The organism is Collinsella aerofaciens, from assembly GCF_015548375.1.
GTDB classification, from domain to species: domain Bacteria; phylum Actinomycetota; class Coriobacteriia; order Coriobacteriales; family Coriobacteriaceae; genus Collinsella; species Collinsella aerofaciens_AB.
In genome coordinates this window covers 1-54,292 of the sequence record NZ_JADMWW010000020.1, presented here as the reverse complement: position 1 = coordinate 54,292, position 54,292 = coordinate 1, and the positions used below count along the sequence as shown (strand labels likewise).

43 protein-coding genes and 1 tRNA gene are annotated in these 54,292 nt (G+C 60.5%); 17 read left to right on the top strand and 27 right to left on the bottom strand.

The annotated features are described in order from the left end of the window. Nucleotides 1–350 precede the first annotated feature (350 nt). The 9 genes from rplT to recJ form a co-directional block, all read right to left on the bottom strand. The gene (gene rplT, locus I1969_RS08780) at nucleotides 351–710 is read right to left on the bottom strand and encodes a 50S ribosomal protein L20 (protein WP_006234421.1); all 360 of its coding nucleotides are present in this window, start codon (nucleotides 708–710) and stop codon (nucleotides 351–353) included. Nucleotides 711–749: 39 nt separating this feature from the next. Then, complete coding sequence (rpmI, locus tag I1969_RS08775; RefSeq protein WP_006234422.1) at nucleotides 750–941, bottom strand: 50S ribosomal protein L35; 192 nt, start codon at nucleotides 939–941, stop codon at nucleotides 750–752. A 32-nt stretch (nucleotides 942–973) separates the two neighbouring features. Next, the gene (infC, locus tag I1969_RS08770; protein WP_006234423.1) at nucleotides 974–1,543 is read right to left on the bottom strand and encodes a translation initiation factor IF-3; all 570 of its coding nucleotides are present in this window, start codon (nucleotides 1,541–1,543) and stop codon (nucleotides 974–976) included. A gap of 431 nt (nucleotides 1,544–1,974) precedes the next feature. Next, nucleotides 1,975–2,061: transfer RNA gene (locus I1969_RS08765), tRNA-Leu, on the bottom strand. Between the two features lie 39 nt (nucleotides 2,062–2,100). After that, nucleotides 2,101–3,534, bottom strand: a complete 1,434-nt coding sequence (locus I1969_RS08760) for a transglutaminase-like domain-containing protein (protein WP_195234632.1) — start codon at nucleotides 3,532–3,534, stop codon at nucleotides 2,101–2,103. A gap of 256 nt (nucleotides 3,535–3,790) precedes the next feature. Then, nucleotides 3,791–4,657, bottom strand: coding sequence for a class II fructose-1,6-bisphosphate aldolase (gene fba / locus I1969_RS08755; RefSeq protein ID WP_006234429.1), 867 nt, complete (start codon nucleotides 4,655–4,657; stop codon nucleotides 3,791–3,793). A gap of 194 nt (nucleotides 4,658–4,851) precedes the next feature. Further along, the gene (locus I1969_RS08750) at nucleotides 4,852–5,535 is read right to left on the bottom strand and encodes an MBL fold metallo-hydrolase (RefSeq protein ID WP_324248660.1); all 684 of its coding nucleotides are present in this window, start codon (nucleotides 5,533–5,535) and stop codon (nucleotides 4,852–4,854) included. Between the two features lie 88 nt (nucleotides 5,536–5,623). Then, nucleotides 5,624–7,984, bottom strand: coding sequence for a RelA/SpoT family protein (locus I1969_RS08745; RefSeq protein ID WP_115596178.1), 2,361 nt, complete (start codon nucleotides 7,982–7,984; stop codon nucleotides 5,624–5,626). A 15-nt stretch (nucleotides 7,985–7,999) separates the two neighbouring features. Continuing rightward, nucleotides 8,000–11,287: a single-stranded-DNA-specific exonuclease RecJ gene (recJ, locus tag I1969_RS08740; RefSeq protein WP_195234628.1), complete on the bottom strand. Its 3,288-nt coding sequence runs from the start codon at nucleotides 11,285–11,287 to the stop codon at nucleotides 8,000–8,002. Between the two features lie 274 nt (nucleotides 11,288–11,561). Here recJ and I1969_RS08735 point away from each other — a divergent pair, with 274 nt between their 5' ends. Beyond that, the gene (locus I1969_RS08735; RefSeq protein ID WP_195234625.1) at nucleotides 11,562–12,560 is read left to right on the top strand and encodes a bile acid:sodium symporter family protein; all 999 of its coding nucleotides are present in this window, start codon (nucleotides 11,562–11,564) and stop codon (nucleotides 12,558–12,560) included. Between the two features lie 27 nt (nucleotides 12,561–12,587). On the opposite strand, the gene I1969_RS08730 is transcribed toward I1969_RS08735, so the two are convergent. The 8 genes from I1969_RS08730 to I1969_RS08695 form a co-directional block, all read right to left on the bottom strand. Continuing rightward, a complete protein-coding gene (locus I1969_RS08730) occupies nucleotides 12,588–13,388 on the bottom strand; it encodes a DUF4931 domain-containing protein (RefSeq protein WP_161145022.1) in 801 nt (266 codons plus the stop codon). Nucleotides 13,389–13,391: 3 nt separating this feature from the next. Then, entirely contained in the window at nucleotides 13,392–14,069 is a 678-nt protein-coding gene (locus tag I1969_RS08725; protein ID WP_161145021.1) for a copper homeostasis protein CutC, read from the bottom strand. A gap of 175 nt (nucleotides 14,070–14,244) precedes the next feature. Then, nucleotides 14,245–14,958: an ABC transporter ATP-binding protein gene (locus I1969_RS08720; RefSeq protein ID WP_006234438.1), complete on the bottom strand. Its 714-nt coding sequence runs from the start codon at nucleotides 14,956–14,958 to the stop codon at nucleotides 14,245–14,247. Next, complete coding sequence (locus tag I1969_RS08715) at nucleotides 14,959–15,819, bottom strand: ABC transporter ATP-binding protein (protein ID WP_006234439.1); 861 nt, start codon at nucleotides 15,817–15,819, stop codon at nucleotides 14,959–14,961. After that, the gene (locus I1969_RS08710) at nucleotides 15,809–16,888 is read right to left on the bottom strand and encodes a branched-chain amino acid ABC transporter permease (RefSeq protein WP_195234623.1); all 1,080 of its coding nucleotides are present in this window, start codon (nucleotides 16,886–16,888) and stop codon (nucleotides 15,809–15,811) included. The genes I1969_RS08715 and I1969_RS08710 overlap by 11 nt, the downstream gene beginning before the upstream one ends. Nucleotides 16,889–16,897: 9 nt before the next feature. Further along, a complete protein-coding gene (locus I1969_RS08705; RefSeq protein ID WP_099432746.1) occupies nucleotides 16,898–17,779 on the bottom strand; it encodes a branched-chain amino acid ABC transporter permease in 882 nt (293 codons plus the stop codon). Nucleotides 17,780–17,918: 139 nt separating this feature from the next. Next, on the bottom strand, nucleotides 17,919–19,106 hold the full coding sequence (locus I1969_RS08700; RefSeq protein ID WP_195234621.1) for an ABC transporter substrate-binding protein: 1,188 nt from the start codon (nucleotides 19,104–19,106) through the stop codon (nucleotides 17,919–17,921). 271 nt (nucleotides 19,107–19,377) lie between these two features. Then, complete coding sequence (locus tag I1969_RS08695) at nucleotides 19,378–20,544, bottom strand: ABC transporter substrate-binding protein (RefSeq protein WP_195234619.1); 1,167 nt, start codon at nucleotides 20,542–20,544, stop codon at nucleotides 19,378–19,380. 250 nt (nucleotides 20,545–20,794) lie between these two features. On the opposite strand from I1969_RS08695, the gene I1969_RS08690 reads away from it, so the two are divergent. Together I1969_RS08690 and I1969_RS08685 are read left to right on the top strand one after the other, a co-directional pair. Further along, nucleotides 20,795–22,138 (top strand): homoserine dehydrogenase, encoded by a 1,344-nt coding sequence (locus tag I1969_RS08690; RefSeq protein WP_117655181.1) that lies wholly within the window; start codon nucleotides 20,795–20,797, stop codon nucleotides 22,136–22,138. Between the two features lie 220 nt (nucleotides 22,139–22,358). Next, complete coding sequence (locus I1969_RS08685; protein WP_195234617.1) at nucleotides 22,359–23,108, top strand: SDR family NAD(P)-dependent oxidoreductase; 750 nt, start codon at nucleotides 22,359–22,361, stop codon at nucleotides 23,106–23,108. A 345-nt stretch (nucleotides 23,109–23,453) separates the two neighbouring features. Here the strand turns inward: I1969_RS08685 and I1969_RS08680 are convergent, their stop codons facing one another. After that, nucleotides 23,454–25,016 carry a cation:proton antiporter domain-containing protein gene (locus I1969_RS08680; RefSeq protein ID WP_195234615.1) on the bottom strand — a complete coding sequence of 521 codons (1,563 nt, stop codon included), beginning with the start codon at nucleotides 25,014–25,016 and terminating at the stop codon, nucleotides 23,454–23,456. A gap of 184 nt (nucleotides 25,017–25,200) precedes the next feature. On the opposite strand from I1969_RS08680, the gene I1969_RS08675 reads away from it, so the two are divergent. Continuing rightward, nucleotides 25,201–28,947: a phosphoribosylformylglycinamidine synthase gene (locus tag I1969_RS08675; RefSeq protein ID WP_195234613.1), complete on the top strand. Its 3,747-nt coding sequence runs from the start codon at nucleotides 25,201–25,203 to the stop codon at nucleotides 28,945–28,947. Nucleotides 28,948–29,046: 99 nt separating this feature from the next. Next, the gene (locus I1969_RS08670; protein ID WP_195234611.1) at nucleotides 29,047–29,982 is read left to right on the top strand and encodes a DMT family transporter; all 936 of its coding nucleotides are present in this window, start codon (nucleotides 29,047–29,049) and stop codon (nucleotides 29,980–29,982) included. A gap of 100 nt (nucleotides 29,983–30,082) precedes the next feature. On the opposite strand, the gene I1969_RS08665 is transcribed toward I1969_RS08670, so the two are convergent. Then, nucleotides 30,083–31,084, bottom strand: coding sequence for a GGDEF domain-containing protein (locus tag I1969_RS08665; RefSeq protein ID WP_195234609.1), 1,002 nt, complete (start codon nucleotides 31,082–31,084; stop codon nucleotides 30,083–30,085). 328 nt (nucleotides 31,085–31,412) lie between these two features. Beyond that, on the bottom strand, nucleotides 31,413–32,435 hold the full coding sequence (locus tag I1969_RS08660; RefSeq protein WP_195234599.1) for a 2-keto-3-deoxygluconate permease: 1,023 nt from the start codon (nucleotides 32,433–32,435) through the stop codon (nucleotides 31,413–31,415). A gap of 514 nt (nucleotides 32,436–32,949) precedes the next feature. Here I1969_RS08660 and I1969_RS08650 point away from each other — a divergent pair. After that, a complete protein-coding gene (locus I1969_RS08650; RefSeq protein ID WP_195234595.1) occupies nucleotides 32,950–33,762 on the top strand; it encodes an HD domain-containing protein in 813 nt (270 codons plus the stop codon). Here I1969_RS08650 and I1969_RS08645 read toward each other — a convergent pair. The 3 genes from I1969_RS08645 to I1969_RS11270 are packed head-to-tail and all read right to left on the bottom strand — an operon-like array spanning nucleotide 33,759 to nucleotide 37,384. After that, nucleotides 33,759–34,964 carry an electron transfer flavoprotein subunit alpha gene (locus I1969_RS08645; protein WP_195234593.1) on the bottom strand — a complete coding sequence of 402 codons (1,206 nt, stop codon included), beginning with the start codon at nucleotides 34,962–34,964 and terminating at the stop codon, nucleotides 33,759–33,761. The genes I1969_RS08650 and I1969_RS08645 overlap by 4 nt on opposite strands. Further along, nucleotides 34,965–35,780 carry an electron transfer flavoprotein subunit beta/FixA family protein gene (locus tag I1969_RS08640; protein WP_195234591.1) on the bottom strand — a complete coding sequence of 272 codons (816 nt, stop codon included), beginning with the start codon at nucleotides 35,778–35,780 and terminating at the stop codon, nucleotides 34,965–34,967. Between the two features lie 2 nt (nucleotides 35,781–35,782). Further along, complete coding sequence (locus I1969_RS11270; protein ID WP_195234589.1) at nucleotides 35,783–37,384, bottom strand: FAD-binding oxidoreductase; 1,602 nt, start codon at nucleotides 37,382–37,384, stop codon at nucleotides 35,783–35,785. A 345-nt stretch (nucleotides 37,385–37,729) separates the two neighbouring features. Here I1969_RS11270 and I1969_RS08630 point away from each other — a divergent pair, with 345 nt between their 5' ends. From I1969_RS08630 to I1969_RS08590, 9 genes are all read left to right on the top strand, one after another. Further along, nucleotides 37,730–38,026, top strand: a complete 297-nt coding sequence (locus I1969_RS08630; protein WP_035137058.1) for a hypothetical protein — start codon at nucleotides 37,730–37,732, stop codon at nucleotides 38,024–38,026. Then, nucleotides 38,023–38,532: a hypothetical protein gene (locus I1969_RS08625; protein WP_035137057.1), complete on the top strand. Its 510-nt coding sequence runs from the start codon at nucleotides 38,023–38,025 to the stop codon at nucleotides 38,530–38,532. Before I1969_RS08630 ends, I1969_RS08625 begins: the two co-directional genes overlap by 4 nt. Before the next feature lie 89 nt (nucleotides 38,533–38,621). Beyond that, nucleotides 38,622–39,221 carry a hypothetical protein gene (locus tag I1969_RS08620; RefSeq protein WP_035137056.1) on the top strand — a complete coding sequence of 200 codons (600 nt, stop codon included), beginning with the start codon at nucleotides 38,622–38,624 and terminating at the stop codon, nucleotides 39,219–39,221. Then, a complete protein-coding gene (locus I1969_RS08615) occupies nucleotides 39,205–39,486 on the top strand; it encodes a hypothetical protein (protein WP_035137055.1) in 282 nt (93 codons plus the stop codon). The genes I1969_RS08620 and I1969_RS08615 overlap by 17 nt, the downstream gene beginning before the upstream one ends. Nucleotides 39,487–39,504: 18 nt before the next feature. Next, complete coding sequence (locus tag I1969_RS08610) at nucleotides 39,505–40,935, top strand: hypothetical protein (RefSeq protein ID WP_195234587.1); 1,431 nt, start codon at nucleotides 39,505–39,507, stop codon at nucleotides 40,933–40,935. A 118-nt stretch (nucleotides 40,936–41,053) separates the two neighbouring features. After that, the gene (locus I1969_RS08605; RefSeq protein ID WP_035137052.1) at nucleotides 41,054–41,770 is read left to right on the top strand and encodes a DUF554 domain-containing protein; all 717 of its coding nucleotides are present in this window, start codon (nucleotides 41,054–41,056) and stop codon (nucleotides 41,768–41,770) included. An 88-nt stretch (nucleotides 41,771–41,858) separates the two neighbouring features. Beyond that, nucleotides 41,859–43,619, top strand: coding sequence for a TerB N-terminal domain-containing protein (locus I1969_RS08600; RefSeq protein ID WP_271748078.1), 1,761 nt, complete (start codon nucleotides 41,859–41,861; stop codon nucleotides 43,617–43,619). Further along, a complete protein-coding gene (locus tag I1969_RS08595; protein ID WP_195234585.1) occupies nucleotides 43,612–44,916 on the top strand; it encodes an ATP-binding protein in 1,305 nt (434 codons plus the stop codon). Before I1969_RS08600 ends, I1969_RS08595 begins: the two co-directional genes overlap by 8 nt. A 116-nt stretch (nucleotides 44,917–45,032) precedes the next feature. After that, nucleotides 45,033–47,477 carry a DEAD/DEAH box helicase gene (locus I1969_RS08590; RefSeq protein ID WP_195234583.1) on the top strand — a complete coding sequence of 815 codons (2,445 nt, stop codon included), beginning with the start codon at nucleotides 45,033–45,035 and terminating at the stop codon, nucleotides 47,475–47,477. 26 nt (nucleotides 47,478–47,503) lie between these two features. Here the strand turns inward: I1969_RS08590 and I1969_RS08585 are convergent, their stop codons facing one another. The 4 genes from I1969_RS08585 to I1969_RS08570 all read right to left on the bottom strand — a co-directional run bounded on the left by I1969_RS08585 (nucleotide 47,504) and on the right by I1969_RS08570 (nucleotide 51,997). Continuing rightward, nucleotides 47,504–48,382: a spermidine synthase gene (locus I1969_RS08585; RefSeq protein WP_195234580.1), complete on the bottom strand. Its 879-nt coding sequence runs from the start codon at nucleotides 48,380–48,382 to the stop codon at nucleotides 47,504–47,506. Next, on the bottom strand, nucleotides 48,383–50,290 hold the full coding sequence (locus I1969_RS08580) for an elongator complex protein 3 (RefSeq protein ID WP_195234578.1): 1,908 nt from the start codon (nucleotides 50,288–50,290) through the stop codon (nucleotides 48,383–48,385). 97 nt (nucleotides 50,291–50,387) lie between these two features. Next, complete coding sequence (locus I1969_RS08575) at nucleotides 50,388–51,287, bottom strand: DUF4097 family beta strand repeat-containing protein (RefSeq protein ID WP_195234569.1); 900 nt, start codon at nucleotides 51,285–51,287, stop codon at nucleotides 50,388–50,390. Next, nucleotides 51,284–51,997, bottom strand: coding sequence for a helix-turn-helix domain-containing protein (locus I1969_RS08570; protein ID WP_195234567.1), 714 nt, complete (start codon nucleotides 51,995–51,997; stop codon nucleotides 51,284–51,286). Before I1969_RS08570 ends, I1969_RS08575 begins: the two co-directional genes overlap by 4 nt. A 267-nt stretch (nucleotides 51,998–52,264) precedes the next feature. Between I1969_RS08570 and I1969_RS08565 the strand changes: the two genes are divergently transcribed. Further along, a complete protein-coding gene (locus I1969_RS08565; protein WP_022094355.1) occupies nucleotides 52,265–53,137 on the top strand; it encodes a methyltransferase domain-containing protein in 873 nt (290 codons plus the stop codon). A gap of 118 nt (nucleotides 53,138–53,255) precedes the next feature. Further along, on the top strand, nucleotides 53,256–54,095 hold the full coding sequence (gene trmB / locus I1969_RS08560; protein ID WP_006234478.1) for a tRNA (guanine(46)-N(7))-methyltransferase TrmB: 840 nt from the start codon (nucleotides 53,256–53,258) through the stop codon (nucleotides 54,093–54,095). The last annotated feature ends 197 nt before the right edge of the window (nucleotides 54,096–54,292 follow it).

The following is a 54,292-nucleotide window of genomic DNA, read 5'->3' as shown; positions in this document are numbered from 1 at the left end:
GTCCATCCTCGCAGTATCCGGTTCTCAAGGTGCACGCTTTGCGGCTCATCCGGTCCGACCGGGCCGCGCGGCAAGGAGATATATTGCCAGACCGGAGGGCCCCCGGGGGCGGGAATTCCACTCTTCACAAGTCCTACACAATACATCGCTTCCTATATAAGTCATAGAAAGGCTGGTGCAGAAATACTGCACGTATCAGATGATGACCCTTCGGTTAAGAGATATATAAAGATCGGTCACCTGTAAGTGTTTATCTACCCGCGCTTTTAGCAATGTAAACCAGCGCTTTCGATAAAAAAGGGGAGCGCCGCGCACAACGCGACACTCCCCTAGCGATTCAAGAGAATCTATTAGGCCTCGAGAGCCTTCTTGGCAATGGTAGCCAGCTCGTTGAAGGACTCGATGTCCTCGTAAGCCATCTGAGCCAGGACCTTGCGGTCGAGCTCGATGCCGGCAACCTTCAGGCCGTGCATGAACTGAGAGTAAGAGATGTCGTTCAGACGAGCAGCAGCGTTGATACGAGTGATCCAGAGAGAACGGATCTCGCGCTTCTTGTTGCGGCGATCACGATACTGATACTGCAGGGAGTGCTGGACCTGCTCTTTAGCATGCTTGTAAGTACGCGAAGCGGCACCGTAGTAACCCTTCGCACGGTGCATAACGGTACGGCGCTTCTTCTTGGCGGCAACAGCGCGCTTAATACGTGCCATGTTCTATCAACTCCTAGACGGTAAAACGAAAAAACGAACTTAGGCGAGACGCGACTTGATGACCTTGCGGTCGGCAGCGGCGATCTCGGTCTCCTGACGGAAGCCACGCTTACGCTTGGTGGACTTCTTGCTCAGGATGTGGCTCTTGAAAGCCTTGGCGCGCATAAGCTTGCCGGTACCAGTCTTGCGGAAACGCTTCTTGGTGCCGCTGTGGGACTTCATCTTAGGCATGAAATACTCCTTAATCGGTTACAGAACACTAGTTACTTGGTATCGCTTGCCGCTTTATCCTCATCGAAGGCGCCCTTAATCGGGGCGAGCAGCATAAGCATGTTACGGCCTTCCATCTTAGGCTTGGACTCGACCGTAGCGTAAGGCTTGAGATCCTCGGCGAGACGCTCGAGAACGTTAAGGCCCTGCTCCGGGTGAGCCATCTCACGGCCGCGGAACATGATGGTGATCTTAACGCGCGCGCCCTTCTTGAGGAAACGCAGAACGTGGCCCTTCTTGGTCTCGTAGTCGCCAACGTCGATCTTGGGTCGGAACTTCATTTCCTTGACCTCGACCTTGGACTGGTTCTTACGAGCAGCCTTGGCCTTCATGGCCTGCTGGTACTTGAACTTACCGTAGTCCATGACCTTGCAGACCGGCGGCTCCGCGTTGGGAGCGATCTCGACCAGGTCGAGACCCTGATCGTCGGCGACGCGCTGGGCATCGCGGATGGCGAACAGGCCGAGCTGAGAGCCATCGACGCCAATCAAACGGCACGAAGATGCAGTGATCTCGTCGTTGATGCGGGTGTCATCAGACTTAGCTATTTTCCCTACCTCCATTCATAAAAAAATAACCCGGCGCTTCTCAGCAACCAGGTCGTACACATAGACTTCCTCGATTTGAGGAAGGTAATCTAAGTTGTATGACCAGTCAGCTGCTCATTGGCGCCAAAAGGTGGGAACCCTCGGGTTCCTCTTTAGGGCATTGCGGAAACAACGCCTTGCGAATAATAACACGTACAGCGCGTTATCACATTACGTACACGAAAAAGGGGGCCGCAACCCCCTTGAAGCGCAGGTGCATGTATGGTGCCCGAGGCGAGACTCGAAGGGACTTCGCTTCGCGAAGCCCCGGGCTTCGGGCGCATGGCGCCCTCGCCACGCTCCGCTACAAACAGGCCACAGGCCTGTTTGCTTAACGCTCCGCGCGCTCACGCGAGTTCGGCACGAAAAAGGGGGCCGCAACCCCCTTGAACGCTCACTTGCATGTATGGTGCCCGAGGCGAGACTCGAACTCGCACGTTGTTGCCAACGGTGGATTTTGAGTCCACTGCGTCTGCCAATTCCGCCACTCGGGCACGCAATGCGTGAGTTAGTTTATCACAGCTTTCTACCGATTAGTCCGAAAATGGAACTTCGAGCATTTCGATGAGTTCGACCGTGCGTAGCATCTCGCGCTGACGGCATCCGCGACCGTCGACCGAAGCCTCACCCATCTGGTTATCGTAAGGGTCCTCGCGCATGCCGTCGAAAGAGGACTCAAACTCTGCCTGGAATCGATTGTTGGCCACCATACGCCATGGGTCGAGATTGCCAAAGTAGTGACGGCGGCGCCACTCCTCCCCCATCCTGTGAGCAGAAGATCCAAATGACACGTCGGCGTTGAGCCAACCGGTCTGCGGCGTATAGAACTCTGCCCAGTCGTGCGACCCCACCGAATCGGGCGCAACGTACAGGCCGCTCTGCCAACGGGCAGGCACGCCCGCGATACGGCACATGGTGATAAACGTGAGCGCCATAACGCCGCAATCGCCGCGGAGCGAATGCGCGCAGTCATCGGCAATAGATCCCAAAAGCAAGTACGGCGGCTGATAGCGATAGTCGATATGCTGCGTCAGATAATCATAGATAGCACGAGCGCGATCGAGCGGATCCTCGAGTCCGTCAACAACACCGGCCGTCAGCTGCTGCAGATACGGCGTGAATGCAATGTGCGGACGGTCCTCGGAAATATCCTCGGGCAGAGGCGCGTCCATACGCGGATGAACCGGAAGTGTGCCACCGTAGACATCACAATAAGCAGCATCGATGTGATAACGATAAGTCACCGAGAATGAGCGCTCACTCGAAGAAGACCACGAGGCGGTACGCGCCGAAGCGTTCGCGGGAGCAACAGCACCCTCCGGCGTCATGTCGAGAATCTCGACCCGAGACTGCTGACGGCAGGCAGCCGCGACGGGAAGCCAAGCGCAAACGGTCTCTCCCTCCAGAGCGCCGGGGACAGACACGGACGCTTTAAGCGTAATGACGCGAGCCAATCCGTTTTGTGACTCCATCTCCTTGAGCATCTCGTCGCGCAGTGCTATTCCGTCCGTAGAATCGGGACGCATGCCGGGGACCTCTTTGGGATATACGCGAAGCGAATCGAGGAAGTTGTCGAGAACGAACAGCTCGCCATCGATAAAGCGCCAGTCAATACGCTTACGGTCAATCAGATCGTCAAACTGCTCCTCGGTAAACTCAGGCCACTCCTCGCGAATCATCGCAATAGCTCGATCGCGCGACACCGAAAAATGAAGCGGCGTCTCAAGCATGCGATACCGCTCGGCACGAACGCAGGCAGCAAGCGAGGGATCGGGATCTTGGGCAAGTAGGCGGTCGCAAGCCTCAATAGCCTGCGAAAGATACCCCGCGTCCTTTAAACGCAGAATCTCGGGTGGCAAGCCAACATCTAGAAAACGGAAGTCATCATTGCAAACATCAACAGAGCAACCAACAGGACCCTCGTCAATAACCTTCCCATCCGAAGGCAGCACATTAATAACAGCCATACCAAACTCCAAGTCATTAGAACTCTTGAAGTCCATTGTAGCGAGATAAAAAGAAAGCCCCAATAAAGGAACCCTCAACACCGATAAACGGTACCTATAAAAAATGAATTCAGCCCAGTAACCCTGTGGCGAGTTAACGAAGGAGGCCCCGTTCACCCGAAGCTTTTCCCATTGCGCGACTTCTGGCAAAGCCAGGTGAGCGCAAGGGAAAAGCGTAGGGTGAACGGGACCTCCGACGGGAAAGTTAAACCGCTACTTACGCCTTGTTGACGGAGCCAAACTCCTCCATGAGCTCCTTGGTGCGGGCAACGATGTTGTCGCGACCAGGCTTGAGGAGCTTGCGGGGGTCAAAGCCCTTGCCCTGCTGATCCTTGCCAGCCTCGATATACTCGCGAACGCCCTTGGCGAAGACGAGCTGCAGATCGGTGTTGACGTTGATCTTGGAGATACCCAGGGAGATGGCCTTCTTGATCTGATCCTCGGGGATGCCGGTACCACCGTGCAGAACGAGGGGCAGGTCGCCGGTCTGAGCCTTGATCTCGCCCAGACGCTCGAAGGAAAGGCCAGCCCAGTCGGCGGGATACACGCCGTGGATGTTGCCGATACCGCAGGCGAGGAAGTCGACGCCCAGGTCAGCAATCTGCTTGCACTCAGCGGGGTCAGCGAGCTCGCCGTTGGAGGTCACGCCGTCCTCGGTGCCGCCGATGCCGCCGACCTCGGCCTCGATGGACATGCCCTTGGAGTGGGCAAGCTCAACGAGCTCCTTGGTGCGGTCGAGGTTAAGCTGGAAGGTCTCCTCGTGAGAGCCGTCATACATGATGGACGTGAAGCCGGCCTCGATGCACTTGAAGCAGTCCTCGTAAGAACCGTGATCGAGGTGAAGGGCGACGGGGACGGTAACGCCCGTGGCCTCGACGGCAGCCTTGACCATGTCGGCGCAGACCTTGAAACCGCCCATCCACTTAGCGGCACCAGCGGTGCACTGAAGGATCAGCGGAGACTTGGCCTCCTCGGCGGCCTGGAGAATAGCCAGGGTCCACTCGAGGTTGTTGGTGTTGAAGGCACCGAGAGCGTACTTGCCGGCCTCGGCCTTCTTGAGCATGTCTGCTGCGTTGACGAGCATAAAAGAAACCTCCTGTAAGGTTGCTCCGATAACGCCTGAGATTTTACCACGACATACCCGAGCATAAACGTTCGTTTGTTCACGAATACCATCCGATTGGACAAATTTTGACCGTTTGCCCCACAGAATCGACCCACTGGGGAAAATAGCTTGACGATTGAGCGGTCTTCGTGGTTCGAAAGACGGCTTCGAGCCTACATCTGCATAAACGGGTTCTGCATAAGTTCGCGCGCCATCGTGGTCGAATCGCCATGGCCCGTCAAGCAAACGGTATCGGGCGGAAGCGTCTTGGCAAGTTTGGAGAGCGAGCGCATAATCGCCGCCTCGTCACCGCCGGAAAGATCGGTACGACCGTGACTGCCCGGGAAAAGCGTGTCGCCCACAAAGGCGATGTTCCCCTGCTCGGTCGCGGCGAACAGGACGATGCCGCCCGGCGTATGCCCCGGCGTCTCGATCACCTGCAGACAGACGTCGCCCACCTCGATTGTATCGCCCTCGGCAAGCAAGCGCGTCGGCTCACCCGGATCGGGCGTCTCGATACCCCACATGGCGCGCTGCTCCTCGATATTTGCGCGAGGTACCGTCACGTCCTTAGCGCACAACTCATATAGTGCGCTGTCGCCAACGACAGCTCGAACCCCGGCAACCCCGCCAACATGGTCGGCATGACCGTGCGTGCAGACAGAGCCGAGTACGCGCACCTCGGGATGCGCGGTGCGGATATGCTCCACAAGACGCTCGCCCTCCCACGCCGGATCGACGATTAAGCACTCGTCATTCGAAATCACGGCGTAGCTGTTGGTCTGAATCGGGCCGTTGACGAGTGTCTCAATCGAAGCCGCACCTCGGGGTGTCAGGTCCAAAGTCATATCGCCCATGCGCATACCCTCCTTCTAAAATACGTTCGAGGCACCAAACGATGCCTCGAACGTAACCAATATCTATGATGCTGAGAGGCTCTCGCACCTACACACGGCGTTTGAGCTGAGCTCCGCCTTCGCCGGGCATAAGACGGCGAGCGTCGTAGACCGAATCGACACTGCTGATGGAAGCCAGCAGCGGATCCAGACCGCTCGCGTCCGAGATCTCGACCATGAAGCGCAGGGTTGCAATACCCTCGCGGTTGGTCGATGTGGCGGCAGAAAGGATATTGCCGCCCGCATCGCCAATGGCAATGGTGACATCCTTGAGCAGGCCCATGCGGTCCAGGCACTCGACCACGATCTCGACCTGGAAGAGGGTGTCGGCAGCGCCGTCCCACTCCACATCGATCATGCGCTCGGGATGTTCCATAAGACCCTTGACGTTGGGGCAGTTGGCGCGATGCACCGAAACGCCACGACCGCGCGTGATGAAGCCGACGATGTCGTCACCCGTCACGGGGTTGCAGCAATGAGCCAGACGGACCAGCAGGCCGCTGTTGCTCTCGCCCTTGACGATAATGCCGTTACTGGCGCTCTTGCCGCGCTTTTGCGGCTTGCGGTTGGAGCCGCGAGCGGGCTGCTTCACGACCTCGGCGATAGCCTCGGCCTTGGTGAGCTGTTCCTCGGGCTTGGGGTCCAAGATTTGCTCGACCTTATTGCCCACAGCGCGCGGGGCAACCTTGCCGGCGCCGACGGCGGCAAACAGGTCCTCGAGCTGCTTGAAGTTAAACTGCTCCGCCACGGCGTTGAGTGCACGCGTCGAACGCGGCGTAGAAATGCCATAGCCACGCTTACGCAGGTCCTTGGCCAGCATATCGCGACCGGCGGCAGCGTCGTCGTCCTTGGTCGCAGCGGCAAAATAGCGGCGGATCTTTGACTTGGCGGAAGGTGTCTTAACGATCTTGAGCCAATCGCGCGACGGCTTGGAACTCTTGTTAGTCAGGATTTCAACGCGGTCGCCCGTCTTGATCTCGTGCGTGAGCGGAGCCACCGCACCGTTGATTTTGGCGCCGACGCAATGGTTTCCCACCTCGGTATGAACGGCATAGGCAAAGTCGAGCGGCGTGGAGCCAGCACGAAGCGCCATGACCTCGCCTTTGGGCGTGAAGACAAAGATCTCCTGATCGAACAGATCGACCTTCAGCGAGTGCAGGTATTCCTTGGCATCGGTAATCTCGTCGGAAGCCGCCCAATCGAGCGAATGCTTGAGCCAGTTGATCTGGTCGTCCAAACGTTGAGCGTCATTGGTCTTGGAAGCAGACGATCCGCCCGACTTCTTATATAGCCAGTGGGCGGCAATGCCGTACTCGGCCTGCTCATGCATCTCGTAGGTTCGAATCTGAATCTCGAGCGGACGAGCCGTAGGGCCGATGACCGTCGTGTGGAGCGACTGGTAGTTATTGACCTTGGGCATGGCGATATAGTCTTTAAAGCGACCAGGCATGGGGTGCCACAGCGTATGCACCGCACCGAGCGTGGAGTAGCAATCGCGCACCGAATGGGTAATTACGCGCAGCGCCACCAGGTCGTAGATCTCGGAGAACTCCTTGCCCTTGCGCTTCATCTTTTGGTAGATGGACCAATAGTGCTTGGAGCGGCCGTTGATCTGGAAGTCCTCCAGACCAATGCGGTTGAGCTCATCGGTAAGCGTCTTGATGGTCTCGGCAAGGTAGCGCTCGCGGACCTCGCGCGACTCAGCCACCATGCGCGCGATGCGCTGGTAGGCATCGGGCTCCAGGTAGAAGAAGGACAGGTCCTCGAGCTCCCACTTAATAGAGCTCATGCCCAGGCGGTCGGCCAAGGGCGCGTACACGTCCATGGTCTCGCGAGCCTTAAACAGGCGACGATCCTCGCGCAGGGCTGCCAGCGTTCGCATGTTGTGCAGACGGTCGGCAAGTTTAACGATGATGACGCGGATGTCCTTGGACATGGCGAGGAACATCTTGCGCAGCGTGAGGGCCTGCTTCTCGTCCATGCTGTCGACTTCGATGTTGGTGAGCTTGGTCACGCCATCGACGAGCTCGGCCACCGTATCGCCAAACAGGCCGGAAACATCGGCAAGCGAGGTCTCTGTATCCTCAACGGTATCGTGCAGCAGCGCGGCGCACACCACATCGCAGTCCATCTTGAGATCGGCCAAAATGATGGCAACCTCGACGGGATGGTTAATGTACATCTCGCCCGAGCGGCGCTTTTGGTTGCAGTGCTTCTCGGCGGCAAAGCAGTAGGCCTGCTCCACCTTGGAGAAGTCGTCCTCATTCATATATTTGAGGCACAGGCGCTCCAGCTTGTCGTAGCTGTCCGCCACAATCTCGGGCGGCAGCTCATCGGCATGCTTATAGTGCTCCATCTCCGAAAACGGCTGGAGGGTGGAATCATGGGCGGTACGGGCTGCGGCATCCATCGAGGTCCCCTTCCCCTAGGCCCGCGGTACGATCGGGCGGTTAACTTTGGCTAGCATATCAGAAGCGCACGAATCGAGCGCCCAGCTCCGGAAAGCCGAAAACTCCATGCGCGAGCGCAAGCCCTCCAAATAGCGAATTGACCTACTCAATTGCACGCGGCCGGGGTTTTCGGCCATCGCGATGCGACGGGTGTCGTCAAACCCCGAAACTCGACAAAAACCAAGCTCTTCGAAGATTCCCAGGCCGCTTTCCACCGAACGCTCGTCGACCGGCGTGCGAGCATCGATGGCAAGGCACATCTGTGCGATGTCGATATCGCTCGCGCTAAAGGAATCGTCCCCGGTTTTGCCGCGGTTGGAGCGCCACATGGTCTGCAGCGCGCGATAGAGCGTGACGAGCTCGTCGCGCTCGGGCGCATAGCAGTCGAGTAGGCGCTCGTTAATGCGGGCGTCGCGCGACGAATAGAGCAGATGGATCACGGCGGGCTGGCCATCGCGACCGGCACGGCCGCTCATCTGGTTAAACTCAATGCCGCCAAACGGCATGTGATAGAGCACGACATGGCGAATATCGGGAAGGTTGACGCCCTCGCCAAAGGCGGAGGTCGAGACGATGCAGCTGAGGCTTCCGTCTCGGAATGCTTCCTCCACGCGACGGCGATCGGAACGCGCAAGCCCCGCGTTATAGAACGCGATATGGGTTGCGCAATCGGGCACACGCTTGCGCAACGTCTTGGCGAGCGCCACGGACTGGTCGCGCGAATTGACGTAGATGACGGTCTTTTCCCCCGTCGCCACAATCGACACCAAACGGTTCTCGCGACTTGCAAGATCACGGTCGTCCTCGAGCCGCAGGTTCTCGCGCACCGTCTCGTCGACCACCGTGCGAGTGATCGGCAGCATGCGGGCAAGCTCGGCCACGACCGGAGCCGTCGCGGTGGCCGTCGCAGCCATAACGACCGGGTCGCCCAGGGCTTTGAGGATATCGGGCATGTCGAGATAGGCGCTGCGGTCGCCGCCCTTGGCAAGGCCGGCGTGGTGCGCCTCGTCGATAACGACAAAGCCGATGCGGCCCGAACGTGCGAAGCGGTCACGGTGGATAGATAGGAACTCGGGCGTCGTGAGCACGATACCGGTGCGGCCCGAAGCTAGGCCGGCGAACACATCATCGCGTGCGGCCTCCACGGTCTCGCCGGTCAGCACGCCAACACCAATACCGAGCGCTGCCATCGTCGACGAGAGGTGATAGGCCTGGTCGGCAACGAGCGCACGCAGCGGATAGACAAAGATGCTCGAACGTCCGCGAAGCACCGCCTCACGCGCGGCATGCACATGGAAGATGAGCGACTTGCCGCGCCCCGTTCCCATAACGGCCAGAACACTTTGGTGATCGGCCAGGGCATCGAGCGCCTCGACCTGCGCGCGATGTGGCTGGTTCGAGCCGATAAAGCTATGGATAAGCGAGCGCGTGAGCTCGGTATAGGAAAGCTGGGCGAGCGTCTCGCGCTTGCGCGACTCCAAGCGCAGGCCGGAATCCGCCGGCTGCACGCCACGACGAAGCTCGCATGCCGGATCGTCGACGCTGGGCAGCGTGGTATCGCGGACCAGAACATCCTTGACCATGAGCTTGGGCTTCACACGACCCTGCCAATGCTCGGCAACGGCCTCGAACACCAAGTCGACAGCGCTATCGCAGTTGATGAGCTTATCGATTTGCGGCACGCGGAACATAATAGCCGGCACACTCGCGGCGCCATCGGTCGCCACAAAGCGCATGTGCTCGCCGGTCTTACCCACCACGGCGCGATCACACATCGTCACGCCCTCGGCAGCCAGCAGCGGCACCTTATTACCCTGGCCAAACGGCTCAAGGCGGGAAATCTGCTCGATGGTCTCGATATTCAATTCGGAAAGGTCGACCGTGGCGGCAACCTCGTCGGTGTCCTCAAAGTCCTCGGCGGGAAGCTCGGACAACACGACGGAAAGGCGACGGCGGAACTCATCGAGCTTGGATGCCTCGATGGTCACACCCACCGCACCGGCATGTCCGCCGCGACGAATCATCAGGTCGGAACAGCGTTCGATGGCGTCAAACAGGTTAACTTTGCCCACCGAGCGACCAGAGCCGCGCGCGATACCGTCCTCGATCGAGAACAGCAGCGCCGGCACGTGGTAGCGGTTGGTCAGACGGCTTGCCACGATGCCCTTGACGCCCTCGTGCCAACCTTCGCCGCCCACGACGATCGCGCGTCCGCCGTCATAGGTCTCCTCGACCTTTGCCATGGCATCGCGCGTGAGCTCCGCCTCGATCTCACGGCGCTGGCGGTTGATTTCCTCGAGCTCAGCCGCCAGTGCGCTTGCTTCGATGGGATCGCGGGCAAGCAGCAGGTCGAGCGCCAGCTTGGGATCAGCCATGCGACCGGCAGCGTTTAAGCGGGGAATGAGCGAGAATGACAGGCCATCCGCCGTAATGCTCGAAAGGTCCGCCTTGGCGAGCGCGGCAAGCGCGATATAGCCGGGGCGAGCGGTTACGCGCATCTGCTGGATGCCCTCGGCAACCAGCGCGCGGTTCTCGGGCGTGAGCGGCATCATGTCGGACACGGTGCCCAGCGCCGCGACCTCGATTAGCGAACGCCAATACGACGGCTTGCCCAGGCGCTCACCCAGGACTTGCACCAGCTTGAGCGCCACACCAGCACCGGCAAGCTCGCGCGAGGGGCCCTCGTCCTCGAGCTTGGGGTCGGTCAGGGGCACACCCTGCGGCACCTGGTCGGAGGGCTCGTGATGGTCCGTGACCACCAAATCGATCCCCAGGCTCTCCAGATAGGAAACCTCTTCCTTGGCGGCAATGCCGTTATCGACGGTCACGATCAGCTGGGGGCGAGCGAGCTCGTTAACGCGGTCGAGTGCCGCGCGCGAAAGACCGTAGCCCTCATCAAAGCGATGCGGAATAAACGGCGTGACATCGGCGCCAAACGTGCGCAGCGCCTCGGTCAACAGGCAGGTCGACGTAATGCCGTCAACGTCAAAATCGCCAAAGACTGCAATGTGCTCGTGGTTGCGAATAGCGCGCTCAACGCGGTCGGCAACGACCGACATGCCCGGGATAATGAGTGGGTCGGCCCAGTCGCGATCGAGCGAAGGCGTCAAAAACAATTGGCCCTCTTTGATGGAGCCAATGCCGTGCGCGACCATAATGCGCGCCACCAGCCCAGGAATGCCCAGACCAGCCGAAAGTTCCTTTTCGAGCTCGGGATTTTGCTGAGCGACCGCCCAGCGATGCGTCGTCTTAAGCGATGACATAGGCACCCACCCCCGATAGGGGCAGGTCGCCGCGATACCTCTCACGGTTCATAGCGATGAGTCCTCTGTGTATGCCCGCTTCGGCAGGCAGATCTGTTGAACGGATTTATTATACCGTGCAGCGCGGACGCAAAACGCCGCGGTGCGCCGCGGTTTCGGCAAACGATGGCGGTAATGCCCTCGAAACAATCGAGCGTTTCAGCCGCACGGACACATACGAGCGTCTAGCATATCCATACAAACAAGTTCGCGGATAAAGGGAGTCGCGGGGCATATGAAGCAATGGGCTGGACTGGGGAAGTTCCTCGCGGGGCACATGCAGATCATCGTTCCGATTTGTGTGGCGCTCGGCGTGCTCTTTCCTCAACAGATCGGCGTTCTCAAGCCCATTGTTCCCGCCCTCTTCGCCTTTATGACGTTTCAGGGTGCGCTCAGCAACACCTTTCACCAGGTAGCCGAGGTGTTCCACCGTCCGCTGCACCTGATTCTGGCGTTGTTGGTCTCGGCGGCGCTTATTCCCATCGCGGCCTATGCCATGGGATCGTTGTTCTTTGGTTCCAACCCCAACCTTGTCTGCGGCATCGTGCTCGAATACAGTGTGCCCGTGGCAGTCACCGCTTTTATGTGGATCAGCATGTTCGGCGGCAACGGCCCGCTCGCGCTCACCATCATCCTGACGTCCTCGGTCATCTCCCCTGTGACGATTCCGCTTACGCTCAAGCTCCTGCTGGGCGCCACCGTCTCGATCGACGTGCCGAGCATGATGCAGAACATGGCCTTTATGATCGCCATCCCCGCTGTGCTCGGCATCGTGATCAACGAGCTCACGCGCGGCTGGGGGCACGAGAAACTCTCCCCCGCGCTCTCGCCCGCCTGCAAGTTCATGATGATGGGCGTTATCGCCTCCAACTCCACCGCCATGAGCGAGTACGTGCTGCACATGAACGCGGTGCGCTTGGAAGTCGCCCTCTTTATTTTGGTCTTCGCCATCAGCGGCTTTGTCGTCGGCATTCTGGTCGCCCGCGCGCTGCATCTGCCATATAGCGAAACGACCACCATGTGCTTTACCTGCGGCATGCGCAATATCTCTTCGGGCGCCGTCATCGCCACGCAATACTTTCCGGGCGAAGTTGTGTTTCCCGTCATGTGTGGAACGTTGTTTCAGCAGGTGCTCGCCTCGCTTATCGGACACTTCTTTGAGCGTCTGACCGGCGAGGAGCGCGCCGCCCAGCGCAAGCGGGTCGAGGCCGGCCGCGATGCAATGGCGCGCTAAACCGTCCGCAGTGTGCGGGCGCTCACTTTACGATGTGAGCGCCTCCAGATGTGCGCGGAATCGCTCCGCATCGACATCGAGCGTGGTCTCAGCATTGACCTGAGCCAGCCGATACCCGACAAAGTAGGGTGAAACCACCCAGCGCGGAAGCGCCTTGGCAATGGTCCGGCCGTCCATGTGGTAGAAGAACAAGTTGTACGACTCTGCGCGACCACCATGGTGCTCGTTCAGGATATAGCGCAGAGCTACCTGAATCGCATCGGCGAAGAGGTCCGTCTCGGCTTGGTCTCGCGCGCCATCGCTGGCGGCGATTCCCTGCGGGGCTGAAACATTGACCTCAAAGAACCCCATAATCGGTTCGGTTGAGATGTTGACCGCAACCCTTCCCCTCTGCCAAACATCGATGCCTTCAAAGTTGGCTGAGGTCAGCGCCGCATAGCCGTCCTCCTGTTCCAAGCCCACAATCTGCATGTGTGGATGGACGAGGCTGCCGCCCGAAAGCGGACCCTTGTTCTTGTACATGAGCACGCTTCGATACTGCTGCGAATCGATCATCTGCTGCCAGCAATCCAGAGCAAACCTCATCACATGGTGGAGTTCATCCGGCTTATAGGTCACCAGGTCGGCATCGTGATCGGCCGACTCGATCAGCACGGTTTGACGGGTGGCGCGCAGGGTCTTGAACTTATTCTCGAGCCAGATGCAGTCACCGTCGCGCTGGATGATGTTGGTGAGCCCCTCCGTGTTGCAAAAGGGACACGCGGTACCGGGGCGACGGTTGTCGTCGGGCTTGCCGCTCGCCTGCTGAACATCGAATACCAGCGCCACGGGTTATACCTCCAGCGGCACGATCTTGGTGCCATGGAGCTCGGAGACGTCTAGCGCCGCCGCGACCGCGTCGCGATTTGCCGTAGTGATGCCGCCGCCGGGAAGGATGGTCAAACGATCACCCGCATACTCGATTAAACGAGCCAGGTGATCGAAATTATCCTCGATCGACGTACCGGCAGCGCCGCCATGCGTGAGGATGCGCGTAACGCCGCAGTCGGCAAGTGTATCAATCGCATCGAGCTGAGCCTCGGGCGAGAGCTGGTCAAATGCCATGTGGAAGGTGATGTCGATGGGCTCACGCTTACATTCCTCGGTCGCGCAGCCCGCAGCCATCACGAGGGCGCCAAGCGTAAGTTCGTCGAGCGCCCATCCGCCAGCGCAGGGCTTGCAGCAGCCAAAGACCAAGCCGTCAACGCCGGCGCTTACGGCAAGGCCCAGGTCCATCTCCATCATACGCAGCTCGTCCTGGTCGTAGTGAAAGTCGCCGCCACGCGGGCGAATCATGCACATCACCCGTGCATCGTGCTCGTGGACATAGTTGGTCGTAGCGCTGATAACGCCGGCCGAAGGCGTGGTGCCACCAACGGCAAGGTTGTCGCACAGCTCGATACGCCTTGCACCGGCATCGATAGCCGCCGGCACCCGCTCAAAGTTCTCGGCACAAAACTCGTACAGCATAGATAGACCCCCAAAGACAGCAGATGTTTTCCGACGGGCATTGTCACACATCCCCATGAAGTTGCGGTGGAATAGGGACTCTTTTGGCCTCTGGAGCCCGTATTCAGTCCCTATTTCACCGCAACTTAAAAAGGGGCGCTGACTGAGATAGTCAGCGCCCCTTTTGTTAGGTGGGTTAGCCTCCGAGGTAGGCTTTGCGGACGTTGTCGTCATGCAGGAGCTCTTGGCCGGTGCCGGTCATGGTGATCTTGCCGGTCTCGAGCACGTAACCGCGTGTGGCGATGGAAAGCGCCATCTGCGCGTTTTGCTCGACCAGAAGCACCGTGGTGCCGGCCTTGTGCAGGTCCTCGACAATCTGGAAGATCTGTTCGATCAGAATCGGTGCCAGACCCATGGAAGGTTCGTCGAGCATGAGCAGCTTGGGATTACTCATAAGGGCGCGCCCCATAACGAGCATCTGCTGCTCGCCGCCTGAAAGGGTGCCGGCGACCTGGCGACGACGTTCCTTCAGGCGCGGGAACTGCTCGTAGACGCGCTCCAGGCCCGGAGCCACCGTGGACTTGGGCTGCGTATAGGCACCCATCTCCAGGTTCTCCTCGACCGTCATCTGCAAAAAGGCGCGACGACCCTCGGGAACCTGAGCCAGGCCCTTACCAACCAGCTTATCAGCGGGCGTATGAGTAATGTCCTCGCCCATAAACTTGATGGAACCGGTCTTGGAGCGCAGCAGGCCCGAGACGGTCTTGAGCGTTGTGGACTTGCCGGCACCGTTGGCACCAATCAAGGCCACGATCTCGCCCTCGTTAACGTTAAAGGAGATGTCCTTGATGGCGTGGATGGCGCCGTACCAGACGTTGATGTTGTAGACGGAAAGCATCGGCTCTGCCATTTAGTTCTCCCCCTTATCCTGCTTACCCAGATACGCCTCGATAACGGCATCGTTGTTCTGGATTTCCTCTGCCGTGCCCTTGGCGATGACCTTGCCAAAGTTAAGTACGCAGATGCCCTCGCAGATGTTCATGACGAGCGACATATCATGCTCGATAAGCATGATGGCGATGCCGAAGGTGTCGCGAATCTTGACGATGTTCGCCATGAGCTCTGCGGTCTCGGACGGGTTCATGCCGGCGGCAGGTTCGTCGAGCAGCAGCAGCTTGGGGTTGGTGGCAAGCGCGCGAACGATCTCCAGACGACGCTGAGCGCCGTAAGGCAGCGATCCGGCCTGCTCGTTTGCCAGATGCTCCATATCAAAGATGGACAGCAGCTCCATGGCGCGCTCGTGGGCGGCCTTCTCGTGCTTCCAATACGTCGGCAGGCGCAGCACGCCCTCAAAGCCGGAGTAGCGCTCCTGGTTGTGCAGGCCGACCTTAACGTTGTCCTCCACCGTCATGGTGTTGAACAGGCGAATGTTCTGGAACGTACGGGCAATACCCATGCGGTTGACCTGGTAGACCGACTTGCCCGAGGTGTCCTCGCCGTCGAGCAGGATGGTGCCGTGCGTGGGCTGATACACCTTGGTGAGCAGGTTGAAGACCGTGGTCTTACCGGCACCGTTGGGACCGATCAGACCGGCGATCTCGGTCTTGCCGATGGTGAGGCTAAAGTCGTCGACTGCCTTAAGGCCACCGAACTCGATGCCCAGGTGGATGCACTCAAGTGCCGGGCGCTGGCCCAAGTCACGGTCGGGAACGATGGCGCCGGAAGGATACGGGACCATCTTGCCCTTGTTGAACTCAAATTTACTGGGCATCGGCTGTCACCTCCTTCTTGGAAGCAAAGCGGTCCTTGACGCGACCGAAGAACGCCTTGAGCTGCGGGTTGTTGGTAAAAATCATGACCAGGATCAGCACGATGGCGTAGATGAGCATGCGGTAATCCGAGAACTGACGGAGTAGCTCGGGAAGCACCGTGAGCAGCGCCGCCGCGATGACGGAACCGCGCATGTTGCCCAGGCCGCCCAGGACCACGAACACCAGGATGAGGATGGACGTGTTGAAGTCGAACTTGGTGGCGGAGAGCTGCGAGAAGTTACCGCCGAAGAGAGCTCCGGCAGCACCGGCGAGGGCAGCGGAAGCCACGAAGGCGATCATGCGGTACTCGGTGACGGAGATGCCTACGGACTCGGCTGCAATCTTGTTATCGCGCACGGCCATAATGGCACGGCCGGTACGGCTGCGAACCAGGTTGAGCACGATCACGAGTGCGACCATGACCAGGATGGCACCGGCGAGGAAGGTCGAATAGGTCGACACGCCCGATGCGCCCTGCGCGCCCTTGATGATGGCGGTGCCGTCCTCGAGCAGGTGCAGGTCATCGATCGTAGAGTTGCCCGTGATGTTAAAGATCACGTGCAGGCCGCGGGAGTCGACACCCACAATGAGGCAGGTGACGATCTCTTTGATGATCTCGCCAAAAGCCAGCGTCACGATAGCCAGGTAATCGCCGCTCAGGCGAAGGACCGGGATGCCGATCAAGAAGCCCAGGATGGCGGCAGCGATGGCGCCGACCACGATGCTGATGATAAGGCGCACCGGATCGGAAGGAATAGCGCTCTCGAGGGCGACCGCGGTGACGATACCCGTGTAGGCACCGATACTCATAAAGCCCGCATGGCCCAGCGACAAGTCGCCCGCGATGCCGACGACGAGGTTGAGGGAAATGGCCATGACGATGTAGGCCGTAATGGGAACCAACTGACCGGCGATCATGCGCGGGATCATATGGTTGGACTGCATAAAGAACACGATGGCGAAGGCCACGATGCACATAGCGTACGTGACAAAATCATGACGCGTCTGCTTGTCTTTAAGAAACTTCATAACGCTCACCTACACCTTCTCGGGGACGTACTTGCCCAAGAGGCCGGCAGGCTTGACGAGCAGGACGATGATCAAAACACCAAAGACGATGGAGTTGGCAAGGCTCGTGGAAATGTAGGCCTGCGCCATCGCCTCGATGATGCCGATGAGAATGCCGCCGACAAAGGCGCCGGGGATGGAGCCGATGCCACCGAAGACGGCGGCGTCGAAGGCCTTGATGCCAGGCATGGCACCCGTCGTGGGCTGCAGCACCGGCGAGTAGGAGCACAGGAGCACGCCGGCGATGGCGGCAAGGGCAGAGCCGATGGCAAACGTCATCGAGATGGTGCGGTTGACGTTGATGCCCATGAGCTGAGCGGCGGCCTTGTCCTCGGACACGGCACGCATGGCCTTACCCATCTTGGTCTTACCTGTAAAGAACATCAGGCCGGCCATGATAACCAGGCAGGCGACGATGGTGACGAGCGAGACGGCGCTTACGTTGAACTTGGCCAAGAACTCCGGCACCTGGAAGGTGACGAGCGAAGTGAAGTTCTTGGGCGTGGCGCCCCACAGAAGCTGCGCGGCGTTCTGCAGGAAGTAAGACACGCCGATAGCCGTGATCAGAACGGCCAGCGGGCCCGCCTGACGCAGCGGCTTGTATGCCAGACCCTCGATGAGAACACCGAGAACGGTACAGACCACACAAGAGAGAACTACAGATGCCCAGCCCGGGAGGCCGAGATACGACGTGGCGCAGAACGAGACATAGGCACCGACCATGATAACGTCGCCGTGAGCGAAGTTCAGCATCTTGGCGATACCGTAGACCATGGTGTAGCCCAACGCGATGATGGCGTAGACGCTGCCCATGGACAGGCCGTTGACCAGGTATTGGATAAAGACCGTCATGTTCCACATCCCCCTTTCGAATAGGTTTCCAGTTGATGTATGAAACAGGGACGTTACATCGTCCCTAGATACCAAGCAAGCAGGGAAGGCCAAAACCTCCCCTGCTTGGGATCAAAACCGCTCTATGTAAGGCGGCCAATTAGGCCTGTACGTACTTGCCGTCGGTGATGACGTACGCCGTGGGCTCCTTCTGGACCTGGCCTTTATCGTTCCAGGTGAGCTTGCCGGTCAGACCGTCAACGGTAATCTTGAGCATAGCCTTGGACAGCTTCTCGGCGGCCTCGGTCGGGTCGGCGTCGACACCAAGACCGGCCTCCTTGAGGGCCTCGGCCACCGCGTGCACGCCGTCGTAGGCGTCGGCGGCAAACTGGTCGGGGGTATCGCCGTACTTATCCTTGTAAGCGTTGACGAAGTCGGCGTTCTTCTCGTCGTCGGCGGAGAACGGGGTCATGAGCAGCAGACCCTCGGCAAAAGAGGTATCGAAGCCCTCAACGCCCAGGATGCCGTCCATGCCGTCGCAGCCCATCATCTTGACGTCGTAGCCCATGTCCTTGGCGTTCTTGAGCAGGACGGACGCCGGCGTGTAGTAGATCGGCGCAAAGATCATGGTGGCGCCGGCCTGCTTGGCCTTGGTCAGCTGGTTCGTAAAGCTCGTGGCGGAGTCGTCCTTAAAGGTCTCCTCGTCAACAATCTCGAGCTTGGACTCAGCGGCCTGGGCCTTAAAGGAATCTGCGATGCCCGAAGAATAGGCGTCGCCGGAGTTATAGAACAGCACGAACTTCTCGTCCGCATACTTCTGCGCCAGGAACTTGGCAGCGTTGACACCCTGGTTGGGGTCGGTGAAGCAAACCTGGAAGACGCAATCCTTGCCGTCGGTGACGTCCTCGGAGGACGCGGACGGGGTGATCATGAACGTCTTGGGGTCGTTACCACACTCTGCGGCAACGGCAACCGACGCACCCGTGGTAGTCGGGCCGACGAGGGCCTGCATGCCCCAGTCGAGCAGGGTGTTGAAGGCGTTGACGGCCTTCTCGCCATCGGCCTGGTCATCCTCGGCCTTGCTGGCAAGCGGCAGCTCCTTGGTCGAAAAATCCTTGCAGCCAAGCTCGACACCCTGGGTAACGGACTTGCCGTAGGACGCGTTGGCGCCGGTCAGCGGGCCGATGGTGCCGATCTTAAACGAAGCGTCGCTCGAAGCGGAACCGCTGTCGCCGCCGTTGGAGGAGCAGCCAGCTAGAATGGACATCGCCCCCAGACCTGCTGCGCTCGCGATAACGCTCCTGCGATTCATAACAGGGTTCAATGACTTACCGGTGAGGCTCGACATGCGGCTCTCCTCTCAAATCTCGTCGGGTTTCGGTTACCCGACAGGCCATCCTTCGCCGTGTTCGGCGTTCGCAAAATACTAGACGCTTTAGTTAAGGAAAGTGGCGATTATTTCAACTTTTCTTTGGATTTGTTCATTTATCCATAATTCTGCGTATTTCTTTTATTTTATGCAGTAAAGCCACTTTATTGTGTAAAAGCAATGTTTCCGTTCTGTTACAGGCATCCCCGCCCTGAATAAAACAGCCTCACCGGTCGTGCTTTATGCGCACTTAGGCGGCAATGTACTTGCCGTCCTGGATCACATAGGCTGTAGCGGGCTTTTCGACCTGGCCCTCGTCGTTCCACGTGAGCTCGCCTGTCAGGCCCTCGATCTTGATCTTGCGCATGGCCTTGGCAAGGTCGCCGGCAATGTCGGCACCGTCGGCCGAAATGTCAATCCCCGCCCTATCGATAGCCTCGGCGATGGCGTGGACGCAATCGTAAGCGTCGGCGGCAAACTGGTTGGGCGTCTCGTCGTAGGCATCCTTATAGGCCTTGACGAAGTCGGCATTCTTCTCATCGTCAGCCGAAAACGGGGTCATGAGCAGTACGCCCTCGGCAAGAGAGGTATCGAAACCTTCCACAGAGAGCAGGCCGTCCATGCCGTCGGTACCCATGAGGGTCATGTCGTAGCCCATGTCCTTGGCGTTCTTGAGCAAAACGGACGCCGGCGTGTAGTAGATCGGCGCAAAGATGAGCGTGGCGCCGGCCTCCTTGGCCTTGGTGAGCTGGTTGGTAAAGCTCGTGGAAGAGTCGTCCTTAAAGGTCTCGGTATCGACGATGTCGAGCTTGGACGCCTTGGCCTGCTCGGCAAAAGCGTCGGCAACGCCCGAGCTATACGTATCGCCGGAGTTGTAGAACAGGGCGATCTTGGCATCCGCGTACTTCTCGGCCAAGAACTTCGCGGCGCTGGCGCCCATGGTGGGATCGGTGAAGCAAACCTGGAAAACCGTGGTCTTATCCTTGGTAACGTCGAGCGACGAGGCCGAAGGCGTGACCATGAGCATATCGTCGGCGATCTCGCCCGAGACAGCGACGGCGGCACCGGTGGTGACGGGGCCGACGAGCGCCTGCATGCCCCAGTCGCACAAGGTATTGAAGGCGTTGATGGCCTTCTCGCCGTCAGCGACGTCATCCTCAGACTTAAGCGAGAGTTTGAGGTCCTTGGTCGAAAAATCCTTGGCGGCGAGCTTGGCACCCTTCTCGGCCGAAACGCCATAGGTTGCCGCGGCGCCGGTCAGAGGGCCGATGACACCGATCTTGAAGGTCTTGCCGTCATCGGCGGAGCCGCCGTCCGAGCCACCCGACGAGCAACCAGCGAGTGCCGCGGTGCTACCGAGCGCCGCGGCGCCAGCCAAGAAACTCCTGCGGTTAAGTACGTTGTTGATGCTAAACATGGTGTCCCCCTTTTCGCTGGCCGCGGTGCGACCGTCTTGCGGTACAGGGCAAACCTTATGGTGCAAACGTTGACAGTTTGTTACGGAAGTTCGTTTGTAGCGAGCGTGTTTCCAATGTTTCCGCAGCGTTTCGGGGGTGGCGTTTTATGCTGCTCCCGCTGCCAGGCAAGCACGCGCCCGCACTTCACGCTAGAATGCACTCAACCTTTAAGCGGTTAATCCATCCATAAGATGCACGAAGGAGCTATCTATGAGCGAACCCCTGCGCACCGTGAACGTCGGCCTCATCGGTCTGGGAACCGTCGGCGGCGGCGTGGCCCGTCTGATCAAGAGCCACCACGATGAGTACCTGGCCGCCTACGGCATCGACCTTAAGCTGACCCGCGCCTGCGCGCTTGCCTGGGAGCAGGCCGAGGCGGCAGGCATTGAGCGCGAGGCCTTTACGAGTGACTGGCACGACGTCGTCACCGACCCCGCCGTCGACATCGTCGTCGAGCTGATCGGCGGCGAGCATCCCGCAACCGAGATATTCACCACCGCCTTCGAGAACGGCAAGCACGTCGTCTCTGCCAACAAGGCCCTGCTGGGCCGTCATGTCGAGACGCTCGCCGAGAAGGCGCGCGCGTGCGGCGTGCAGATTAAGTGCGAGGCCAGCTGCGGCGGTGGCATCCCCATTGTCAGCACGCTCGAGCACGACCTGGTGGGCAACAAGATCCTGACCATCGCCGGTATCCTTAACGGCACCACCAACTACATCCTGTCGCGCATGGACGCCGAGGGCGCCGATTACGCTGACGTGCTCGCCGACGCCCAGGCAAAGGGCTATGCCGAGGCCGACCCGTCCGCCGACGTCGACGGCTTCGACGCCGCCAGCAAGACGGCAATCCTCGCTTCCATCGGCTTTGGCACCCGTGTGACCACCGACGATGTCTACCAGCAGGGTATCCGTACCATCGGCGCCGAGGACATTGCCCAGGCCCGCGAGCTCGGCTACACCATCAAGCTGCTGGGCATCGCACGCAACACCGACGCCGGCGTCGACGTCCGCGTGCACCCCACGCTGATCCCCGCCGACCACATGCTTGCCAAGGTCAACGGCGCCATGAACGCTGTCTACGTGGTAGGCGACGCCGTGGGCGAGACCATGTTCTACGGTGCCGGCGCAGGCTCCTTCCCCACCGCGAGCGCCGTCGTGGGTGATATCCTGTCGCTCTCCGAGCAGATCAGCCGCGGCGTGGCTCCGCTGCCCGAGATTGAGCCCTATGGTCACAACCTCGCCTTTAAGCCCATGGACGAGCTCCAGACCAAGTACTATGTGCGCCTGAAGGTCGCCGACCGCGTGGGCGCCCTGTCCGAGACGGTCGACATCTTTGCCAAGCACAACATCTCGATCTCGCTCATCAACCAGGTCGAGGACGGCAAGTCGGGCGTCAGCGATGCCTGCTCGGTCATCTTCCTGACGCACCGCGCGCTCGAGAAGGACGTCCAGGCTGCCGCCGCCGAGCTTGCCAGCGTCGACTGCGTGGCCGAGGTCGCCAACGTCCTGCGCATCGAGGACGTCGAGGCATGGACCGAAGGCGTCATGGCCAACTAGTTCGGTTCTCGGCAAGTCAAACAACGCATGAGGGGCTCCTATCCGATTGGATGGGAGCCCCCTTTAGTTACATTTTTCGAGCGAACTGGTCGACTAACGTTTGAACAACTTGACCGTTCGTCGGCAACCGTGGATACCGTTTGCCGATATGCGACGGCAGCTGTATTTTGCCGCCGCTATGCTGTGCTGCGTATGTCCGCCCGCGATGAGAGGAAGCACCATGTTGCTCGAGGGCAAGAAAGCAATCATCACCGGAGGCACGCGCGGTATCGGCTATGCGATCGCCTGCCGTTTTATCGAGGAAGGCGCTGCCGTCACCGTCTTTGGCTCGCGCCAGGAGACTGCCGACGCGGCGGTTGAGAAGCTGGTAGCCGCCTATCCCGACGCCAAGGTCTGGGGCCGCTCCTGCGACCTCACCTCGCTCGAGGCCGTGACCGAGGCCTTTACCCAGGCTGCAGCCGACATGGGCGGCTTGGACACGGTCGTCAACAACGCCGGCATCTCCCAGCGCTCGCCGCTGCTCAACTACACGGCAGAGGAGTTCGCCAAAGTTATGGACCTCAACGTCGTCGCCGTCTTTAATGGCCACCAGGCTGCCGCCAAGATCATGACCGAAGCCGGCCACGGCGGCACCATCACCACCACGAGCTCGATGGTCGCTAAGTACGGTCAGCCCTCCGGCGTTGGCTACCCCACGTCCAAGTTCGCCGTCAACGGCATGGTCCAGTCGCTCTCGCGCGAGCTCGCCCCCATGGGCATTCGCGTCAATGCCGTAGCACCCGGTGTAACCAAAACCGACATGGTCGCCAACCTGCCTGAAGAGGTTATTAAGCCCATCGTCGCCACCATTCCGCTGGGTCGCATGGGCGAGCCCGAGGATGTCGCCAACGCCTTTGTTTTCCTGGCGAGCGACATGTCCTCCTACGTCACGGGCGCCGTGCTCCCCGTCGACGGAGCCGCCCGCTCTTAAGGGACCACAAGCCTCAGCTCCCAGCCTCAACATAGTCCAACAAAGAAGGCGCGCCGTCTGCATCAACTGCAGGCAGCGCGCCTTCTTCTGTTTGAAAGGGAAGCTGTGTCCCGGAATTCCGACTCAGACCGGGACGCAGCTTCCCTCAGGGCCATGTTTCGGAAAGAGCGCCCCGTTTTGAACGCCGATTCTGGGATACCGTTTCCGCAACGGGTCTCTCGCGGAAACTGCATCCCACTCTGAGCGCCCATTCCGGGACACAGTTTCCCAACGGCCCCCGTTTCGGAAACCACATCCCGTTCCGAGCCTTCAAAGCGGGACGCGGCTTCCCCGAGAGAGTATCGACTACTTGCCGTCGTCGTCCTCGGCTTCTTCTCTTGCATAGAGCTCCAACATGCGGCGGCGGTATTCGCGCACGGCGAGCTTGGCGCGCTCCAGGCGGCGACGCTCGCGCGGAGTCAGCTCGGACGGGTCGACCTCGTCTCCATAGGTCTTATCGGCAAGCAGGTGCGCCGCGTCCACGATGCGGGCATCGATGTGGCCGCTCGCCGCCTCGGCGGAAAGACGCTCGGCAATCGTATCGAGCGTAGGCAGGCCCTCGAATACGCGACCATGGCCATGCGAAGTCAGCAGCTCATGCTCGCGCGCGAGCAAGCTCGCTAGGTCGTGGTGGGCGCGCAGGATGTCGAGCGCATCGGATGGATGCTCGGCAACTTCTGCCACGGCGGCGACCGGCGCGGCGTCGACCACGCGGTAGAAGAGCTGCGCGAGCAACGGCATCAAGAACACCGTGATGGCACCGGCAGCAACCATGACCGACGCAATGTCTTGCGACAGCGCGCCCGCGTTGACGGCAACGCTCGTCACGGCAACGATGATCGGCAGCGCCGTGGTGCAGTACAGGGCCACGGTAATGCGACCATACGCCGACACATCGCGCGTCGCAGGACAAATGCTCATAGAAATAAGTATGGGCACGGCACGAATAATCAACAACGCCACGATAAAGCCCACGAGCAAACCCGGGCGCGACGCCACGGCCGTCAGATCGATCTTTGCGCCCGATACGGTAAAGAATACCGGAATCAAAAAGCCGTAGGCCAGGCCATCAAGCTTGGTCTCGAGCGTATGGTTGCCCTCGGGGATGATGTAGCGCAAGACAAAGCCGGCGGCAAAAGAACCCAACACGATGTCGAGATCAAAGACGGCCGAGAACGCCACGAGTGTGACCAGGATGAGCACCGTCAGGCGCACGAACGTCTGCGACGTTGTGTCGGCCCGTTCCTCGACAAACGTAAAGAAGCGACTACCCACGCGCTTGGAGCGGCTCGGGACCACGGCCAACAGCACGCAGACCACAGCAAACAGGCCAAGGATCACGAGCGTCTGGATACCAGTACGAGCGGAGAGCAGCACCGACATGGCGAGCACGGGACCGAGCTCTCCCCATGTGCCATAGGCAAGGATGGAGTCGCCCACACGCGTGCCGGCGAGCGAACGCTCGCGCATGATGGGCACGAGCGTGCCGAGCGCCGTCGAAGTGAGTGCCAGCGTCACGGCGATACCGTCGAAATGGCTAACCGAGAACCACGGGGTAAAGCGCACGGCAAGCCAGGCGATGCCAAACGTGACGACCCACGTGGCCATACCGTAGCGCCCCTCGACGCCCGTGATGTTCTTGGGATCGATCTCAAAACCGGCAAGCAGGAACAAAAAGGCCAGGCCGAGCTCAGACACGAGCGAGACCTCGGCATCTACATGGATAAAGCCGAGCATATGAGGCCCCAGCACCGCGCCGAACACGAGCAAAAAGACCGTCTCGGGAACGGGTTTCCCGGGGATCGCCGAAGCGATGAAGGGGCTTGCGAAGGCCACGAGTGCGATGATGGCGAGCGAAACGAATGCCATGTGATGCCTTTCTCTTGATTGCGCTTCACTGTAGCACCCTCGCCGTCCTCAACGCGCCGCGAGCTGTCGTATCATAGTGAGGTTTACAAACATGTGGCTCAAGGCGACCGCGAGGCTTGCCCCGTTAACCGACCGCTGCCGCATACCGTACCGTACGCCCAACCGATTAGGAAGGCAGGAACCAATGGTCTCTCGTATCTACGTGGAGAAGAAACCCGGGTTCGACGTCGAGGCTCAGCAGCTCAAGGGCGAGCTGACCGAAATTCTCGGCATCAAGGGCATCGAGGCCCTGAGGATCATCAACCGCTACGACGTCGAGGGCATCGACGAGGAGCTTTTCCGCTCCTGCGTGCCGACCGTCTTTAGCGAGCCCCAGGTCGATATGACCTATGACGAGCTCCCCGCAAGCGATGGCGCCGTCTTTGCCGTCGAATTCCTGCCTGGCCAGTTTGACCAGCGCGCCGACTCCGCCAGTGAGTGCGTGCAGCTCATCAGCCAGGGCGAGCGCCCCGCCGTGCGCTCCGCCAAGGTCTATATGATCTCGGGCGCTCTGGACGAAGCCGCCATCGAAGCCATCAAGCACTACGTGGTGAACCCCGTCGAGGCCCGCATCGCCTCGCTCGACCTGCCCGAGACGCTGTACATGGAGACCCCCGAGCCCCAGCCCGTCGAAGTGCTCGACGGCTTCCGCGAGCTCGATGAGGCCGGCCTTGCCGCCTTTATTTCCGATCGCGGCCTTGCCATGGACGAGGCGGACATCGCCTTCTGCCAGCAGTACTTCCGCGATGAGGATCGCGACCCCACCATCACCGAGATCCGCGTGATCGACACCTACTGGTCCGATCACTGCCGTCACACCACCTTCGGCACCGTCCTGGATGACGTGACGATCGACGACGCCGTGGTGCAGCAGGCCTTCGACCGCTACATGGAGATGCGCCACGAGCTCGGTCGCGACGCCAAGCCCGTCTGTCTCATGGACATGGGCACCATCGGCGCCAAGTACCTCAAGAAGACCGGCGTCATGACCGATGTCGATGAGTCTGAGGAGATCAACGCCTGCACCGTCAAGGTGAAGGTCGATGTCGATGGCGAGGACCAGGACTGGCTGTTCCTCTTTAAGAACGAGACTCACAACCACCCGACCGAGATCGAGCCCTTCGGCGGTGCCGCCACCTGCGTGGGCGGCGCCATCCGCGACCCGCTCTCGGGCCGCAGCTATGTGTACCAGGCCATGCGCGTCACCGGCGCCGGCGACCCCACCGTCCCGGTTTCCGAGACGCTCGAGGGCAAGCTGCCGCAGCGCAAGCTCGTGACCACTGCCGCCGCCGGCTACTCCAGCTACGGCAACCAGATCGGCCTTGCCACCGGTCAGGTCAATGAGCTCTATCATCCCGGCTACGTGGCCAAGCGCATGGAGGTCGGCGCCGTCGTGGGCGCTACCCCGGCAAGCCACGTGCGTCGCGAGTGCCCCGCCCCCACCGACAAGATCATTCTGCTGGGCGGCCGCACCGGCCGTGACGGCATCGGCGGTGCCACCGGCTCCTCCAAGACCCAGAACACCGAGTCCATCGAAACCTCGGGCGCCGAGGTCCAGAAGGGCAACGCCCCGGTCGAGCGCAAGCTGCAGCGTCTGTTCCGCCGCGGCGACGCCTGCCGCCTGATCAAGCGCTGCAACGACTTTGGCGCCGGCGGCGTCTCGGTCGCCGTAGGCGAACTTGCCGACGGCCTGTATGTCGACCTAGACACCGTGACCAAAAAGTACGACGGCCTGGACGGCACCGAGCTCGCCATCTCCGAGTCCCAGGAGCGTATGGCCTGCGCCGTCGCCGATGGTGACGTCGAGGAGTTCATGGGCTACGCCGCCGAGGAGAACCTGGAGGCGACCGTTATCGCCGAGGTTACCGCCGAGCCGCGCATGCGCATGGCCTGGAACGGTGTCGCCATCGTCGACCTATCCCGCGAGTTCCTTAACTCCAACGGCGCGCCCAAGCACCAGGTCGCCCACGTGTGCGCCCGCAGCGTGTGGCAGCCCAGCTGGGCCGGCACCACGCTTGCCGAGCGCATGACCTCGCTTGTCACCGACCTCAACGTCGCCTCCAACAAGGGCCTTTCCGAGCGCTTCGACTCCACCATCGGTGCCGCAACCGTGCTCATGCCCTTTGGCGGCAAGACGCAGCTCACCCCGAGCTCGGCCATGGTCGCCAAGTTCCCCGTGGACGGCGAGACCACCACGGCGAGCGCCATGGCATGGGGCTTCAACCCCTACCTGATGGAAGCCGACCAGTTTGCGGGCGCCTACCTGTCCGTGGTCGAGTCCATCGCCAAGCTCGTGGCTGCCGGCTTTGAGCACAAGCGCGCCTACCTCTCCTTCCAGGAGTACTTCGAGCGTCTGCGCACCGAGGCCGAGCGCTGGGGCAAGCCCACGGCAGCCGTCCTGGGCGCCCTCATGGCCCAAGTCGACCTGGGTGCCGGCGCCATCGGTGGCAAGGATTCCATGAGCGGCTCGTTTGAGGACGAGGCCGGCGAGCTCAACGTTCCGCCGACTCTGATCAGCTTCGCCGTGGCCGTGGGCCGCGCGGCGCGCGCCGTCTCCCCTGAGTTCAAGGGCCTGACACACCGCGTCGTCCGCATCGCCCCCGCCACCTATGGCGAGGACTACCGCCCCGACGCCCAGCAGCTGCTCGCCGCGTTTGACGCCGTCGAGGCGCTCACTGCCAACGGCGACGCCCTGGCCGTCTCCACGCCCGGCTACGGCTGCGGCGCCGAGAGCCTCTTTAAGATGTGCGTCGGCAACCAGATCGGTATCGAGCTTGCCGAGGATGTGGACGTGGAGAGTCTCTTCACCCCGCTCTACGGCAGCTTTATCGTCGAGCTCGCCGAGGACGCCGAGCTGCCCGAGGTCGCCGACGGCGTTGTCGTCGAGCCCCTGGGTACCACCGTCGAGGGCTATGTCATCGACACCGGCTCCGAGGTCATCGAGCTCGCCGAGCTCCAGGAGGCCTGGGAGAGCGGCATCGAGGGCGTCTTCGCCTACCGCAGCACCGGCGAGACCCCCGAGGTCGAGACCATCGACTTCCGCGCCAAGGATATCCACGTGTACGGCGGCGCCAAGATCGCCCGCCCGCGCGTGATCATCCCTGTGTTCCCCGGCAACAACTGCGAGTACGACAGCGCCCGCGCCTTCCGTGCCGCCGGCGCCGAGGCCGACACCTTCGTGATCAACAACCTCACGCCCGAGGCCGTCGCCGAGAGCACCCACGAGCTTGCCCGCCGCATCCGTGCAAGCCAGATTGTCATGATCCCCGGCGGCTTCTCGGGCGGCGACGAGCCCGACGGCTCCGCCAAGTTCATCACGGCGTTCTTCCGCGCTCCCGAGGTCACCGAGGCAGTCCGCGACCTGCTCAAGGCCCGCGACGGCCTGATGCTGGGCATTTGCAACGGCTTCCAGGCCCTGGTCAAGCTCGGCCTGGTGCCCTACGGCGACATCGTCGACGCCACGCCCGATGCGCCCACGCTGACCTTTAACACCATCGGTCGTCACCAGAGCCGCCTGGTGCGCACCCGCATCTCGTCCAACCTGTCCCCGTGGCTGTCGCAGTGCAGCCTGGACGACCCCTACACCGTCGCCATCAGCCACGGCGAGGGCCGCTTTGTCGCCAACGACGAGGTGCTCGCCCAGCTGATCGCCAACGGCCAGGTCGCCACGCAGTACGTGGGCGAGGACGGCAAGCCCAGCATGGATCTTTCCGTCAACCCCAACGGCTCCGCACTCGCCATCGAGGGCATCACGAGCCCCGACGGCCGCGTCCTGGGCAAGATGGGCCATGCCGAGCGTCGCGGCGACAACCTGTACCGCAACGTGCCCGAGCATGTCCCCGGCGATAAGTTCATGCCGATCTTTGAGAGCGGCGTAGCCTACTTCGCCTAAACCTTTCCCATCGGGTACAATCCCTTCGGGTAACATCACCCGCCACCGACGCATCCGGTGGCGGGTTCTTTTTTGCTTCGCGCATGTAGGAAGGACATCATGGAAAGCCGCAAGCCGTATCTCGCCACCCTGCCCGGACTCATCCTGGGCTGTCTCGTTTGCTGCGCGCTCTGGGGCTCCGCCTTCCCCTGCATCAAGATCGGCTACGGCCTCTTTGGCATTCCCGCGCACGACAGCGCCTCGCAGCTGCTCTTCGCGGGTCTGCGCTTCACCCTTGCCGGCATGCTGGTCATTGTTGGCATGAGCGTGGCCCAGCGCCGTCCGCTCGTTCCGCAAGCGCGTGATATCAAGCCCATATGTATCCTGTCGCTCTTCCAGACTATCGGGCAGTACTTCTTTTTCTACCTGGGACTCTCGCGCGCCAGTGCCATGTCGAGTTCCATCATCGAGGCCAGCGCCAACTTCCTAGCCATCCTCTTTGCCGCTCTGGCGTTTCGCACCGAGAAGCTCAATACGGCCAAGGTGCTCGGCTGCGTACTGGGCTTTGCCGGCGTCGCGCTCGTCAACCTTTCGGGCGCGGACGGCACCTTTGGCTTTACGCTCGACGGCGAGGGCTTCATCCTGGCCTCCACCGTCGCGGGTGCCCTTTCGACCTGCCTGATCGGCATCTTCTCGCGCGAGCACGACGGCGTCTTGCTTGCCGGGTGGCAGTTCTTGGTCGGCGGTCTGGTCCTCACCGCCATTGGCTTTTTGATGGGTGGTGCACTCTCCCCTACGGCGATTGCCCCCGCCATCGCGCTCATCATCTACATGGCGCTTATCTCCGCGGTCGCCTACTCGCTGTGGTCGCGCCTGCTTGCCGTCAACCCCGTCAGCCGCGTCTCGGTCTTTGGGTTTATGAACCCCGTCTTTGGTGTGCTGCTGAGCGCGCTGCTGCTCGGCGAGGGTGCTGGCACGAGCCCCGTTACCGTCATCGTTGCCCTGCTATTGGTCTGCGGCGGCATCATCATCGTCAACAAACCCAAAAAAGCCTAGCGAGCTACCCTTATTTAGCAGAGGGATTCACATACTTTAGTTTAATGGAATACATCGGTGAGCTGATGGCCGCCACGCACGCCAACGTGCGCCCTTTTTTCTAGCGTATCTGGACGCCGGCTTTCTTTTTCTCGGCCTTGACGCGGTAGAGCTCCGCATCGGCAGCGCGAAGTAAGTCTTGCCAGGTATCAACACTATCGCCGACCCGCGCGTAACCGATGGACATCCGCAATGCATACGGCACCTCGGCACAAGCGAGCTCGTCGTTAATCGCCGAACACAGGTCTATGATGTCCTGTTCCGCCGTCGCCTTTTGAAGCACCACGAACTCATCGCCACCATAGCGTGCGATAAAACCACCAGACGCCGAGCAGACCTCTTTGAGCGTAGCAGATATGACCTGGAGGGCATGATCGCCCTCAACATGTCCATACCGGTCGTTAATTTGCTTAAAGCCGTCGGCATCCATCATAAGCAGATACACATCATCGGCCTGGTCAGCACCCGAGAACAGCGACAGCATATAGGTCTCAAAACGGTTGCGATTGTTAAGGCCAGTCAACGGGTCGGTCGAGATCAGCTGCTCCTGACAAACAATGTAGAGCTGCAACATACTTAACATGATGCCGACACTAAGGCAGGGACCCGAATAAAAGACCTGAAAGACACCGGCCACCAAGGCCGGAATGGCGAAAAATGCCAAGGTTTGATAGATGGCCTTCTTTTGTAGGCTCTCGACCTTGCAAGATTGTATAAACGCATGCAGGGACGTATATATAACGTAGCAGTAGCTGACGATGGGCTGGATCATATAGACAAAACCGCGACGATACGCGCCCTGCGCATCGATATAGAACAGGGCGTGCGTCCAGTAGCTAGTAAACGCCAGTACGACTACCAGCACCGCAGGCAGCGTTACAAACGCCATCCTATAGCGCGCGGTCAAAAGGCGAGAACCCTGCACCGTCTCGGAATAGATAAACCAAATGAGGCACGCGGCGGCAAAGAGCGAAAACGAAACCGCGTTGGAAATCCAGTTGGCAGCAATGCCCAGCGTGCCGCCCACACCGTCCGAAAGCGTCCAGATTATATCGAATAGCATGTACGCGGCAGAGGTGTAACCGAGCGTACTAAACAATAACTGCTGGGTACTCGAGAACAAGGAGTGGCGACTTCGCGCGGCAAGCCCGATAAGAACAATCATGCATAGCAGGAATATCTCAATCTTGAGTGCCTTAACCACTAGACGCCATCCCTTCAATATCCAAGTGGTCAGAATCGCCCGATTCGTGTCTGGGCAATAAACACCCCTACTCCGCAGGGGTAAGGGGAATAATAGCAGAGCGCCCGAACGTCACTGCAAGACAGCTTTCGTTCGGGCGCTCAAACGGCGCGAATTGCACGCCGGCTTGATTGACTCGCGTCGACGATTACTCGCCATCGATGTCGGTCGCGACGGCCTCCTCGATGGCCTCGACACCGGCAGGCGACAGATCCTCTTTGCCGTGGCAGAACTTCTTATCGACCCAGCCGGTCAGAATCGGAGCCATGATTGCCGTGATGATGACGGCAGTGGCGATCTGCGCATACGCAGTGGGCGCAAGCTCGGCATAGCGCGGGGCGACCTCGGCGAGGGCGACCGGCGTGGTCATAGCCGTGCCGGCGATAGTGGAGCAGGCAACGGCCGCCTTGCCGTTACCACCGCACAGGCGCTCGAACGCAAAGGTAATGGGACCGACGATAAAGAGCGTGATGAGGCCCAGCAGGATGCCCGAAATACCGCCGGTGATAAAGCTCGAAAGGCTCATGGACGCACCGAGCTGAAAGCCGATAACGGCGATCGCGGGATTGGCGCCGGGGACCAGCAGATTCTTGATAAACGGGGACAAGTTGCCCAGGACCATGCCGATAACAAGCGGCAGGATGGATCCGATGATGGTGCCGACGGGGATGTTGGCGAGACCCGAGACACCGAGGATGATCATCGTGACGGCGGGGCCGGCCGTAAAGAACAGGATACCGACAGCGCCCTGCTCGGACTCATCGCCGAACTCGCCCATGATGCCCGTATAGAGCGCCATGTTGCAAAACGTGATGCCGCCGATGATAGACACGGAGCTCAGGCCCAGGAAGTTATCGTTAAAGAAATATGCCACACCCAAGCCAAGGGCGGCCGCAACAACAAGCTTGGGGATCAGTACGACGATGCCGGTCTTGATAGCGCCCGGCGTGGACTTAAAGCTGATGCCGGCGCCCACAAACAGCAGAATTGCGGCGACGATGGTGTTGGAACCACCGCGACAGGCGGCGGTAAAGAAGCCGCCGATCTCGAAGACCTGCGGGCAGAAGGTATTGAGCAAAAGACCGACGATCATCGGGTAGATCATGATGTCACCCGGGATGCGCGGTACTTTGAATTTCTTTTGCTCGTTGGCGGTCGCTTCCTGTGCCATGAAACCCCCATTTCCGCTGACGCAGAACAAAAGCCCACGTCGCGCTTTGCTACAGTAAAGTTTGACCATGGTACCAGAAGAAGCAGACCGGCTTGGTGAGAAATTCGATTCGTCGACCGGGACGGTAAGCGCGCCCTTTGCTTTTATACAAGACTCAAAACGATATAGAACACGATGCCCGAGACGCAGCACCACAACATCGACTTTGTCTTGATTGCCACCGCCACGACGCCGGCAGCCACAATCCAGGGAATCAAGCCCTGCCACAGGCCGGCGTCAAAAGCGCCAGGGCTTATCAAATCGTTAGCAACCAATGCCGCACGGCGCGGCTATCGCAACATAGGTAAGCATCACCGGCCAGATGGTTTTAACGATTTTGAGCACCATAGCGTTCCTCGTCCCGACAATCTTTCCGAGCCGCATTCGACGACACGGCAGAATCATCGCCCGACGGAAATAAAGTTCGCCTACAATTGCCACCGGATCGAAAGACACAGCTTTTTAGGAAGTCATTATGACAGCTATCGATCGAACGACGGCAGTCGCGGCCTTCAAGACCTATACCGATGCCTACGATGCCGCCAATCCGCGTATCGCACTCAAAATCGAGCATACGTACCACGTTGCCGAGGTATGCGATGCCGTAGCGCGAGAACAGGACTGGTCACCGCAGGACATTGACCTAGCGTGGCTTTGCGGCCTGCTACACGATATGGGTCGCTTTGAACAGCTGCGACGCTGGGACACGTTTAAGGACGCCGAAAGCATGAGCCATGCGACGTTGGGTGTCGAGGTCCTCTTTGGCGAAACGCCTGCAGACGCGCCCGCGACAACAAGTATCCGCGACTTTATCGACGATCCGGTAGAAGACGAACTCATTCGAGCAAGCATCGCCCACCACAGCGATTTTCGCCTGCCCACGGAACTCGACACCCGCACGCGGAACTTCTGCGATATCGTACGCGATGGCGACAAAATCGACATCATGCGCACCATCGCCGACAGCACCGTCGATACCATCCTCAAGGTTGATGAGGATACATTTCTCGCCAGCCGGTTCTCGACACCGGCGCTCACCGCCTTTGACGAGCGCCGCTGCGTTGCACGCGATGAACGCGATGAGGCCGCCGACTACCTGGTAGGGCTTATCTGCTTTATGTTTGAGCTCGTCTATCCGGCAAGCCGCGCGCTGGCGCGCGAGCAGGGCGATATCTACCGCCTGCTCGACGCGCCTTTTGGCATTGTGCGCCCCTTTACCGATTCCGCCACGCAAGCGACCTGGGAACGCCTAAAGAAAGAGATGCGAGCCTGGCTGGCGCGCGCCTAGCGCTCAAGCTGGGCCAGAAGTTCCTCGACGACTTCGACGGCGTCACCGACAACTTTGTACTGCGCAGCGCCAAAGATGGGAGCATCCGGGTCCTCGTTGACGGCGATGATGCACTCCGCGCCGCCGATGCCGGCTAGGTGCTGGATAGCACCCGAAACGCCGATACTCACAAGGAGCTTGGGCGAAACCGACACGCCGGTCTGGCCAATCTGGTGGCGATACTCCAACCAGCCTGCCTCCACAACGGGACGTGTGCAACCAAGCTCGGCACCCAGCGCATCGGCGAGCTTTCGCATCAGAGGCAGATTCTTCTTGGAGCCAATGCCGCGGCCCACCACGACCAGGCGCTCGGCATCGGCAATTGATGCCTGCTGTCCCCACTCCTCGGCGGCAATCGAGATCTCGACGCGGGCCTTAACATCATCCGCAAGCGATACCTGGGTAATTTTGCCAGAGCGACTGTAATCAATCTCGGGCGCCCCAAAGATGCCGGGACGCACCGTTGCCATCTGGGGACGATGATTGGGGCAGATAATGGTGGCCATCAAGTTGCCGCCAAACGCCGGGCGGGTCTGCCGCAGTAGACCCGTCTCCGTATCCATCGAAAGCACCGTACAGTCGGCCGTAAGGCCCGTCTGCAAGCGTACGGCCACACCGGGCGCCAGCTCACGGCCAAAGGCGGTCGCGCCGTACAGAATGGCCTCGGGCCTGCGCTCTGCCACCAAATCGCAAATCAAGCGAGCATAGACCTCCGCATCGTTTTGACGCAGCCGCTCGTCGCGGCAGACCACGACCTCGTCGGCACCGGCGCAGACCAGATGTTCCAGGTCCTCAAGCGAACTCTCAAGGCCCATGCCGGCCAATGCCACCAGACGGCAACCGCGGGCATCGGCAAGCTCGCGCCCCTTGCCCATGAGTTCGTAGGCCACCGGGGCCACGACATCGTGCTCGTCGGTCTGAACGAATACCCAAATGTCTCGATACGTATCGAGGTCAACCGCACCGGCGGCCTCGTCACGCTCGATCGAAATGGCATTGACGGGGCAAGCGTCGACGCACCCGCCGCACAAGATACAGCCGTCGGTCACATGGGCGCAGCGGTTGGGGCGCTCGCCCTCCACCACAATGCCGCCCGAGGCACAGGCGCGAACGCAGCGGCCACAGCCAACACATGCCTCGCTATCGATTATCAGTCCGCTCATCTATGCCATCCCCTCGATAATCTTGGCAAGCTTTGCCGCCTGCTCGACCGGTGTGCCCTCGATGGCCTCACACGTTTGGTCGCGGTCAGGCACAAACGAGCGCACGACCTGCGTCGGCGATCCGGTAAGGCCGCAACGCGAAGGGTCGGCATGCACATCGGCAGCACAGACCACCCGCACGTCCGCATCTTCGGCCGCGCGAATGCCGGCGATGCTCGGCATACGCAGCTGGCCGATCTCCTTGGCGGTCGTCATCGCACACGGCATCTCCAGATAGACCGTCTCCTCGCCGGCATCGCAACCGTGAACGAGCGAAAGCGCACCGCACGTCGTAAAACCCGCGCTCTGCACGCAGCTCACATCGGTCACGCAGGGAATCTCGAAGGCGCCGGCCAGCTCGGGGCCAATCTGGGCAGTATCGCCATCCACCGCCATCTTGCCGCAGATGAGCAGGTCGAAGTCCTCGTCGAGCGCCTCGATGCCGCATTTGAGAGCATAGGTGGTCGCCAACGTGTCCGCGCCCGCAAAAGCACGGTCGGTCAGCAGCAGCGCGTCATCGGCGCCACGGGCAATGCAGTCGCGCAACAGCGATTCGGTTGCAGGGATGCCCATCGACACCACCGTCACGCGTACATCCATGCCAAAGCCGATAAAGTCGTCCTTGAGCGCCAGAGCGCATTCGAGGGCACTTGCATCGAAGGGATTAATGACCGCCTGCTTGCCATCACGCACGATGGTATTGGTTTTGGGGTCCATCTTGACCTCGGTGCTTCCCGGCACTGCCTTGACGCACACCACCATATGGAAATCGCTCATCTTCACACGCCCCCTTTCTGGACGAGTTCATCCAAGAGCTTCTCCGAAAACAGGTTGCCTCGACCCAGCTGCCCGGCAGGATCGAGCTGCAGCTTGAGTCGAGCCGATTCGACCATGGCCTCGTGGCCGTACATCGTCTCCAAAAAGCCCGCTTTGATCTTGCCGACGCCGTGCTCGGCAGAGACGGCGCCGCCCATAGCCGTTACCTCCGCAGCCCACTGGGCAAACAGCTCGCCACCGCGACGGTAGTCCTGCGCATCGCGCGGCAGGATATTCACATGCAGATGGTTGTTGCCGATATGTCCCCAGGCGGCAGACTCAAGCCCGCTTTCGGCCAGCGTGCGGCGATAGAGGGCAACGACATCGGCCAGGCGCGCGTTGGGCACCGACATATCCGAGCCCAGCTTGGTAATGGTGGGGTCGGTGCGGCGACGCTCGTCGATGAGCATGTTGACACTCTCGGGGACGGCATGGCGGAAGAACCGCTGACATTCGCGATCGACCTCGGTGCGCGCAACCCAGGTCGCGTCGTCGCTGCCGCCCGCAAGCTCCAAAACCCATCCCAAGTGGTACAACTCCTCGGTCGCCTGCGCCTCGTCGTCGCAGTCGAGCTCCACATAGACACAGACCTTTGCCTCATCGTCGAATGCCGGCAGCGAGGCAAACGCGGTCGATTGCTCGCGCTGGCGGCGAAGGATATCCAAGGCACCGGCATCGAAATACTCGATAGCGGCGGCATGGGACAGCACGGGACGCACGGAATCGGTAAAGGACACCGCCTTGTCCTCGCTGTCGAAAAAGCAGCTCACGCCCCATACGACCGAAGGTGCCGCCTGCAAGGCGATCTCGAGCTCGGTAATGACGCCGAGTGTGCCACACGCACCGATAAAAAGATCGATGGCGTCCATATCGTCCGAAACGAAATAACCCGACGCGTTTTTGGTCTTGGGCATGGTATAGCCGGGAAGATCCAGCTCGAGCGCACGGTCCCCTGCCGTCACGAGCGACAGGTGGCGTGCGTCAGCGTGCGCCTGACCTCGATGGAGCTCGAGCAGGTCGCCGTCTGCCAGTGCCACGTGAAGCCCCGTAACGTGCGGGCGCATGGGGCCATAGGCGTAGCTGCGGGCACCGGAGGCATTGCACGCCGCCATACCGCCCAAGCAGGCAGATGCCTCGGTGGGATCGGTGGGAAAGAACTGCTCGGGAGCTGCCTGGAACTCCTCATAGGCCTCAAGCGATGCCTGATCCCAGCCGGCGGTCGGCAATGCCTTCTTACCCAGCTGCTTACGCAGCTCCGAAAGCACGACGCCCGGCTCCACGCGCAGCAGAAAACGGCCTTGCTCGTCGCGGCGAAGACCCAGGTAGCGATTCATGCGAGAAGTGTTGAGGATATGGCCGCCGTGGGGCACGGCGCCGGCAGCCAGACCGGTTCGAGCGCCTTGGACCGTTATCGGAACATGCTCGGCATGGAGCTTTCGCAGAATGGCGCGAACTTCGTCCTCCGTTGTCGGAAACGAGATACTCGACGCCTCGCCCGATGTGCGAGATTCATCGCGACCATATTCTTCGAACTCGTCGCTGAAGGGTTTGATGGCTGCAGACACGCGAACTCCCCCTTTAGTTAACTACAGTGTTTGCAGGGAGATGTTACCGCATCGTTTCGTCGACGTGTTCGAGACCGTCTCCATAATTGGCGTTTTTTACGTTCGTGCAATTCGGCGAGCGGCTTGATTTCCTCGGCAGACGATGCTTTTGACACATATGGCCCCGCCGTCGCCGACCGCGCGATTGTCGCTCGAAAAAAGTTGGAGTATTTTTTGCCGCCTTTTACCTGCGGAGACGCCAATCCGTCAAGCATTTGGTCAGAAATTGGTCAAGTAGCGGCTGATAAGGTCGGCGTCGACAGCCAAAACCGATAGAAGTTTTGGCCCAGAAGCAGGGAGGTTCCCATGGCATATTACTGGCCCCAGTACGGCATCGCCATCGAAGTCGACGACGATCCCCATCTCCTGCCTTTCGACGAAGAGGCGTTCCCCGATACGACGGTCTACCACGTTACCACCGATGTGATCTGCGACCCCGAGTCGTTCTCGGCGCTCGCCCACCACATCGCGCATATCCACGACATCGAGCTCCCTCCCGACTTCGACGAGCTCGTCTACTCGCGCCGTCTGATGCTTCACATGCTCTTTGGAGCGGACCCGTCCACCTTTGCGCGCGTCTATACCGCCAAGGATGCCGCATGAGCGCGAAGAAGCCACCCCACTTTGCAGGCCTGGGTCGTCGCAAGAAGCTCATCGTTGCCTGCTTGGCCATCGTCTGTGCCCTTGTCGCCGTAGGACTATACGTTTGGCAGTCGCAGCCCGTACCCGAGGCGGGCGCTTCGGTTACGACGGCCGAGGGCAAAACGCGCCAGGAAATCCAAGATGAGCTCGACGCCATCGTCCGCGACAACATGATGACGATTTCGGTCGCGCCGGTCGCTCAGCTGCAGGAGGACGGCAAACTGCGCGTCAACGTGCAAAACGTCCAAGACAATAAATTTCCCCAGCGATTCCGCGTCATCCAAAACGACGAGACCATGTACGAATCCGGTGTGGTCGAGACCGGCAAGACAATCGAGACGTGCCCCGCCGGCGACATCAAAGAAGGCGAGGCGTACATCGAGATCCAGGCACTCGATGCAAAGACCCTCGACAGCCACGGCAATCCGACACGTGTCAAGGTACGGGTTGAGCAAACCGAGAACTAGCCTTCCGGCCGACACGGCACCGCATGCAATTCACCAGCATTCGTCCAATCATCGCGGGGACGGCCCGCGGCGAATAGAAAGGAACGACCATGGACATCACCAGGAACATGAACGGAGTCAGAGCGCTCGTCGTGGGCACAGGGCTCGCGCTCGCGCTCGCAATGGGCGCCGCCCCGACGCCAGCTATGGCAGCCGGGCGCGTTGGAACCACGAAGGTAATGGTCAGGACCGAGATCGACAACGTTGAGTTCAAAGTTCCGACGGTTATTCCCTTCGTCGCCAAGGCCGACGGCACGCTTCAGGGCCCCTCAGAAGACGCGACCACCATCGACAATCATTCGGCCTACGGCATCCATGTCACCAACATGAAGATCGACGCCATGAACACCTGGACCATTGCCGCCGACGCCAAGGCCGGAACCGCGCAGAACTCCATCGACTTTAAGGTCGGCCCCGACGGCGCGCTCCAGAACGCCAGCGCCGCCGCGCAAGGGACGGGCCTCGATCTTTCCAAGAATGCAGCCTTCGACATGGGCTACCAGGGCATTGCCGGCGGCACGGACAAAATCAAGCTCAAGACAAGCGGAAACGTCGCCCGCGTCACGCGCGACATCTTCCGCGTAACCGGCGAAGGCGATCAGGTTGCGACGATCACCTGGACGGTCGAGCCCGGTGCGCACACGGCATAAGGCCGTCGCCCTGGCCGCCGCCGTCAGCATCCTAGCGTTTGGGCCAGCCATGGCCTTTGCCCAGCAAGAACAGGCGCAGGCCGCCACGCAAGTGACGGTCGACCTCTCGGAGCTCGACCGCGGCGACCGCGAGGAACCGTTGGCGCAGACAGGCGACAGACGATGGCTCTTGGCAGCAGGCGCCACAGCAGCAGGCGCGGGAACCGCCGGCCTCGGTCTGCACATCAAACGCAGCCAGAAACAAAACACGGACAGGCCGCACTAAATTAGCTAAGGAGACCCCATGGCATCGAAGAACCTTTTGCCCGTCGTCGCACTCTGCGGCGCGCTCGCAACCGGAACGCCTGTCGCCGCTTGGGCGACTCCCGTCATGGCAGACTCCTTACCAGTAGCCCTAAGTTCCGCACCAAATCCGTCGAGCGCCATTGCGTGCGAGCGTTTTTCGATCGCACAGGCCGTGATCTCAACCTCGGGATGCCTTCGTCGTAATACGGACGGCTCGATAGTCGTGGATATCAAGCGTTCGAACAAGGCAAACGGCTCCCAGGCGGGGTGCGCCGTCTGCACGTGGCGCTCGGTTGTGCTCGATGCAGATGGCGATCCATGCAATTTAGAGCTGCGCATCGACATCGCTTCGGTCGATGACTCGGCGAACGGAGCGAAGGTCGCCTTCGACGGTGCGTTTTTCGAGAAAGGAGGCGGTATATGTCTGGGCTGCGCCGCCGCGAATGCAGACGATGCGCAGCCCACCCTCTCATTCACGGCATCGTTGCGGCTGACCAAAGCCGGTACCGATGTTATCGCGGCGGGAGAAGCGTCCCTGCTGTTCTACGCCGTCAGCACCAAAGACACAGACGCTCATTTCGAGAAGCCAGCCGGATCACTCAGCCTTACACGAGGGATAGAGGCAGGCCCTATTGAAATCGATGCCCACGCGCAAAGCAGGCAACGCATTCTTGCCGACCCGGCGCTTCTCGAAATGGAGTGGAACGGATCCGGAGCCATCGGAATTCTCCCCTCCGCGTTTGACGCCAAGACGCTCCCCCCAAACGACGAACCCATCAACGCAACCATACAAGAAGAGAGCGCGGACAAAGAAGCAGGTGCGGGCGACACGCCGTCGCCGACAAACAGCGTCCCAGCTTCTCTCGAAGCGCCGAATGAGCCCGCTGCCGATCCAAACGATCCCGAGCTCGCGGACAGTCTGGGGCTTGCTGATCCTCAAGAGATCGATGAAGGTAACTGCTGCGTGCTTGCCGCGCTCGACCACACAGAGGTCATCGACGCTGCGAACATCGAAGTTGCCGCCGCCAATCAGCCCGTCCGCAAGTCGGCTATCATCGCATTTCCTGAATCCATCGAAGTCGTCTTTTTGCCATCGGGCGAGGTCGTGGCCCCAACACTGCTCACCTTGTTGGGCGCCAAGAATACTCGAAACGAAATTAAAAAGGTCACAGTTGTCGACCCTGCAACCACCGCCAAGCTGCGTCTATACGCCGTTGCTCCAGACGGAGGCAAGACCTTGGAATTCGATGGCGACACACTCCTGGCCTGGCGACGTCTGGACATTATGCAAGACGTCTCGTATCAGATCGAACTCGAAGGGTTTGATCGTGCCCGCGATGCCAATATCATCGCCGCGGCTATTGAATCCCCACAGCGGCTTATGACACTGCGCTTTGAATACTATCCCTATGTCCCGACAACCACCTGAGGCTTAAATGCCGCGCATCATTCCTAATACCACTTATATAACGTATTAGATGAGTCGCGATGTACCTCGCATTTCGTTCTGCTACGATTGCCACGTTGGCATCAATACAGGAGGGCTCATGCCGGGCTTGGGAACAATCATCAACGTTGTGCTTTTAGTTGCGGGCGGTCTTTTGGGATTAGCGGGCGGCCGCTTCATTACACCGCGCATCCAAGACACGCTCATGAAAGCATCGGGGCTGTGCGTCCTGTTTATCGGCCTTGGCGGCACCATGCAAAAGATGCTCCTTATCGATGGGAAGGCGCTAGCGACCACCGGCACCACCATGCTCATCGTCTCGTTCGCCCTCGGCTCGCTCATCGGCGAGGCCATCAACTTGGAGGCCGCCATCGAGAACCTTGGCGAATGGCTCAAGCGCAAAACCGGCAGCGAGGGCGATAACGAGTTCACCAACGCTTTTGTCTCGACTTCACTCACCGTGTGTATCGGCGCCATGGCCATTGTGGGATCGATCCAGGACGGTCTGCTCGGTGACTGGTCAACGCTTGCCCTGAAAGGCGCATTGGACTGCATCATCGTCTGCACCATGACGGCGTCGCTTGGCCGCGGCTGCATTTTCTCCGCCCTGCCCGTCGCCGTGTTCCAGGGGACGATCACGCTGTTTGCCGGCGCACTCTCCCCCATCATGACTACGGCAGCCCTCGACAGCCTTTCGCTCGTAGGCTCCATGCTCATCTTCTGCGTCGGCGTCAACCTCATCCGTCCTCAGACCTTCCGCACGGCCAATATGCTCCCCTCCGTCGTCATCGCCGTCATCTACGCCCTCCTGTTCTAAATCTATCTACGCAGCAGTATCTCGAACACCTGTTTGATGCTGTGCTATGATATGAGGTCACCGAAGCTGCGTTAGGAGAGGAGAAGCGGTGGCCGACCAGGACATCAAGATGCTCATCGAGCGCATTATGGCCGAGGCCCGGACCCATCAGTCCGCCCGCTTCTCAAACGAAATCTACGCAGACGAGCCGATTCTCAAAACCGGCCGACAGATGCAGAATTTCCTCCCCGACCAATACCGCAAGATGCGCGAGATATCGCGCTGGCAGGATGACCCCAAGGGCGGCGCGGGCCGCTGGCTATCGGAGGCCGAGCTTTTCTACCGCCAAGGCTTGCTGATGGCCGACTTTGAGGACGACTGTCCCTACAACGGCACCTTTAAGTCGTACTTTCCCACCTACAATGCCATGAGCGACCGGCAGTTGCGCGGCTACTTTACCTGGCGTGCCCAAGTGCGCCGCGGAACCGTCGAGGAAACGTCTACATCCTTTGCCTTTCTGTATCTCTATGAGCTGATTTGCGGCATTGGCGTAGATGACCCGCTCGACGGTTTTAACAAGATCAAGGCCTTTTGGGATGTCTATCGCGCCTTCGAGCCCGGCATTGATCGGTTTGCACGCGTGTGGTTGCAGGATTACGCCGTATTCCATGGGCTCAACCCCAAGCTGCTTCGTGACTCTAAAACCGTCATGTTCGATAACGCCCTTATCGAGCTGCGGCGCGCAGCACGAGACCTTGTACCGGCACCGGCACCGTCCGACCAGACCCCCAAACGTCGCAAAACCTCCGAGCCCACGCTCCCCCTTCCGCCCGATGAGGTGCGCGAGGAGCGACTCATGGCCGCCATCAACGCCCTCTCCACGTACAACCTAAGTAACTCGCGGCTCGACCGCAGCCACCACCGCGATCTGCGCCACGCGGCATGCGCCGTGTATGTCCGCATGGCGCGCTACTATGACACGCACCGAAAGACCGGCATCGTGGCGAGTTTATTTGGGGAGGAGACGGCCATGCCCTACACCATGTTTGCCTCGGCCGTATTCTTTGCGCCCGAGCGCCACGAGGACTGCGAATATCGCCTGGATCCTATCCATATCTACCGTTGCCAAAACGGCTTTTGGGAATGCATGCGCATCCACGGTAGTAGGCAAAAGAGCAGCAAGCTCGGTGAAATGATGCGCGCCTGCGACCAACGCCTGCGCCTGGCGCTGGACCCCGCCCATCCCCTTAAGGAAGAAAAGGTCCCCAAATATCTGGCCAAAATTATCGATGACGAGATTGTGGCATGGCTTTCGTGGGACGCCGTACACCAGCCCGTCAAGATCGATATCGATCTGAGTCAGCTGGGGCACATTCGGAGCGCCGCTGCGCAAACGCGCGAAGCGCTTTTGATCGACGAAGAGCGCGAGGACGATGTGCCCACAGAGGTCGATACGGCGGAATCCGAGCAACCGGAAGCCAAGCCTGCGACCGACGTGATGGCCGAGCCGATCGCGGCGCCTACGGAGCGCAACAAAGCCGACGAGCCAACCATTTCCACCGAACAGTTTGGCGTCGTGGCACCGCTCCTCGCACCGACGCCAGCGGTCGTATCGACTGCACCCGCTGGCACCGCAACCGAACTCGCGCCCGCCGCAGATGCCTTCCTTCGCGCGCTGCTCGAGCAAAACGCAGCGCAAGCGACATTGGCGGTAGTGCAATCGGAGCAGAGCGAGGACATGCTCGTCGACAGCATCAACGAGGCGCTCTTTGACCTGGTGGGTGACACCGTTATCGAGTTTGGAGCGGCAGGACCGCAGATCATCGAGGATTACGAAGCAGACGTGAGAGGATACCTAGACCATGAGTGATACCGCATCCACAGCACCCCGCGTGCCCAAGCGCGTCGCTGCCGTCATTCTCAACTCGCTCAAGGGCGGCGTGGTCCCGCGCATCGGCCTTCCTTACATCACCGTAGGGCGCGAGGTCGAGATCCGCGCCCTGCTCACCGATCTGAGTCTCATCGCCGACGGTGGCGCGAGCTTCCGCTTTCTGGTCGGTCGTTACGGCGCCGGCAAGAGCTTTTTGCTCCAGACCATCCGCACGCACGCCATGGGCGAAGGATTCGTCGTCGCTGATGCCGACCTGTCGCCCGAGCGCCGCCTGCAGGGCGGTCAGGGACAGGGCCTTGCCACCTACCGCGAGCTCATCCGCAATATATCGACCAAGACGCGCCCCGAGGGCGGTGCGCTCAACCTTATTTTGGATCGCTGGGTCGCCTCGTGCGCCGACGTCGACGAGTCGGTCGTCAATGCCCAACTGGCCCCGCTCGAGGAGATGGTCCACGGCTTCGACTTCACCCGCATGCTCCGCCGCTATCGCATGGCCGTATCCGAGGGCGATGAAGAGGCTATGAGCCGCGTGACCAAATGGATTCGCGGCGAGTACCGCACCAAGAGCGAGGCTCGCGCCGAACTGGGGTCCTCAACCATCATCAGCGACGATGACTGGTACGACTACGTCAAACTCATCGCGCGTTTTTTGGTTTGCAGTGGCTACAAGGGCATGCTGGTGCTCATCGACGAGCTCGTGAATCTGTATAAGATTCCCAACGCCATTACGCGCCAGTACAACTACGAGAAGATCCTGACCATGTACAACGACACGCTCCAGGGCAAGGCGCAGTACCTGGGCATGATCATGGGTGGCACGCCAACCTCCATCGAGGACCGTCGCCGCGGCGTGTTCTCCTACGAGGCCCTGCGCAGCCGACTCGCTCAGGGCCGTTTTGCGCGCGAGGACCTTAAGGACATGCTCGCGCCCATCATTCGTCTGCAGCCACTCACCTATGAGGAGCTGCTGGTGCTCATCGAAAAACTCATGCAGATCCATGCCGGCTACTTTGGCTGGACGCCCACGCTTACCGAGAACGACTTGGTGGACTTTCTCAAGATTGAGTTTGGCCGCGTGGGAGCCGATACGCACTTGACGCCGCGTGAGGTCATTCGTGACTTTATCGAGCTGCTCGACATCCTATGCCAAAACCCCGACGCCAACGTGGCCGAGCTACTGCAAAGCGTCGGCGGCGACGCGCTGCCGCCGGCAACAGCAACAGGCGACACCGGCACCGCAAGCGGCGACCGCAATTTCGCCGAATTCACCATCTAACCCGCCAAAAAGGGACAGGTTTATTTTGGCAGGCTTTATCTGGGCAAACGTCGAGGCAGTGATGCGGCAAGCCACTGCTCACCGCGTTAAGAGGTTCGTATTTGAGAGGAGGCCCCGTGAACGCCTTTGACCGCTACGCCCCGTTTATCCAAGACTTCATCTACTCCCACGATTGGGAGAGCTTGCGCTCTATCCAGGTTGCGGCAGCTGATGCCATCTTTAACACGCAAGATAATGTGCTCCTGACGGCATCCACGGCTTCCGGCAAAACCGAGGCAGCCTTCTTTCCCATCCTGACCGAGTTTTGGGAGAACCCGCCCGCAAGCGTGGGCGCCCTCTACATTGGCCCCCTCAAGGCGCTCATCAATGACCAATTCGTCCGCCTCAACGATCTGTGCGAAGAAGCCGATATCCCTGTCTGGCACTGGCATGGCGATGTCTCGCAGTCGCACAAGGCTAAGCTCATCAAAAAACCGAGCGGCATCTTGCAGATTACGCCCGAGTCACTCGAGGCGCTCCTGATCCATAAGCACATGGCGATCCCTCGTATGTTCTGCGACCTGCGCTATGTGGTTATCGACGAAGTCCATTCGCTCATGCGCGGCGACCGCGGCGGGCAGACGCTCTGCCTTATCGAGCGGCTCTCGCGCATGGCAGGCGTGCAGCCCCGCCGCATCGGTCTGTCGGCAACCATCGGCGACCCCGAGCGCACGGGCGCCTTCCTGTCGCAGGGGACGGGACGCAACTGCGTCATCCCCCGTTTTGAGGAGCCGCGCCGCGTGTGGCGCATCTCCATGGAGCACTTCTACAACTCGGGTCCCCAGGCGCAGCAGCGAGGATTCGAGAGCATGGGTCCTCAAGAGGCCGAAGTGCTTGCGTGCGAGCGCATTGAGGTAGTGACACCCGCGGCGCTGCCCGCATCCGGACAAGACATGCGCCACAGCGGACAGCTCACACAGGCGGAACGTCGTCAACGTCGCGAGCAGGCGCGGGGCAAGGACGCTCCCAAAGACCGTCGCACTTCCTCGGCCCCCGAGGGCGAAGTCGACATCCCACGAGCGACCGAGCAGGCGCTTCTCAGCCCCACCGACACAGCGCCAGACAACGCCGACCCCGGCATGGGCTATATCTTCGAACACACCCGCGGCCGCAAGTGCTTGGTCTTTGCCAACTCGCGCGAGGAGGCAGAGGCCGTGTGCTCCATGCTGCGCAGCTACTGCGAAAGTCGACACGAGCCCGACCGCTTTCTAATCCATCACGGCAACCTTTCGGCATCGCTGCGCGAGACGGCCGAGGAGCTCATGCGCGACGAGGAGCAGGCGCAGACAACCGTCACCACCTCTACGCTGGAGCTCGGTATCGATATCGGCCGCCTGGAGCGCGCGTTCCAGATCGATGCGCCGTTTACCGTCAGCTCCTTTTTGCAGCGAATGGGCCGCACGGGACGCCGCGACCTTCCGCCCGAGATGTGGTTTGTCATGCGCGAGGAAGAGCCCGAACCGCGCACGATGATGCCCGAAACCATTCCATGGAAGCTCCTGCAGGGTATCGCGCTCGTACAACTCTATCGCGAGGAAAAGTGGGTCGAGCCGCCCGAGCTCGATCGACTCCCCTACAGCCTGCTCTATCACCAGACTATGTCGACCCTCGCCAGCACCGGCGAGCTCACGCCGGCCGAACTTGCCCAGCGCGTGCTCACGCTCAGCTATTTCCATCGCATCTCGGCCGATGACTATCGCGTATTGCTTCGTCACCTCATTAAGATCGACCATATCCAGGTCACCGAGGGCGGCGGACTCATCGTGGGTCTCGCGGGAGAGCGCATCATTAACAACTTTAAGTTCTACGCCGTATTCCAGGAAAACGAGGAGTTCACCGTTCGTAGCGAGTCGGCCGAATTGGGCACGATCGTCAACCCGCCACCGCCCGGTGAGCGCATCGCCATCGCCGGACACTGCTGGATTGTCGAGGAAGTGGACTGGAAGCGCCATACCGTCTTTGCCACGCAGGTCAAGGGCCGTGTGCCGGCCTACTTTGGCGACTGCCCCGGTGATATCAACACACATGTACTCGAGCGCATGCGCAAGGCGCTCAACGAGCACGCGGCATATCCGTACCTTATGGGTAACGCGCGGGCCCGCTTGGCGCAGGCTCGCCATACGGCCGAGATTTCGGGCGCAGGGACCAAGCCACTCATCAACCTGGGCGGCGATACCTGGGTGCTCTTCCCCTGGTTGGGCAGCTACGCCTTTCTGGCGCTCGAACGTATGCTCAAGATTAAATGTGCCGCGGAGCTGGGCCTTCGCGGACTCGACCCATCGCGCCCGTACTTTATGCAGTTTAAGATGAAGGCTGACGAGGAGACGTTCTTTGAGGTGCTCGCCGCCGAGGCCGAGAAGGACTTCAATCCCATCGAGCTCGTCTATCCCGGCGAGGTGCCTTATTTTGATCGCTACGACGAGTACGTTCCCGAGGAGCTCGTGCGCAAAGGCTTTGCCGAAGGCGTGCTCGACATCGAAGGCATGAAGCAGCGCGTTCTCGGCTGGCGCGACCACGCCTAAGACCAGTCTTTTTGGGACGGGGAGACCTATTTGTCGTGAAGAACGGTGCCGATGAAGTCGGTGTCGAAGGGCACGGCTTCGGCAAAGGCGTAGTTGCCGTCGCTGGCGATGAGCAGGTAGTTCTCCTCGCCGCCGAACTCCGCATCGCCGCACGGGACCACCCAGGCATGGGCGAATACCTCGAGTGCCGTGGCAGCGCAGTCGCGCAGGAACGTCACGTCGCTCCCCTCGTTTGCGCTCACGATATTGGCGACGTAGACGCCCCCAACATTTAGGCTGCCCCGCACTAAACGCAACGCTTCAACGGTCGCCAGCTCGCGCACGGGCTCGGCACCGCCAAAGCAATCGCTCACGACCACGTCGTAGCGACGATGGCCCACGCTCGTCACACCCAGATACGAGCGAGCCTCAGCGGTTATCACCCGCAGGCGATCGCCCGCCGCGCGCTCCAGCTCGTCTAGGTAGAACCAGCGGCGCGCCAGGCGCGTAATCTCTCCGTCATACTCGATGACGTCCATGCGCAAGCCCTCGTGCGACATCAGGGCGAATTTAGGATAGGCAAACCCGCCGCCGCCCAGCATAAGCATACGGTCGATGCCGTGACCATAAGCGTCGCGCATCGCATCCTCGGACTCAAACACGTCGTCAAACGCACGATAGTACGCAAAGACGGGCTCGGCCCAACGCTCACCGACATAGCTCGCGCTTTGGTAGACGCCGCCTTGCACCAACACGCGAATCTCATCGCCGCACTCATCGTGCACGCGCTTCACACGCGCCAACCCATTGCGGGTTCGCGCGACCTGCAGACAGGCAGCACGAACAGCGACAGCGGCCGCACCAAGCGCCGCGGCCCCCAGAGCAACGCCGGCAACGACGCCGGCAGAAACACTTGGCTTGTTCATCTAGAGCTCCTTTTGCAGATAAAGGCCATGGTCATAAAATCCAAGATGGCGATAGTACTCGCGCGTACCAATCGCGCTGATCACGTTGATGCGCGCATAGCCGGCATCCCGGGCAATCTCGCACGCACGCTCTACGAGCAAACGCCCCAACCCGTGATGCTGCGCCGCCTGGCCCTGGTCACCCACGCGTGCCGCCATGCCATACACGTGCACCTCGCGAATCATCGCCTCGTCCGGCGTCGTCGGCAACTCGTCCGCATGCGCGGCAACAAACGAATGGTCGGGCAGCGACAACCGCAAAAAGCCCGCGATCTTGCCCTGCTGCGTCACCCACTGCAAAAAGCGCTCGTAAGTCACCGGTGTCTCGTACGTCACTTCCTCATCAAGAGATAGCTCGTCCAAGTCGGCACCCGCGGTACTGATCTCACGATAGCGAATCTCGCGCACCGTCGCGCCTTCCCCACGAGCCGCCAAGCGGTTCTCAACGAGCTGGCGCAGGTTGGGTTTCTTGTTGCCCACCATGATGTCGTCGGAGCTAAAGTCGCGGATCATGCGACTGATGCGGCAGAACGCCGGCGTCACCACGATGTCGTCGGCCAATACATCGAGCAGCTCTTCCTCGGTATAGGGACGCCACTCGCCGCGCTCATAGCAGCCCACCAGACGCGAGCCCTCGATGAGCGCGCACGGGTAGACCTTGACCTCGTCGGGCATAAAGGCCCCCTCGGTCATAAAGCACTCGTAGTCGCGCTTGTCCCCCTCGGGCGTGGCGCCCAGCAAGTTGAGCATAAAATGCGCATGGATCTTAAAGCCAAACAGGCGCGCAAGCGAAAACGCCCGCTCAATCTGCGCCACCGAAATGCGACGCTCGTTGATATCGAGTAGATGCTGGTCAAGGCTTTGGATGCCCATCTGTATCTTGGTGCAGCCCAGACGGCGGATGAGCGTAAGCGCCTGCGGCGTTACAGCATCGGGGCGCGTCTCGATAACGAGTCCCACCACGCGATGCTTCGCCGTCTCGTTGATGCGCTGCTGACGCTCGAGCTCCTCCATCGTTGCCGTCTGCCACTCGGTGACCTCGCCCCACGGCGTACCGGGGCCGTACAGACGACGCACCGCGCGGTTATAGCCGCCCACGGCAGCATCCACACGCTCCTGCTCGTCGGCAACGCCGGCAGCGAGCTTGGCCTCGTCTGTCGCAATGCCGGCAGCCCGATAGCACTCGCGGCGCTCTGTTACCACCGGCGGCAGGGCATCGGCGGGAGCGTCATCGAGCAGGCGCCCCGCCTCGGCACGGCTGATGCCCGGACGCGCCAACATGGGGTTTGCCGCCACGCCGGCGACGGCATCGTCATTGAGCGCACGGAAAAGCTCGGACATAAACCACGTCTGATAACCTTGCGGATAGTCGCTCCAGGTGCCACCGAGCACGATAAGCTCGATCTTGTCGGTCGCATGCCCCATCTGCGAAAGTGCGGTCAGGCGAGCGCTCACCTGCAAATACGGGTCAAAGCAGTTTTGCTCCGCACGGGCGCATGCCGGCTCGGCATGCAGATAGCTTTTGGGCATGCGCAGATCGTTGGGGCAAAACAGGCAATCGCCCGAGCAGGGCCACGGCTTGGTGATGACGGTAATGGTCGCCACGCCCGAAGCCGTGCGGCGCGGCTTCATGCGCAGCACCTGCAGCAGCTGACGCTCCAGCTCGGCATCGACATTCCATCCAGCCCAACGAGCCGGCTTCTCACGTTTAACCCGCTGGTAGAACGGCAGCAGACGGCGCTTGGCCAGATCTCGTTTGTCGGCACCCTCACGGCGCGCCTCGGCATGTATCAGTTTGACGAGCGCCTTGTCGTCCACGGTCTCACCGCGACGCAGAGCCTCGAGTATGTTCAAAATAATCTGTTCCATGCCCCCATTGTAAAGGCAAAGGCGCCGGAGCCAGTCACGGCCCCGGCGCCTCCATCAAAGAGCATGCCTATATGCACCGATCTCCGAAAACCGCATGTCACACCGATTCGAACGACATGTCGCCCGAACCGACCTTAAAACGATACGTTGCAGACTTGTCACCGTTGTCGAATTCAGCATTCAATATGGTCTCGCCATCGTAGCCAAGCGGAAGGAAATCGCTCTCAAAGTCACCGCTGCCCACGGTGAGGCTCGCCTTAAAGCCCGTAGAGTTCGGAACCGTCATCTCCACATCGCCCGAGCCCACGCTTACGTCCATCGACTTCGCGGGGGCCTGGTAGAGCTCGAACGCCACATCACCCGAACCGACCTCGGCATCCAAGGTGTCGGTTACGGTGCCCGCAAACTCAACGTCTCCCGAGTCCAACGTCAATTCGAAGTCGTGACATGCAATGTCCGCGACCGTCAGTTCTCCCGACCCCACCCTCGCCGTAATGCCGACCAGGTTATCCGCAACATCCCGCGGCAGCTCGATGGTGACCGAACGATCGATAGCGCGCTCGTCATCGCAGTCGAACTGGCTAATCGTGAGTGTAGAACCCTTGACCTCGGCCAGATTCTGAGTGGCAGCATCGTAGGTAGCTACCCCCTTTGCAACACGACCGCTCTCGATGACACGCACCTGCCCGCCGGAAACGCACTTGATCTCAACCTCACCCGATGTCACATCCAGGTCAAGGGACTGGAATGAGTCGGCATCAAACGTTTCGCTCGAAAGCTGCCGAGACTGAGCGGAATAGTTACCGCCATCCAAAGAATCGTCCCCGTCAACCACATCGTCCATACCGGACAAACCGGATGCAATATCGCCGAGATCCCACGGGCCATCAAAATGAAACAATATCCGCGAAGTGCCAAAGATAAGCCCGATGATGAGCACGAACGCTCCGATACCGACGCCCAGGCGGACCTTGGACTCATGCGAGAGCTTCATCATTCATCACCTTCTTTGGCGCTCGGCTCAGCGGCGGTCGAGGAAGCCACGTCAGTATCAACCGCAGCGGAAACATCCTGAGCCTTAGCCGCCTCCGGCGCCGGACCAACCTGAATATCCCCGCGTGCCCAATCGCCATCGAGCGCACGCGCCACCCAGTGATAGATGGGGATTGTAAAGAAGATCAGCGCGGCAAAGGAGCCACCAAACAGGAACATCAGCAAAAAGAACAGCAGCCAGCACACGGCCCAATACGGAAACGACTGGAACGGACCTTTCACCGGAGTCGAGCCAGCTGCGCCGCCACTCGTCACCTGCGCCGTAGCGGCATTGGCGGCCTGCGCGCTCCAGCTTGCCGCTTGCGCCGCCTTGGCGGCGGCATCACTCGCCTGTGTTGCCGCCTCGGTAGCACGTGCCGCTGCCTCATGGGTACGGGCGCGCTCCGCTGCCACGGCCTCGCGCTGACGGGCGCGGTCCTCGTTCTCAAACTCGATATCGTCCTCGATCTCATCGCTCGGATTAAGGAGCTCGTCCAAACTCACGCCATAGAGTTTTGCGAGCGAGATCAGGTTCTCGGTATCGGGCGAGCTCTCCGCACGCTCCCATTTACTGACCGCCTGGCGCGACAGCCCCAGCTTTCGCGCCAGCCCTTCTTGGCTAAAACCCTTGCTGCGACGAAGGTCGGCGAGCCGCTGCGCAGTTTCTACATTCATGGTTCCTCCTATGTGATGCCAGCCGTGCCGCCGGACCGTTTTTGTTCTTAAGGCGCCTTGCACAGTTAAAAATCTATCCGCCACCGCCAAAAGCATGCCACCTATTCTAGTGAGATTTTTGACAACCGGCGGTTGCGGGCATATATGAGCTGCGGAAATGTGTCCAAACAAAGCAATGACCCGCAGCTCGGTTGTCCCCGTTGCGGCGTTAACGGTAGTATGGTCGTACTGTTTATTCCGCACCGCCAACGGAGGGAGTTCCGCGCCGTGAACCGCGATTTCGCCTCATCGCTCATTCAGCTCAACAATACGTTCTATCGCGAGCACTCCGCCTCCTTCTCCGATACGCGCCAGGCACCGTGGCCCGGCTGGGTGCGCACTATGGACATAGCGCTCGAGCAGCTCGACGTCGCCACGATCGAGCATCCCGTCCGCGTCTTCGATCTTGCCTGCGGCAACATGCGATTCGAGAACTTTGCCGCCGGCGGCGCACTTGCCGCCAAGGGCGTCGACGGCGCAAACCCCTCGGCAGATGCCAGCTGCCCCTTCGAGTTCTATGGCGTCGACTCGTGCCAAGACCTGGCCATCGATGCACATGGCCACGCCCTGCGCATTCCCAACCTGCACTTCCAGGAACTCGACGTGCTCGACGCCCTCATGAAGCTCAACCCCGCCGAGACACCCGACGTGCTTTTCGACGCCCCGCTCGCCGACATCTCGGTCTGCTTTGGTTTTATGCACCACGTGCCGTCGTGCGAGTACCGCGTACGCGTGCTCGACGCCCTGGTGCGCCAGACGCGCCCGGGCGGCATCATCGCCATCAGCTTTTGGGAGTTTATGAACGACGAGCGCATGGCGCGCAAGGCCGTTCGCGCCGAGGCCCGTGCCGAGCTCACCCCGCCGTTTGAAGGTTACGATTCCGCGCAGTTTGAAGCCGGCGACCACCTCATCGGCTGGCAAAACGACCGCCACGCCTACCGCTATTGCCATCACTTTGACGATCAGCAGATCACCGACCTGGTGCGCGGCGTCCGTACGTTCTACAAGAGCGGCGAGGTCCCCGTGCGCGAGCTTGAGCGCTTCCATGCCGACGGTCGCAGCGGCGAGCTCAACCGCTATGTGATTCTCAAACGTCTGTAGGCACCGACGATTCGCCGCCGAGCCGCACCGCATCTTTCGGGCAAACTATGCCCACCCTTTTTCAACCCATTGACGGAACGCGCAGCTATGCGTTCCATACTTATGACCAAGGAGCCTCATGGGAGCCGTCCACGTTCGCACGCCTAAGAACTTTGTGCTCGAGGAGCGCCTGGAGCGCTACGCCGATGCGATCGAGACGAACCCCGAGGCTTATGCCGGAGATTGGCGCGAGGCTTGCGCGCCAGCTGGCAGCAAGCCCTTCGAACACCTTCACCTGGATCTTGGCTGTGGCAAGGGAACCTATCTGGTCGAGCGCGCCCACCGCGAGCCCGACACCCTCTTTATCGGCATGGACCAGGAGCCCATCTGCATCGCCTATGCCGCGCAGAAAATCTGCGAACAGGGGCTATCCAACGCACTCGTCCTGCCCCGAGGCGCCGCATCGCTGCCACAGCTGTTTGCCGCAGGCGAGCTCGATGCCATCACCATTAACTTTCCCACGCCGCAGCCCAAGGCCAAGTACGCTAAAAAACGACTCGTCCATGTCGACCATCTGATGCTCTACCGCCCGCTCTTTTCAGCCGGCGCTACCGTCACACTGCGCACCGATAGCAAGCCGTTGCGCGATTACGCCCTGGGACAGTTTGCCGCGGCCGGCTACGATACGCTTTGGGTAAGCGACGACGTCCGCCGCGACCATCCCGAGCATCCCGAGACCGAGTACGAGCGCCGCACGCGCGAGATGGGTGCCGCCGTCTATGGCATTTGCGCCACACCTGGAGCGCAGCCCAGCGATGAACAGCTCGCGGCGGGCCGCGCGCAGGAGCAAAGCCTAGCCTGCTACCTGCCCGATAACCTCGATGAGCTCGCCTATGTGCCTCTGGGCATGGAAGAGGCCGTCGAGAACTTTAGAAACCGTGCCCGCAAGGGCAAGAAGCGTCTACCGCAAGAGTCCTAGGGGCTTCTGATGGTCGCGGCGTTGGCAAACAAGCGCAAATAGGCGCCAGCGAACGGCCCTCAAACCTAAGTGAGTAGACTATTTTGCAATAGCCAAGCACAGCCCGCATAGCGAAACATAAAACCGACGCTCCTATAAGTTGTCAAGAGGCAGTTTGCGGGAGCGCTCTCTCCAATTCGCACAGGAGCTCGTAATAC

Coding starts and splice junctions, on each gene's coding strand:
- I1969_RS08580 (WP_195234578.1), bottom strand. CDS start 50,290: ATGGAACAGATTATTTTGAACATACTCGAGGCTCTGCGTCGCGGTGAG.
- infC (WP_006234423.1), bottom strand. CDS start 1,543: ATGGAGGTAGGGAAAATAGCTAAGTCTGATGACACCCGCATCAACGAC.
- I1969_RS08700 (WP_195234621.1), bottom strand. CDS start 19,106: ATGTCGAGCCTCACCGGTAAGTCATTGAACCCTGTTATGAATCGCAGG.
- I1969_RS08680 (WP_195234615.1), bottom strand. CDS start 25,016: ATGGCATTCGTTTCGCTCGCCATCATCGCACTCGTGGCCTTCGCAAGC.
- I1969_RS08650 (WP_195234595.1), top strand. CDS start 32,950: ATGACAGCTATCGATCGAACGACGGCAGTCGCGGCCTTCAAGACCTAT.
- I1969_RS08760 (WP_195234632.1), bottom strand. CDS start 3,534: ATGGCTGTTATTAATGTGCTGCCTTCGGATGGGAAGGTTATTGACGAG.
- I1969_RS08705 (WP_099432746.1), bottom strand. CDS start 17,779: ATGACGGTCTTTATCCAATACCTGGTCAACGGCCTGTCCATGGGCAGC.
- I1969_RS08585 (WP_195234580.1), bottom strand. CDS start 48,382: ATGAACAAGCCAAGTGTTTCTGCCGGCGTCGTTGCCGGCGTTGCTCTG.
- I1969_RS08620 (WP_035137056.1), top strand. CDS start 38,622: ATGGACATCACCAGGAACATGAACGGAGTCAGAGCGCTCGTCGTGGGC.
- I1969_RS08675 (WP_195234613.1), top strand. CDS start 25,201: ATGGTCTCTCGTATCTACGTGGAGAAGAAACCCGGGTTCGACGTCGAG.
- I1969_RS08670 (WP_195234611.1), top strand. CDS start 29,047: ATGGAAAGCCGCAAGCCGTATCTCGCCACCCTGCCCGGACTCATCCTG.
- I1969_RS08715 (WP_006234439.1), bottom strand. CDS start 15,819: ATGCCCAGTAAATTTGAGTTCAACAAGGGCAAGATGGTCCCGTATCCT.
- I1969_RS08575 (WP_195234569.1), bottom strand. CDS start 51,287: ATGATGAAGCTCTCGCATGAGTCCAAGGTCCGCCTGGGCGTCGGTATC.
- trmB (WP_006234478.1), top strand. CDS start 53,256: ATGGGAGCCGTCCACGTTCGCACGCCTAAGAACTTTGTGCTCGAGGAG.
- I1969_RS08685 (WP_195234617.1), top strand. CDS start 22,359: ATGTTGCTCGAGGGCAAGAAAGCAATCATCACCGGAGGCACGCGCGGT.
- I1969_RS08720 (WP_006234438.1), bottom strand. CDS start 14,958: ATGGCAGAGCCGATGCTTTCCGTCTACAACATCAACGTCTGGTACGGC.
- I1969_RS08745 (WP_115596178.1), bottom strand. CDS start 7,984: ATGGATGCCGCAGCCCGTACCGCCCATGATTCCACCCTCCAGCCGTTT.
- I1969_RS08640 (WP_195234591.1), bottom strand. CDS start 35,780: ATGAGCGATTTCCATATGGTGGTGTGCGTCAAGGCAGTGCCGGGAAGC.
- recJ (WP_195234628.1), bottom strand. CDS start 11,287: ATGTCATCGCTTAAGACGACGCATCGCTGGGCGGTCGCTCAGCAAAAT.
- I1969_RS08695 (WP_195234619.1), bottom strand. CDS start 20,544: ATGTTTAGCATCAACAACGTACTTAACCGCAGGAGTTTCTTGGCTGGC.
- I1969_RS08660 (WP_195234599.1), bottom strand. CDS start 32,435: ATGGCACAGGAAGCGACCGCCAACGAGCAAAAGAAATTCAAAGTACCG.
- I1969_RS08710 (WP_195234623.1), bottom strand. CDS start 16,888: ATGAAGTTTCTTAAAGACAAGCAGACGCGTCATGATTTTGTCACGTAC.
- rpmI (WP_006234422.1), bottom strand. CDS start 941: ATGCCTAAGATGAAGTCCCACAGCGGCACCAAGAAGCGTTTCCGCAAG.
- I1969_RS08665 (WP_195234609.1), bottom strand. CDS start 31,084: ATGCTATTCGATATAATCTGGACGCTTTCGGACGGTGTGGGCGGCACG.
- I1969_RS08625 (WP_035137057.1), top strand. CDS start 38,023: ATGAGCGCGAAGAAGCCACCCCACTTTGCAGGCCTGGGTCGTCGCAAG.
- I1969_RS08645 (WP_195234593.1), bottom strand. CDS start 34,964: ATGAGCGGACTGATAATCGATAGCGAGGCATGTGTTGGCTGTGGCCGC.
- fba (WP_006234429.1), bottom strand. CDS start 4,657: ATGCTCGTCAACGCAGCAGACATGCTCAAGAAGGCCGAGGCCGGCAAG.
- I1969_RS08735 (WP_195234625.1), top strand. CDS start 11,562: ATGAAGCAATGGGCTGGACTGGGGAAGTTCCTCGCGGGGCACATGCAG.
- I1969_RS08570 (WP_195234567.1), bottom strand. CDS start 51,997: ATGAATGTAGAAACTGCGCAGCGGCTCGCCGACCTTCGTCGCAGCAAG.
- I1969_RS08630 (WP_035137058.1), top strand. CDS start 37,730: ATGGCATATTACTGGCCCCAGTACGGCATCGCCATCGAAGTCGACGAC.
- I1969_RS08595 (WP_195234585.1), top strand. CDS start 43,612: ATGAGTGATACCGCATCCACAGCACCCCGCGTGCCCAAGCGCGTCGCT.
- I1969_RS08750 (WP_324248660.1), bottom strand. CDS start 5,535: ATGGGCGATATGACTTTGGACCTGACACCCCGAGGTGCGGCTTCGATT.
- I1969_RS08605 (WP_035137052.1), top strand. CDS start 41,054: ATGCCGGGCTTGGGAACAATCATCAACGTTGTGCTTTTAGTTGCGGGC.
- I1969_RS08610 (WP_195234587.1), top strand. CDS start 39,505: ATGGCATCGAAGAACCTTTTGCCCGTCGTCGCACTCTGCGGCGCGCTC.
- I1969_RS08690 (WP_117655181.1), top strand. CDS start 20,795: ATGAGCGAACCCCTGCGCACCGTGAACGTCGGCCTCATCGGTCTGGGA.
- I1969_RS08725 (WP_161145021.1), bottom strand. CDS start 14,069: ATGCTGTACGAGTTTTGTGCCGAGAACTTTGAGCGGGTGCCGGCGGCT.
- rplT (WP_006234421.1), bottom strand. CDS start 710: ATGGCACGTATTAAGCGCGCTGTTGCCGCCAAGAAGAAGCGCCGTACC.